This is a genomic window from Streptomyces sp. NPDC026522, from assembly GCF_055567555.1.
Window position 1 is genome coordinate 546,793 of record NZ_JBVHQF010000001.1, and the last position, 57,671, is coordinate 604,463.

Sequence of the window (57,671 nt, forward strand, 5' to 3'; positions counted from 1 at the left end):
GCTCGGCAGCGTCATCAGCACGAGCAACGGCAGCAGCACGGGGTGCAGGACGGTCAGCACGCCGGCCGCGGCGATCAGGGACACCGCCGCGTTCAGGGTGTTGGTGCAGTAGCGGATCATGCGCCGGGCGGAGTCCGCGCCGTACCGGGCCGCGTCCAGGAGCCGGTGGAACTCGTCGTCCTCGATCGCCGAGAGCTCCGTACGGTGCACCAGTGCCAGGTACTGCTCCGTGGCCACCCGCTGCACCTTCGGCTCCAGGGCGCCGGTGGCCGCCGTCGACGCCGAGCGCAGCAAGGACCCGGCGAACGCGGTGACGGCCACCGCCACGAGGGCGGGCACCGACTGGGTGAGGCGCTCGTCGGTGCTGCCGCCCGCGAGGACGTGACCGAGCACGCTGTTGACGGAGACCAGGCCGATCGCCTGGGCGATGCCGCGACCGGCCTCGGAGACCAGGACCACGCGCAGGGCGCGGGCGTCGGCCAGATGCGCGAGCCGCACGCCGGTCCCCACCAGGCGCGGCAGCTCCTTGGCCATCGTCCAGAGTCCGAGTTCGAGCCACGCCCCCTCGTGCTGGTCCCAGCCGATGTCGTAGGCGAGCTCGCCGCCGAACAGGAGCCGCTCGGACTCCGACACCCTCGCGGTGCCGGACCCGGCCGTCGAGTCCTCGTTCACGCCGCCCTCCCGGCAGCCGGTCGCGCCTGGCGGCCACAGGAGGAGCAGGCGTCAACACGGCGCCGGTCCGCCGGGCGCGGGCACGGGGCGGACTCGCGATGTTCGATTACGGAAGGGCCTTCGAGGCGGTTCGGCAGCGGGTTCACGGGATCCTCCGGATGGGCGCACTACTGGTACTGGTGCTCTAGGAACGGCTCCCGATCGGGCGAGTCACGGCCGAATCGGGGGCGGATGGTGAACGAACGTTCTGATCCGGCGTGTTGGGCTTGGCGTGCCTGCGCCGGTGGCGTTGAAACTCGCTCGAACAGGGTCCCGTCACCCCGGCGGGGGATTGCGGGCTTCGACGCGGCCGCCGGGAGCGGGCGCCTGCGGGCTCGTCTGCTTGCGCGGCGGCAGGGGAGGGCCCTCACGCGCTTGGCAGGCCGGGCGTCCGGTGTCGGGAGGACCAGCCCGGAGCCGGAGCACCGGGCTGCGCGGCGGCGGCGCCGACCGGGTGGTCTCGACGTCCGCCCGGATCCCGCTCTCGCGGTGGCCACCAGGCTGCTGCGGGTCTCCGTCGCGGACACCGCGGCCACGCCGTACTGCGAAGCGGCACGGCTGGCCGGTGTACGCCGGGTGCGGCTCGGGGTGCGGCACATCCTGCCCAACGCCGCCGGACGGCCGCGCAGGCGCTCACCCTCACCCAGGGGTGCTGGTCGGCTCGGCGGTGGTGCGGGAGAACGTCTTCGACTCCCCGGGCATCGGCCGGGAGCTGCAACTGGCCGTCGCGGCACGGGACGTACCGACTGGTTCAGGGCATCGCCTCCGTCCCGGTCGCGGTGATGCTCGTGGTGGTGCTGCTGGGCGGGCTCGTGCTGTTGCCCGTGTCGCTGGTGTTCGACGGGTTCGTCGAGGGCGCATCGGACGGCGTCCCGGACGGCCCGTCGACGGGTTGCTGCCGCTCCTGGTGGTCGCGGGCTTCGTTTCGCTGCTCGGTTTCACGGGGGCGATCGTGCTCGGGTCCACGGGACTCGGGCCGGGAGCGGCAGCAGCCGGGAGAACGGTGGCCTGACGACGCGGAGTTGCCGCGCCAGGGCGGCTTCATCGGCAACGGCGTCGGGATCCTGCCCGTCCGGTTGTGCCCGCGCCGCGGGCGGGGTGCGGCGGGAGCACGGGGGGTTCCCTTCGGTGTGCACGAAGGGGCATGGCGGCACGGGGGGTTGGGGGGTAAGCAGGAAGCGTCCCACCGCCATATCCGAGAGGCAGCCCATGCGCATCCCCGCCCGAGACAAGGCAGCAGGCGACGCCGCCAAGGACGGCTCCGGCCGGGTCCGGCAGGCGTCCCCGGAGGAGGAACGGGCCGTGGAAGCGCCCGCGCCGGGGTCCCCGGTGGCGCTCCAGCGGGCCGTCGGCAACGCGGCGGTGACGCGCATGCTCGCGTCCGGCCGGGATGCCGCGGCCGTGCAGCGGGCCACCGCGCACCAGGTGCTCCGCTCGGCCGGGCGGCCGCTCGACGGGCCCCTGCGGGAGGAGATGGAGAGCCGGCTCGGCGCCGATTTCTCCGACGTACGGGTGCACAGCGGGCCGACGGCCCAGCGGTCCGCCGCCGAGATCGGGGCGCGGGCCTACACCTCCGGCAGCGATGTCGTGATCGGGGCCGGGGGCGGGGACAAGCACACCCTGGCGCACGAGCTGACCCACGTCATCCAGCAGCGGCAGGGGCCCGTCACCGGGACGGACACGGGCGACGGGCTGCGGGTCAGTGACCCCGGCGACCGGTTCGAGCGGGCGGCCGAGGCCAATGCGAGGCGGGTGATGAGCGGCCCCGCCCCCGTCCAGCGGGACGCCTGCGAGACGCACGGCACAGACGCACACGCACACGCACACACGCACGGGTCGGGCACGTCGTCCGTCGTCCAGCGCAAGGGGTTCGATGAGCTCGGCCCCTCGCTGCCGGCCGACCCGGCGAGCGGCGGAGGGCTGCTGGGCCGGTTCAAGTCGATGACCCGCAAGCAGCCGGAGCCACAGGGCGACCTGGTGGCGCGGGTGCGCGCGGCCATCACGGCGTACGACAACGATCCCAACCGCGACCCCATGCACTGCCTGATGGCGCTGACGAACCTCCAGATGGTCTTCGCCCCGGAGCGGGACGACGCCCCCGAAGCCGTCAAGCCCTGGCTGGATGCCGCGCTCCGTTCGGTCAACGACGAACTGCAGCTGGTGAACGACCAGCTCACCCGCGACGACGCGTTGCCCGACGCGGCCCGGGGCCCGTTCACCGCGATGACCGAGAACGGCATGCTGTGGCAGCAGCAGCAGTGGGCCGACAGCGCGGCCGCGTTCCAGATGCACGGCGCCAGCTACTTCCGAGAGCTGTCGGAGCTCAACCGGGCCGGAATGGCCAAGGAGATCGCCGGAGGACAGGGCGAGCGGAACTGGGTCGGCGGCGTCAGGGACAAGCTGACGACCGCGCTCCAGCAGAGCGTGCTGTGCCACTACACGGGCTCGTCACGGGCCACGACGATGCTCGGCCAGGGGCAGATGAAGTCCAAGACCGAACTGCTCAAGGCGGATCCCGACGCGCCGAACACCTCGGAGGCGTACGACAAACACGTCCTGGCCAACGAGGGCTTCGTCTTCTTCTTCCTGGAAGTACCGGGCAGCCCGTTCCGGGAGACGAGGTTCACCGGCGACGCCGGCGACGAGCCGGCCCGGATCGAGATCCCCCTGACCCGCTCGCCCCTGATGAGCCAGGGCTGGCTGATGCTGAGCGACTTCGCACAGCGCGAGTACCCCACCGTGCGGGCGAAGCCCGGCGACCCGGCGCAGACGCAGAGCCGACTGGGCACCCGCCTGGACACCTTCTCGGACGAGTTCTCCCTGCCGGTACGGAACTTCGACGTCGGGGCGGGCAAGGCGGAACTCCCGGACACGGACAAGATGATGGAGGCGATGGGGGCCGAGCAGGACCCGGAGCGCCGGAGCCAGGTCATGTTCGCCATGACCCAGGCGCTGGCGGACCCGCACAGCACGATGACCTACGGGTCCGGTCAGCAGGAACAGGTCCGTCCCGAGCGGCTGCGGTCCAACACCCTGATGGGCCGGGACATCGTGCCGGGTCTGGCGGAGCGGGGGATCGTGGAGATCCAGCGCATCGAGGAGGTGAACCCCCAGCTCGCGGCCCGGCTCAAGGCGATGTCCGGGGACGAGCTGATGCGCTACCTGCTCAAGGACCTCCTGCGGCCGCAGGTGATGCTGCCGAACACGGTCGACCTCAGCAACGCCCGCGTGGTCACGGCGTCGGGCCAGCAGCTCGCGGTCCCCACGAGCTGACCGGTCGGGGGCGGGGGAGAGGGCCAAGATCAAGTCATCTTCGACCTTCTCCCGAGGACGGTCCGGACGGCGGCGAGCGTCGTCCGGACCGCGGCGTCACGGGATCGTACGGCGGGTAAGGGGGAGGACTCACCGATGGCCCGGGAAGCTGTTTTCGGACGGGGAAGCCAGGGCTCCCCTTTGCTCCGGGGAAAACCTGACAGACGATACCCGTACTGCTTGATTCACCTGAGGTCGCTCAGCACACCGCTCACGTTGAGGACCTCGTGGCATTCCTGCGCCTGACGGCCGGTGGCCGGGGTGCCCGGCTTCGCGCACGTCACCTGGACCGTCACCGTCTCGTTCTCGGTGATCCTGATGGGGGTGACCCAGTGATAGTCCTGGTTGCGGAACGTCTCCAGCGCGATCGTCGTGACCTTGCGTTCGCCGAAGTTGATGGTCACCACGCCTTCGTCGCCCTGGAAGTTGGCGACGACGATGTCCGTGATCCCGAACGTCTTGCCCGTGGGCACGGTGTAGGTGCCGGTCTTGGTCTCGCCGCCGCCGGTCTGCAGGTCGATGGTGGCCGAACTCTGCTGTCCGCCGCCCCCGCCGCTGCCGGTACCCGTACCCGTGCCGGTGCCCGTTCCGGTGCCCGTGCCGCCCGCTCCCGCCCCGGGCTGAGTGTTCTTGCCCCCGCCGCCCGGCTGCTTGGTGCCGCCCGCCGCGGGATTCTGCCCGTTCACGTCCGCCCCGGGCACCGGCCGCTTCTGGGCCACCTCGTCGGCGGCCTCCTTGGCGGTGCTGCGCACGGCCGGGCGTACCAGCATGAACCAGGCGAGCAGCAGCGCGAGCAGCGCCGCCAGGACCGCCAGCAGCCACTTCGGGAAGATCGGGATCTGGACGAACTCCACGTCCAGCGGGGCCCGGACGGCGTCCGGCTCCGGGCGCACCTCGTCGTCCTCGGCAGCTGCGGCTTCGGCGACGTCCACGGTGAAGGGCCAGGTCACCGGGGATCCGAACCACACCGGCCGGCCGGTGCGGACGCGCAGCCGCACCTGCGAGGACTCGCCCGGCTGCAGCTCCAGCCCGGTGGGGCGGAAGTCGAACTTCAGCTCCTCGCCGGGCTGCGCGGGGGTGAAGCCCACCTTCACCGGACTGTTGCCCTCGTTGCGCACGGCCAGCCGATAGCGCCCGCGCAGCCATCCGCGGCGGCGTCTGGGAGCGCTCTCTGCGCGCAGTTCCCGGAACTCCCCGATGTGCACGGTGGTCTCGGGGACCCGTACGGCTTCGGGGTGCTCGGTGGGCAGCAGGCGCACGGCGAGCGGCACGTCGCCCGCCCGCACCTGCGGCGAGCGCGGCGGCGCCAGACGGATCGTCACCGTCTCCGAGGTGCCGGGATAGAGGGAGACGCGGTCGGGCTCCACCGTGGTCCAGGCAGCGCAGTCGCCGACGACTTCCAGGCGGTACGCCTCGACGATGTCGCTGTCGTTGCGAACGGTCAGGCTGGTGGAGGCGGTGCCTCCCGGCATCACCGACACCGGCGGGATGTCGAGGCCGGGCGCGCCAGGGCTGGGAGAGGCTGCTGGGGATGTCACACGGCGACGCTACGGCGACGGCCCGGCCACCTCCACGGTCGCGAGGGCAACGCCCCGGGCAGCTCCGGTGCCCCTGCGGCCTCCACCCAACTCCCCTGTCAAGCACTTCGGTTGGTATCCGCCCATGGGAGCCGGCCCCGACGCATGCCCATTGACGCATCACAGAACAGGTACGACACATGACCTGCGTTGACCACAACGGACCCGTCCCCGCCTTCGGTGCCACCATGCCCCAGGCGCCGGGCGGGAACCCGCCCGGAACCCCTCCCGCCGGCCCCGGCCGGCGGGTCACCGTCGCCGTGTACGCGTCGGACCCGGTCCTGCACGTCGGGATAGTCCACCAGCTGCGCCAGCGGCCCGAGATCGAGCTCGTCGACGACGCCGGGGCGCACCGCGCCCAGGTGTCGCTCGTGGCCGTGGACAGCGTGGACGACGAGACGGCCGCGCTGCTGTACCGGCTGCGGCACAACGCCGAGACCCGTACCGGGCTCGTGGTCGGCACGTTCGAATCGGGGGACGCCCTACAGCGGGCCATCGAATGCGGGGTCACCGCGGTGCTGCGGCGCGCCGAGGCCGACCAGGACCGGCTGCTGCGGCTGGTCCTGGCGATAGCGAACGGCGAGGGCGTGCTGCCCGGTGACCTGCTCGCGAAGCTCCTCGACCACGTCGGCGTCCTGCAGCGGTCCTCGCTCGACCCGCGCGCGGTGTCCCTGTCCACCCTGACCGCACGCGAGGCGGACATGCTGCGCCTGGTGTCGGAGGGGCTGGACACCGCGGAGATCGCGCGCAAGACCTCGTACTCCGAACGGACCGTCAAGAACGTGCTGCACGAGATCATCACGCGGCTGCACCTGCGCAACCGTACGCACGCGGTCGGGTACGCCCTGCGCAACGGGCTGATCTGACCGTGAGGCGGCCAGGCCGCCCACCGGCTGCCCGAAAGCGCAGCCGGTGCTTCCCCCGGGTCCGGCCCCGCGGCCCTGCCGGTCGGCCGCTGCCGGTCGGCAGGGTGGCGGGGTCATACGTAGATGCTGTACCGGACTGTGAGGTGGACCGTGATGGGCACGGGTGACTCCGGCAGTCGGCGACACCGCTGGGGGAGGGCCGGCGCTCCGCTGCTGCTGCTGGTCCCCCTGCTCGCGGTGACGGCGGCGGCCGGCCCGGGCGGCGCGACGGCGCGGACCGTCGCGGCCGACGCCGGCGACAGCCGGGTCGTGTACGCCGGCACCCGCCACCGGAGCCTGGGCCGGGTGGCGGCGACCGGCGCGTCCAGCACCCCGCTGTTCGGGGAGGGCCCGGCCCACCAGGACGTCCAGCCCGCCGCGCTGGGCGACCAACTGGTCTTCGCGAGCCGCCGGGACGAGCCGGCCCCGCAGGTCTACCTGCGGTCCGCGGACGGCTCGGTACGCCGTCTGACCAGCGGCCTGGACGCGGCGAACCCGCGGCTGACCCCGGACGGCCGGGCGGTCGTCTTCGACGCGGCCCAGCCGGCCCGGCCCGGCGGCGGCACCCAGCGCGACCTGTGGCGGGTGCAGACCGACGGCACCGGGCTCACCCGGCTGACCGACACCCCCGCGAACGAGGAGCACCCGACGGTCTCGCCGGACGGCGCACGGCTGGCGTACTCCTCCGACGACGACCGGACCGCCGGACGGCAGGTGTACGTACGCCCCCTGCGGGGCGGCCCGGCCATCCGCGTCTCCGACCCGGGCAACGGCACGGCCACCGAGCCGGCGTGGAACCCGGTGGACGACGCGGTGAACCGGGACGTGATCGCGTACACCGCCACCGGGCCCAACGGGCCCCGCCTGTGGTGGACCGACGGGCGCGGCGGCGGGCCGCTGCTGTCGGGCGCGCAGGCGGGCTGGCGTACCCACGGGGCAGCCTGGCTGCCCGACGGGGACGGGCTGCTCTTCCTCAGCCCGGACCGGACCTGTACCTGCGAGGGCGACTGGGACCACGTGTTCCGGGTGCCCGCGCATTCGGACAAGACCCCCGACGTGGTGCTCAGCGAGGACCGCGAGGTCGGCTCGCCGACCTGGCTCGGTCCGCTGAACGGCGGCGGAACGGTGGTCGAGCGCACCTCGGCGGCCGGTCCGCACGTGGTGACCCTCCAAGACGCCCGGATGGACGGCTCCGACCCCCGCGACCTGGGCCTGACCATCCTCAAGGAGGACCCGGCCGCCGACACGAACACGGACCCGGCCAAGGACCCGCTGTTCCAGCCCGCCGCCGGGTTCGACCCGTGGACCGAGCGGCAGAACTACACGCCCGACGGCCGGCGGATCGTGCTGACCCGCTTCGAGGACACGCCCGACGGCCGCATCGAGCGGATCTGGACGGCCGACGCCGACGGCGCCAACGCGGCGCCCCTGCCGCTCGCGGGCCGCGGCCCCAAGGACTGGGACACCGACCCGACGTTCTCTCCCGACGGCAGGCTGCTGGCCTTCACCCGGACCTCGCCCGGCGGGGTCGGCGGGGGCTCGGGCCGGGGGCGCATCCTGATCGCGGACGCCGCGACCGGTGCGCTGCGCGGCGAAGTCCGCTCGCCCGAGGGCCAGGCATGGACCGGCGACGCCCAGCCCACCTGGTCCTCCGACGGCACGGTCCTGGCCTTCACCCGCAACCAGGTGATCAACGGCGGCGGCGGCAACAAGCACGTCTGGACGGTGCCGGTGGACCACCTCGACCGGCAGCGCGACCTGAGCGCGGCCTTCTGCCCCGGCGCCTGCGAGGTCATCGACGACAGCCCGGCGTTCTCCCCGGACGGCGTCACCATCGCCTTCAACCGCAAGAAGGGCGGCGGCCGCCTCGACGAAGGCGGAGGCATCCTGCTCGCCTCCGCTACGGGCGGCTCCTGCCGGGTCCTGCTGCCCGCCGCCGCCCGCGACGTACCGGGGGCCTGCGGCCGCGACCTGCCCGACCCCCCGGCCGGCGGCCCCTTCCAGCCCCGCGACGCCGCCTGGACGGCCGACGGCAAGAGCCTGGTGCTCAGCGCCCGCGGCGCCCGGGCCGCCAACAGCCCGGAGAAGCTGAAGCTGGTGGACGTGGCCTCCGGCGCGCACCGCCTGCTCGTCACCGGCCTGCCGGGCCGGCAGAAGGAACCCGGTGTGCAGCAGTCGGTTGACCTCGCCGTCCAGGCGCCCGCCCGGGCCGCGCCGCTCACCGTCGGCGACTCCGCCGCCGTCCGGGTCGACGTCGTCAACCACGGCCCGGCGGCCTCACCGGGCACCCGGCTGACCGTCGCGCCGCCGGCCGGCCTCACCGTGACCGGACTCACCGCGCCGGGCGCCACCTGCGACGCGGCGGCGCTGACCTGCGCCCTGGGCGTGGTGCCCCCCGGCGCCACCGTCCCGGTGACCGCCACCCTCACCGGGGTCACCCCCGGCGACCAGCCCGTGGACTGGTCCGTCACCGGTACGGTGCTCGACCCCCGCCCCACGGACAATGCCGACCGGACCGTGGTGCCGGTGCGCGCGGCGCCCGAACCCCCGACATCGCCGCCGCCCACCCCCACCCCGCCGACCCCCACCCCTACTCCGCAGCCGCCCACCCCGGCCCCGCCGACCACCACGCCCCCGCCGCCCGCGCCGCCGGCCGGGCCCGGGCTGAGCCTCACGGCGCAGCCGAACCCCGGCTACGTGGGGGGCCGCGTCGTGGTCACGTACACCGTCCGCAACGGCCGCAACGCCCTTGCCACCGGCCTGCGGCTGCGCATCGGCCTCCCCGAGGGCGTCCCCCACGGCGGGCCGCCGCCCGGCTGCGACCAGGCCTGGACCTGCGCGCTGCCGGACCTGGCCCCGGGCGCCCGGACCGTCCTCCAGGTCGTCCTCAGTCCCGACAAGGCGCTCACCGGCCTGCTGACCGGCGCCCTCACCACGACCGGCACCGACGCCGACCCCGGCGACAACAACGCCCGGCAGCAGCTGCGCATCCTCCAGCCGCGCATCGTCGCGGTGCCGCCGATCGGCAAGCCCGGCTTCGTCACCTCGGTGCGCGGCGAGGACTTCCCGCCCGGCGTGCCGGTGCGGTTCACGTGGCAGCCGGGCATCACGGCCGCGGCGGCGCCGACCCGGCCCGGGCCCGACGGCCGGTTCATCGGCCAGCTGCTGATCCTCGCCAAGGACCAGACCGGCCCCCGCACCATCACCGCGAGCGGCCCCGGCTTCTCCCCGGTGCAGACCGGCTTCCTGGTGGTCAGCGGCACGATCCAGCCGCCCAACGAGACGGTCCGCCGGTGATCCACGAGGTCGACGAGGGGCTCCGCCAACTGCTGGCGGAGTCCGGCCTGGAGGCGTCGGGCGTCGAGGTGGTGTTCGACGCGCCGACGCGGGACTGGGCGGCGCGCCGCAGCGCCCCCACGGTCTGCGTGTTCCTGTACGACGTACGCGAGGACCACACCCGGCGCGCCAGCGGCGGGGGCGAGGTGTACGACGCGGACGGGTTCCTCGCCGCGCGCCGCGCCCCGGCGCGCTGGTTCGAGTTGACGTACCTGGTCACCGCATGGGCGACCCGGCCGCAGGACGAACACCGGCTGCTCTCCCAGGTGCTGGCCTGCCTCGTGTCGACCGACTCGCTGCCCCCGCGCCTGCTCACCGGCTCGCTCGCCGAACTCGGCCTGATCGTGGGCATGGACGGCGGCGGCACCGGGCTCGACGCACCCGCCGCCTCCGACGTGTGGTCGGCGCTGGGCGGGGAACTGAAGCCGTCGTTGGGCCTGCGCGTACGGGCGCCGCTGGCCGGGGCGACCACGGCCGTCGCCCCGCCGGTGACCGAGGGGCTCGCCGTACGCTCCCAGCAGCGCACCGGCCGGGCCGGGCCGGCCGGGCCGGACGAGCGGGACACGCCCGAGGCCCTGCGCCGGCTGCGCTACGTGGAGGTGGCCGAGCCGGGCCGGGAGGGCTTCGGCGGCTCCCGGGAACGGGCGCAGGCTCCCGCGCGCCGCCGACGGGGGGAACGGCAGCCGTGACGCACACCGTCCGGGCTCCGGCCCACCCGGTCCCGTACCTGTGGACGCGGCTACGGCTCGTCGAGGAGCGGGTACGGCAGGCCGTCGCGCTGCGCCGCGCCGTCGATCCCGATCCGGACGACCCGTACCGGGGCCAGTACCTCACCCCCGAGGCGGCCGCCCGGATCCTGGACCCCCGGTACGAAGCCGCCCTGCCCCCGCTCGACCCGGAGGATCCGCCGCTCGGCTCCCCGCTCGACGTCCTGGCCAGGCGCTTCGCGCTGGCGCCGCTGGACGTGGACCTGCTCCTGATCGCCCTCGCGCCGGACCTGGACGCCCGCTTCGAGCGGCTCTACGGCTACCTCAACGACGACCTGACGCGCCGCCGGCCGACCGTCGGACTCGCCCTCGAACTGTGCGGCCGCACCGGGACGGCGACGGCGCGGTTCCGGCTCGCCCCGACCGCGCCGCTCGTCGCGGGCGGCCTGCTGGAGGTCACCGAGCCCGAACGGCCGCCCCTGTCACGGGTACTGGCCGTGCCCGACCGGGTCACCGCCCACCTGCTCGGCGACGCCTCGCCCGACCCCCGACTGGCCGATGTGCTCGGCGAACCCGCCGACGACCCGGCCGTCGACCCGGCCGAGCTGCACCGGGCCTCCGCCGCGGCCGGCAGCGGCACCGGCCACGTCCACCTGCGGACCCGCGGCGGCGACGCCGAAGGCCTGGCCGCCGCCGCGCTCCGCGCGCGCGGACTGCGCCCCCTGGGCCTGGCCGCGGCGGCGCTGGCGCACGACCCCCGCGCCGTGCCCGGCCTCGCCCGGGCCGTGGCCCGCGAGGCCCGGCTGCTGGGCGGCGGCGTGCTGCTCGGGCCGGTGGAGGAACTGCCCGACAAGCCCGACGAGCGGACCCGCGTCCTGCGCACCCTGTGCACGGTGCTGCGGGACGTCCCCCTGTTCACCTACGGCACCAGCGGCTGGGAACCCGCCTGGGCGGCCGACACCCCCGTCACACTGACGGTCGCCGCCCCCACCCCCGAACGGCAGGCCGCGCGCTGGCGGCACGCGCTGGAGCGGGCCGCCGCGGAACACGCCGACGGGGGCGCACCGGCCGCGGCCGGCGCCGACGCCGACGCGCTCGCCCGGTCCGTGTCCGCGCACCGCCTCGACGCCGGGCAACTGCGCCGCGCCGCCGGCGCCGCGGCGCGTACGGCCGCGCTCGACGGCCGCCCGGTCTCCGCCGCCGACCTGCGCACCGCCGTACGCGCCCAGAACGGCGCGGGCCTCGCCCGCCTCGCCCGCCGGGTGGAGCCCGCGGTGGGCTGGGACGACCTGGTGCTGCCCGCCCCCACCCACCGCCGGTTACGGGACCTCGCGGTGCGCGCCCGCCACCGCGACCAGGTGCTCGGCCAGTGGGGCATGCGGCCCGGCGGCGGTCGCGGACGCGGGGTGATCGCGCTGTTCGCGGGCTCCTCCGGTACCGGAAAGACCATGTCGGCCGAAGTCGTGGCGGCCGACCTGGGCATGGACCTGTACGTGGTGGACCTGTCGACGGTCGTGGACAAGTACGTCGGCGAGACCGAGAAGAACCTGGAGCGGATCTTCACCGAGGCGTCGGCCGTCAACGCGGTGCTGCTGTTCGACGAGGCCGACGCGATCTTCGGCAAGCGCTCCGAGGTGAAGGGCGCCCATGACAAGCACGCCAACATGGAGTCGGCCTACCTGCTCCAGCGGATGGAGTCCTTCGACGGCATCGCCATCTTGACCACCAACCTGCGGGCCAACCTCGACGAGGCGTTCACCCGGCGCCTGGACGTGGTCGCGGACTTCCCGGTGCCCGACGCCACGCAGCGTCTGGCCCTGTGGGAGCGCTGCCTGGGCAGCCGGGTGCCCAGGGCCGGCGACCTCGATCTCGCCTTCTGCGCGGACCGGTTCGAACTGGCCGGAGGCTCGATCCGGGCCTGCGCGGTGACCGCGGCCTACTTCGCGGCCGCGTCGGGGGAGCCGCTGACCATGGGGCAGGTGGTGACGGCCGTCGCCCAGGAGTACCGCAAGCTCGGCCGGCTGGTCCTGGCGGGCGAGTTCGGGCCGTACGTGGACCAGGTCGCGCACGTGTGAGCCGGGTGGCGCCGGACGGGACGGCCGCGCTGCCTGGACGGTCCGGCGGGGGCGACCGGGAGGGCAGCGCACCTGCCCCCGGCCAGGTCCGAACGCACCTCCCGTCCGTGATCGCCGCCGGAAAGGCTGTGGGTGGACCTGATGCACTGACCGTCATACGAAGGAGCGAGCAATGGCGACGTACCTCACCCCGGGCGTGTACGTGGAGGAGGTGCAGTCGGGTGCCCGCCCCATCGAAGGGGTCGGCACCGCCGTCGCCGCGTTCGTCGGGTTCGCCCAGAGCGGGCCCTTCCACGAGCCGACGCTGGTCACCAGCTGGGACCAGTACACCCAGCACTTCGGCGGCTTCACCGAGGGCGCCTACCTGCCGCACTCCGTGTACGGCTACTTCGCCAACGGCGGCGGCGCCGCGTACGTCGTCCGCATCGGCGGGTCCGGTGCGGAGGCCTCCGCACCGGCCGCCACCGGCGGACTCCCCCAGCCCCGCGCCGTGGAGCCGGTCGAGCTCGGCGGCTTCCTGGTCGCGGCCCGGCCGGGCGTCACCGGCGTGTCCGTGGAGATCGCCGACGCGGACGGCGAGAACCCGCCCGAGGACCGCTTCAAGGTCCTGGTCCGCCAGGGCGACCAGGTCGCCGAGACCTACGAGGCGTCCGCCCGCAAGAACGTCAAGGGCTACCTCGTCGCCGTGGCCCGCGCCTCGAAGCTGATCGAGGTCACCGAGCAGCGGGGCGCGGCCCAGACCCGGCCCGCCGGCCAGACCGTGGCCGTCCCGGACGCCGCGGCCGCGGCGCCCGCTCCGGCCGGCCAGGGCGGCGACGTGGCCCGGCTCGACCCGGCCGAGTACGTCGGCGACGCGGGGGCCCGTACCGGGTTCGCCGGCCTGGAGACCATCGACGAGATCACCATGGTCGCGGTGCCGGACCTGATGAGCGCCTACGAGCGCGGCGACATCGACTCCGAGGGCGTGCGCACCGTGCAGCTCGCGGTGATCTCGCACTGCGAGCAGATGGGCGACCGGGTGGCCGTCCTCGACAGCCCGCCCGGGCTCTCCGCGCAGCAGGTCCGCAGCTGGCGCAACGACGAGGCGGGCTACGACTCCCGCTACGCCGCCCTCTACTACCCGTGGATCCGGGTCTTCGACCCGGCCGCCGGGCGCAACGCGACCGTCCCGCCGAGCGGTCACATCGCCGGCGTATGGGCGCGCAGCGACGCCGAGCGCGGTGTCCACAAGGCCCCCGCCAACGAGGTGATCCGCGGTGCGGTGGACCTGGAACTGCGCCTGAGCAAGGGCGAGCAGGACCTGCTGAACCCGATCGGGGTGAACTGCGTACGGGCCTTCCCCGGCCGGGGCATCCGGATCTGGGGCGCCCGCACCCTGTCCTCCGACCCGGCCTGGCGCTACCTGAACGTGCGCCGCCTCTTCAACTACCTGGAGGAGTCGATCCTCCTGGGCACCCAGTGGGTGGTCTTCGAGCCCAACGACGACCGGCTCTGGTCGAGCATCCGGCGCAACGTGACCGCGTTCCTGACCGAGGAGTGGCGAAACGGCGCGCTGTTCGGGCGTACGGCGGCGGAGGCGTTCTACGTCAAGTGCGACCGGGACAACAACCCGCAGGAGTCGATCGACCTGGGCCGGGTGATCTGTGAGATCGGCGTGTCGCCCGTGAAGCCCGCCGAGTTCGTGGTGTTCCGGCTGGCCCAGTTCTCCGACAGCACCAGCCTCGTCGACGAGTGACCCGCGCGTTCATCACATTCGTTTCCAGCAAGGAGAGGTGACAGACAGTCATGGCAGAGGGCGATGCTCTTTCCACCCATATCTTCGGCGTACAGCTCGGTGGTTACCTGGTCGAATCGGTCCAGGAGATCAGCGGCATGACCGTCGAGGAGGAGGTGGTCGAGGTCCGTCAGGTCAGCAAGGACGGCAAACAGATCATCCGCAAGCAACCCGGCGCCCGCCAGGCCGGCGAGGTCACGATCACCCGGGGACTCGACAAGAGCAGCGAGTTCACCAAGTGGATCAAGGAGACCCTGAACAACGGGGCCGTCGACACCGCACGGCAGAACCTCACCATCGAGATCAAGGACTCCACGGGCGAGACCGTCCGCCGCATCCAGCTGATGAACGGGTGGGCCTCCAAGTGGGAGGGCCCCTCCCTCAAGGCCGGCGAGTCCGCCGCGGCCACCGAGTCCGTGACCATCGTGTTCGAGGAGATCGTCGTCGAATGAGGCGCCGTACGGTGACGGCGGGCAGCCTGGAGGAGATCCTCCAGGTGACGGCGCCCGCCACGACCCCGGAGCAGCCGGCGCCACCCCCGGCCGCCGCCGCTCCGCCGGCGGCGCGGCAGGACCACGGGCTGCGCACGGAGTTCGAGTTCGAGCTGCCGCGCGGGTACGTGGACGAGGCGGGCACCGTGCACCGGCACGGGTCGATGCGGCTGGCCACCGCCCGCGACGAGCTGCGCCCGCAGATCGACCTGCGGGTGAAGGAGAACCCGGCGTACCTGAGCGTGGTGCTGCTCAGCCAGGTGATCACCCGGCTCGGCACCATCACCGACGTGCACGCCGGGGTCGTGGAGCGGATGTACGCGACCGACGTGGCGTTCCTCCAGGACTTCTACCGGCGCGTCAACAGCGAGGGCCACACCCGAGCGGCGGTCACCTGTCCGCACTGCGAAGGCGGCTTCGAGGTCGACCTGTCCGGTGGGCGCCTGGGGGAATCGTGACGTACGCGCTCCCCCGGTTGAGGGAGGAGATCGCGTACATCGCCTACCACTTCCACTGGCAGCGCGACGAGATCCTCGATCTGACCCACGGTGAACGGCAGGAGTGGGTCACCGAGATCGCACGTATCAACACCCGGGTGAACGAAGGCGGTTGAGCAGATGGCATGGCGGGACAGGCTGCGCCGACGGGCCGCGACGGCCTCCGGCACGGCGTCGGCGACGGCTGCCGCCGGGCCGGCCGTCGGCGTGCCGGTTGCCGGGGTGCCCGGCGACTGGGACGGCGGTTGGCGCCGGACGGCACCGCCCGTGCTGACCGTGTCCCGCGCGCCGATGGGCGTCAGCGACGGGCTCGCCTTCCGGGCCGGCCTGGCCGCGTGGCGCGACCCGTCGTTCGACACCGGGCTCGCCCACGCCCTGCTGCCGACCGCCCCGGCCGGTCTCGTACGCGGCGTGGCCCGCCCCGCCACCGGCCACCCCACCCACACCGGCGGCGGCCCGCTGCTGCTGCGGGCGCTGCGCCGCCCGGACGAAGCGGAACCCGCGCCGGGGGCGCAGCCGCCGGTCGAGCCGGTACGGCGGTCCGGCGCGGCGGCGGTTGCCCGCGCCACCACGCGCGGCGGCAGGGCGGCGGCCACGGAGGCCCCCGCGTCGGGCTCGCCGAGCCGGGGCCGAGCCGTGCGGGGCTCCGCCGAACCGTCGCGCGGTGCGGCAGCGTCGGCGGGCGACTCCGGGCCGGGCTCCGCAGCGCCTGCTTCTGGCGGTGTCCGCTCGGGTGCGCCTGCGGGCGGCGCGCCGGGTCCGGTCGTCGGGCGGGCTTCGGCCCGTGGTGGCGCGGGGTCCGGGACGCCGGCACAGCGGGCCGTGCCGGGCTCCGCCGCCGACGGCTCGGGTGGGCCTGTCGGCGGCGCGCCGGGTGCGGGGACGCCCGCACAGCGGGCCCCGTTGGGGGCGCCGGGTGCGGGGCGGCCCGTGCTGGGCTCCGCCGCCGACGGCTCGGGTGGCCGTGCGGGCACCACGCCGGGTCCGGTCGTCGGGCGGGCCTCGGCCCGTGGTGGCGCGGGGGACGTTGCCGGGCCGGGCTCCGTAGCGCCTGCTTCTGGCGGTGTCCGCTCGGGTGGCGCTGCTGGCGGCGCGCCGGGTCCGGTCGTCGGGCGGGCTTCGGCCCGTGGTGGCGCGGGGTCCGGGGCGCCCACACAGCGGGCCGTGACGGGCTCCGCCGCGCCGTCGCGCGGTGCCGACGGCTCGGGTGGCCGCGGCGCCACGCCGGGCCCGATCGTCTCCGGGCCGGACCGTCCCGCGCCGGGTTCCGTACCGCCTGCCGCTGCCACCGGCACCCGTGGCGCCGCGCCGGGTCCGGTCGTCGGGCGGGCTTCGGCCCGTGGTGGCGCGGGGTCCGGGACGCCGGGTTCGCCGACGCCCGCACAGCGGGCCGTGCCGGGCTCCGCCGCGCCGTCGCGCGGCGCCGACCGTGCGGCCGTGTCCGCAGACGGCTCGGTGCCGGGTTCCGTTCCGTCTGCCTCCGGCGCTGACCGCCCGGATGCGCCTGCCGTCGGGCGGGCCTCCGGCCGTGGCGGCGCGGGGTCGGCGGGGGAGGCCGGTATCCGTGGCCTCACGCCCACGCACTCCGCAGCGGTGCTCGGCACGCCCCCGGCCGCCGTACAGCGGGCGGGCGACGGCACCGCCGCGTCCCCCGACGCGCCCGGCCGCACACCGCCGCCCGTACGGTTCCCGCTGGTCCGCCGCATCGCGGTGGTCCCCGGAGCTGCCGCCGAAGGCGCCCCGGCCCAGGGTGCCCCCGTCACCGGATCCCGGTCCGTCCCGGCCGACGCCGCTGTCCGCCCCCGCCGCACCGGCGGGGGGCCGCCCGGCCAGCGGGCCGCGGCGTCCGGGTCCGCCCCGGCCGCCGCCGGTGCCCGTTCCGGCCGTACGGGCGGAGCCCCATCGGGCCAGCCGGCCCCGGCGGCCATTTCGGGACCCACCCGGGCACCCGGCCGTACGGGCAGGGACACGTCTGTCCAGCGGGCCGCGTCGAGTACGCCGGGAACCACCCGAAGCCCCGGCCGTACCGGTGGGGTACCGTCCGCCCCGGGCACCGCCAGGGCCCGGGGCGGACGTCCGGGAGCCGGGGCCGACCCGGAGGTTCCCGTCGTGGTCCGGGCGCGCGCCGTCGGTCGGTTGCTGACCGTCGCCCGGGTGACCGCGACGCCGCGGCGGCGCGTGGCCGTCGTACGTCCCGCCGTCCCCCCGGTGGTCACGCCGCCCGTGCGGCGTGCGGGCAGCCGGGCACCGCTCGGCGCCCCCCTGGCCGAACTGCCGCCCACCGCAGTGCCTTCGGCCCCCGGGGCAGCCGCGGTCGGCTCCGCTCCCGCCCCGGCGATGCCCGTGCTCCAGCGCCAGGCCGAGCCCGACAACGGGCCGCGGCTCCACGCGGACCGGCCCGAGGCACCTCGCGGGCCCGGCGGCCCGGGCGGCGCCAAGCCGCGCGTGCGCAGCGGGCTGGGCGCGCCACTGCCCTCGCTGCCGCCGACCGCCTCGGTGCCCGCTGCTGCGCGGCCCCTCTCCCGTGCCGACGTACAGCGCGCGCTCGCACCTGACCACGCGTCGCTGCTGGGGGAGGGGAGCGGCGTACAGCGCCGTACGGCCGAACCCGCCACCGCGCCGGTCTCCCCGGCCGCGCCCCCGCTCGTCCAGCGGGCCACCACACCGCAGGCCACCGGCACCGGCAGCGACGCCGCGCCTACGGCCCCGCACCTCGCGGGCCACCCCGTCGCCCCCGCCGGCATCGAGCGGAGCGGAACTCCGCCCCACCGCCGCACCGTCCAACTGCTGGCGGCCCGGCCCCTGGCCCTCGGCAGCACCGGTGACATGGGCAGCGCGGCCGCCCCGGCGGCGCCCCGCCCGGTGGCAAGCCGTCCCGTCGTCGCGGCACGCTGGCCCGGTTCGCCCACCGCCCCGCCGGTCCAGCGGGCAGCGGCCGGCCGGCCGGGACCGACGTCCGCGACCCCTGCGCGTACTCCGCGCCCCGCCCCCGTCGTACGTCCGGTGCCCGGGGCCCGCCCGGCGCCCGCGCCGGCCGGGGCGCCCGCCACCCGGCTGCCCGTGACCGCCCCGCAGGCGCCGCCGCTCGTGGTCCAGCCCGCCCCGGCCGGGCCGTCGGCGCAGCCCGTCCCCGTGGTGCGGCCCGGGACGGCTCCCCCCGCCGCCCGGCCGGCGGACCCGCCGGCGGTGCAGCGCGAGCCGGCCCGCAGCCGGGGCAACGGCAAACCCGCACCGACCCCGGCAGCCGGGACCGCACCACAAAGCAGCAGCAGCAACAGCGGCGGCGACCTCGATCTGGACGATCTGGCCCGCCGACTGCTCGACCCGGTCGCCCGCCTGCTCCGTACCGAACTGCGGCGCGGCCGCGAACGCGCGGGCAGGCCCTTCGACGGCCGCCGCTGAGCACCTGACCAACGAGGAACGAGAAACGATGACGGACAACATCTTCGCGACCAGCGTGTTCTTCCGGCTGGCGATCGGCGGCAACGACCTCGGCGCCTTCCACACCTGCTCCGGCATGGGCGCCGAGGTCGAGATGGAGAGCTACGCCGAAGGCGGCAACAACGGCTTCACCCATCAGCTGCCCGGCCGCGTGACCTGGTCGAACATCACCCTCACCCGGCCCGTCACCGCGGACACGGCGAAGATCGGCCGCTGGCTGGACGAGACGCTGCGGCGGGTCGAGCCCAAGGACGGGGAGATCGTCGCCCTGCGCCCCGATCTGAGCCGGATCATCAGCTGGCAGGTGTTCGGGATCGTCCCGGTGCGCTGGCAGGGCCCGTCCTTCGACCCGGCCAACTCCGAGGCGGCGGTGGAGACCCTGGAGATCGCCCACGAGGGCCTGCTCCCCTCCTGACCGCCCCGCCCCGCCCCAGCCCCCCGCTTCGGAAGGAACCCCACGGCCATGGCCTCATCGGCACGCGCCAGCCGCGCCCGGGCCCAGCTCACCCTCAAAGAGCCCCCGGCCTCGGTCGGGGCCAGGCCCGGCGGGACGATCGCGAAGCTCGACCTGCAGTTCAACCCCTCCACCCTCCAGCTGGGCAAGACCACCGAGTGGCGGCGCACCCCTTCGCGGATGGCCGGCCAGTCGGCCCTGCCCGAGTTCGTGGGCAGCGGCCCGCGCACGCTGAGCCTGGAGGTGTTCCTGGACGCCACCGCCAAACACGACAACTCGGTGGAGCAGGCGGTGGAGAAGCTGATGAAGGCCTGCGTGCCGACCCCGGCCAGTCTCGGCCGCAAGAAGCCGGCGAGCCCCTGGGTGCGCTTCGAGTGGGGCAGCGCGCGCACGACGTCGTTCGACGGGGTGCTCTCGAACCTCTCGGTCTCGTACACGCTCTTCGACGTGGACGGCAAGCCGCTGCGGGCCACCTGCTCGCTGTCCATCGAGGAGGCGAGCGTCGATCCGCCCGGCCAGAACCCCACGTCGGGCGCGCGCACCGCCCGCAGTACGCACACCGTCGTGGCGGGGGACAGCCTGGCGATGCTGGCCTGGCGCGAGTACGGCGACGCGACGGCCTGGCGGGCCATCGCGGAGGCCAACCGCATCGACGACCCGATGGCGCTCGTCCCGGGCTCCGAACTCGTGGTGCCGGGCCTGCAGGACACGCACGGCGAGGAGGAGCAGCGGTGAGCGGAGCCGAATCCGGGGGCCGGTCGTTCGCGGCGGACCCGATCGTGGAAGCGCCCGGCGAACTGGCGCCGATCTGGGCGGCGCAGCTGGTGAGCTGCGTGGTGGACGAGAACGTGGGCCTGCCGGACACGGCGGTGCTCACCTACCGCGACCCCGATCACGAGTTCCTGCGCGCCACCGGCATCACCATCGGCAGCCCGCTGCGGGTGTCGGTGATGACCGTGAAGGGGCAGGCGCGGGAGCGGCTGTTCAACGGCGAGGTCACCGCCCTGGAGATCGACCGGGACCGGACCGGCTCGTTCACCGTCGTACGCGCCTACTCCAAGGCGCACCGCCTCCAGCGCGGCCGCAAGGTCGTGGCGTACCGGAACATGACGGCAGCCGCGATCGTCCGCAAGGTCGCCGCCGGTGCCGGGCTGGCCGTCGGGAAGGTGGAGGCGGCGCCGGTGACGTACCAGCAGCTGTCGCAGGCGAACGTCTCCGACTGGGACTTCCTGCAGTACCTCGCGGCCGAGAGCGGCGCGCTGGTGCGGGTCGACGACCAGGGCCTGCTCCAGTTCACCAAGCCCACGAAGGCCGCCGGGGCACCCGCCCCGTCGACGTCGGCCGCGCGCAACCCGATGGTCCTGGAGTACGGACGCAACCTCCTCGCCCTGCGCGCCGCCCTGTCGGCCGCCGACGGCGCCTCGAAGGTGCAGGTGCGCGGCTGGGACGTGACCACGAAGCGGCCGCTGATCGCCGAGCAGCCGTCCGTGGTCAGCGACACCGTGGCGCCGGGTCTCAGCCCCCAGCTCGGCGCCCGGTTCGGGAAGTCGGCGGTGGCCGTCACCGACACCCCGTACCGTACGCAGGCCGAGACGACGGCCGTCGCGAAGGCGGCGGCCGGCCAGGTCAGTGCCGGGTTCGGCGAGCTGGAGGCGGTGGCCGAGGGGAACCCCATGCTGCGGGCGGGCAAGGCGGTGGCGCTCGGCAACGTGGGGCAGGCGTTCTCCGGCCGCTACACGGCGACGGCCGTGCAGCACGTGCTGGAGCCGCACGGCGGCTACCGCACCACCGTGTGGGTCAGCGCCAGCCCGGACCGCTCCCTGGCCGGCCTGGTGACCGGCGCCAACGCACCCGGGCGCGGCCCGCGCATGCCCGGCCTGGCGATCGGCGTGGTGACGGACGTACGCGAACCGAACGGCTCCCAACGCGGCGCGGTCCGGCTGCAGTTCCCCTGGCTGGACGACACGTACGTCACCGACTGGGTGCGCACCGTCCAGTGGGGCGGCAAGGGCGGCGGCGGAGTGGTGAGTCCCGAGGTCAACGACGAGGTGCTGGTCGGCTTCGAACAGGGGCTGCTCGACAGTCCGTACGTCATCGGCGGCCTGTACAACGGCGTGGACCAGCCCTCGCCGCACGACGTGCCGCTCATCGACAAGACCAGCGGCAAGGTCAACCGCCGCTCGGTGGTGTCGCGTTCGGGCCACCGAGTGGAGCTGCTGGACGCGCGGGCGCCGGGTCCCTCCGGGCTGCGGCTGGTGACCGGGGACGAGCGGCTCGAAGTACGCATGGACGACCGCCGGGACCGGATCGAGCTCACCGTGTACGCGGGCCGCAACCGACCGCTGACCTCCGTCCTCCTGGACAAGAACGGCATCACGCTGGACGCCCGGCGGGGCACCGTGAAGGTGTCCGGCCGGCAGGTCGACATCGACGGCACCGCCGGGGTCAGCATCGGCGGCCGGTCGGTGCAGGTGAACGGAAAGTCGGACGTCACCATCAACGGAGGCTTGCTCGGCGTCCTCAAGGCCCGCCTCATCCGCATCAACTGACCTCCCCCGCCTGCCTCCCACGACCGCTTTCCCCTAGGAGCACCCGATGCCAGCCGCAGCGCGTACCGGCGACCCCACCAACCACGGTGGCCGGGTCGGCACGCCCCCGCCCGGCGCCGCCGCGACGGTGGCGACGGTGCTGATCGGCGGCCTGCCCGCGGCCGTCGTGGGCAGCCTGCACGTCTGCCCGGTCGTGCCGCACGCGGCCCTGGGGCCGGCCAACGTACTCGTACCGAACCCGGCCGCGGCCACCGCGGGCGTGGTGCTCATCGGCGGGCTGCCCGCCGCCCGGGCCCGCGACCAGACCGCCTGCGGCGCGATGGTCCTGACCGGCGCCCCCACCGTCCTGATCGGCGGTGTGTGATGAGCGAGCGGTTCATCGGACGCGGCTGGGCCTTCCCCCTGCGGGTCGGGCCGACCGGCGGGATCGCCATGGTCGAGCGGGAACGGGAGCTGGAGGAGGCCATCCGCCTCGTGCTCGGCACCGCGCCCGGCGAGCGGCCGATGCGGCCCGAGTTCGGCTGCGGCATCCACGAGTACGTCTTCGCCCCCGGCGACGGCGACACCGCCGGGCGGGTCGCCCAGCAGGTGCGCGAGGCGCTGGAGCGGTGGGAGCCCCGGATCGCGGTGGACGAGGTCGTCGTGGCCTTCGACGCCGTCGAGGCGGGCACCCTCTACATCGATGTGCACTACACGGTGCGCACCACCAATGACCGGCGCAACCTGGTCTTCCCCTTCTACACGATCCCCTCCGAGGAGGGGGCCGAGGAAATGGTCGCGGACTGATGGCCCTGCCCTCCCCCAACCTGGACGACCGCCGGTTCCAGCAACTCGTCGACGAGGCGAAGCGGTACGTGCAGCAGCGCGCCCCGGAGTGGACCGACCACAACGTCTCCGACCCGGGCGTCACCCTGATCGAGACGTTCGCGTACCTCGTGGACCAGCTGCTGTACCGGCTGAACCGGGTGCCGGAGAAGAACTACCTGGCGTTCCTGGACCTGTTGGGCATCCAGCTGTTCCCGCCGTCCGCCGCCGTCGCCGATGTCGACTTCTGGCTGTCGGCCCCGCAGCCCGAGACGGTGACGCTGCCGGCCGGCACCGAGGTGACGACCGCGGCCGGCGAGAGCGATCCGCAGGCCGACACCGAGGCGGTGGTCTTCGCCACCACCGACGACCTGCGGATCGTGCCGAGCGAGCTGACGCGCCTGGTCACCGCGCCCCGTACCGGTGACGTGACCGACCGGACGGGGGCGCTCGCCGAGGGCCTGGACATCCCGTGCTTCCAGGCGGCGCCCGAGCCCGGTGACGCGCTGCTGTTCGGCCTGCCGACGGCGGCACCGCGCTGCGTGGTCGCGGTCCGCCTCGACAGCCGCGTCGAGGGTGTCGGCGTCGACCCGCGCCAGCCCCCGCTGGTGTGGGAGGCGTGGGACGGCGGCCGGTGGCAGCGCTGCGAGACCGGTGACGACAGCACCGGCGGCCTGAACCGGCCGGGCGAGGTCATCGTGTACGTGCCGGCCGGCCACACCGCGTCGCTGATCAGCGGGACCCGCGCGGGCTGGCTGCGCTGCCGGGTCACCGAGGCCGAACCGGGCCAGCCGTTCTACTCGGAGTCCCCGACCGTGCGCGAGGCCGAAGTGTTCACCGTCGGCGGCACCATGGCCGTGGAGCACGCCGAACGGGTGGCCGACGTACCGCTCGGCGCGTCGGAGGGGGTGGCCGGGCAGACGTTCCGGCTCGGCCGGCCACCCGTACTGCTCGACGGGGAGCCCCCGGTGGTGGAGGTGTCCTCCCCGGAGGGATGGCAGCGCTGGGCAGTGGTGGAGCACTTCGGCCGCTCGGGCCCCGAGGACCGGCACGTCCGGGTGGACGCCACGACCGGCGAGTTCCTGTTCCCGCCGGTGCTGCGCGAGGCCGACGGCACGCTGCGCCCCTGCGGCGCCGTACCGCCGAAGGGCGCCCAGGTCCGGGTGGCCCGCTACCGCACCGGAGGGGGACCGGCGGGCAACGTCTCCCGCGGCGCGATCTCGGTGCTGCGCAGCTCCGTTCCGTACGTCGCCCGGGTCGTCAACCGGGAGGCGGCGCGCGGCGGCGTCGCCGGGGAGAGCATCGACAACGCCAAGCTGCGGGCACCGGAGACGCTGCGCATGCAGGAGCGCGCGGTGACCGCCGAGGACTACGAGATCATCGCCCGCCAGGCGGCGCCCTCGGTGCGCCGCGTCCGCTGCCTGCCCGACCGGGACGGCGGGGGAGGCCCGGGTGCGGTCCGGGTCCTCGTGGTGCCGGACGCGGTGGCCGACGAGGGCGACCGGCTGCGCTTCGAGCAGCTGATCCCGTCCGACCAGGTGCTCACCACGGTCACCACGAGCCTGGACGAACGGCGCCTGATCGGCACCCGGCTGATCGTGGAGCCGCCCGTCTACCAGGGCGTCACCGTGGTGGCCCGGCTGTCGGCGCCCGAGGCGGACGCGGACCGGGTGCGGGACGCGGCGCTCGCCGCGCTGTTCCGCCACCTCAACCCGCTGCGCGGCGGACCGGACGGCACCGGCTGGCCGTTCGGGCGGCCGGTGCAGTACGGCGAGGTGTTCGGCGTGCTGCAACGCGCCATCGGGGACGTGCTGGTGGAGGAGATCCGGCTGTTCGCCGCCGACCCGATCACCGGGCGGCGCGGCGCCCCGGTCGACCGGATCGACATCGGATCGGGCGCACTGGTCTTCTCCTACCAGCACCAGGTCGTCGTGACGGCTCGCGAGCCGGAGGTGCGCGGATGAGCCGGGCCGCTGTCCCGGGGCTGCCCAGCCGGTACCCGATCGGCGAGCAACTGCCCGCGCTGTACGCCGAGGACGACTTCGCGCAGCGGTTCACGGCGGGCCTGGACACCGTCCTGGCCCCGGTGTTCGCGACCCTCGACAACCTGCCCGCGTACTTCGACCCCCGGCTGGCCCCGGCCGACTTCCTGTCCTGGCTGGCCACGTGGGTCGGCGGCACGGACGACCCCCGGTGGCCGGTCGGGCTGCGCCGCGAGGCGGTGGCCCGGGCGGTGGAACTGCACCGGTGGCGCGGTACCCGGCGCGGTCTGGTGGAGGCGCTGCGGCTGGTCCTGGGCGTCGGGGCCGAGGTCAGCGGGGACGGCGGGGCCGCGTGGTCCCGTACGGCGGGTGCGGAGCTGCCGCCCGCGCCGGCCGGGGAGGTCCTGGTACGGGTGTGGTCGCCCGCCGGGGGAGGCGCACACGAGGTGGACGCGGACCGGGTGCGCGCGCTGGTCCGCTCCCTCTGCCCGGTGCACACGGTCTGCCGGGTCGAGGTCCTGCCGGGCCCGCCCGCGGGTGAAGGAAGGTGACGGCGATGCGCGCGTGCCCCGTGTGCGGTGCTTCGAACGAACCGACGGACGACTTCTGCGGCAACTGCGGTTCCTACCTCGGCTGGTCGGAGCCCACGGCCCCGCGGGAGACGCCGTCCCCGGAACCGGGCCGGGCCACCCCGGCCACCCCGGCCACCCCGGCCACCCCGGACCCCCCGGCGCCCGACTCCGCGCCAGCCGGCTCCCCGTCGGCCGATTCCGCGCCTCCCGCGGCGCCGGCCGATGGCGCGCCGAACGCCTCCGCGCCGCCCAACAGCCCCGCGCCGCCGAGGCGCACCACCCCGCCGGCCGACCCGTCGCCCCCCGCCGACCCCGTGCCCCCCGCCGGCCCCGGGCCTGCCGGCGGCCCCGGGCCTGCCTCCGGTCCCGTGCCCCCCGCCGGTCCCGGGCCTGCCGTCGCGCCGCCCGCGGGGCGGGCGGCCGCCGATCCGGTGCCCGTGCGCCCGGCGCGGGCCGTCGCTCCGCGGCCGGTCGTCAACACGCCCCCGGTGGGCGACGACGTGTCCGGGGTGCCGTGTCCCTCCTGCGGTACGCCCAACCCGCCCGACCGGCGTTTCTGCCGCCGCTGTGCGACGCCGCTGACGCCCAGCACCGTCGCGCCGGCCCTCCCCTGGTGGCGGACGATCTGGCCGCTCCGCCGCCGCACCCGCGCGAGCTCCGGCCGACTGGTGCGGTTCCTCGTGATCCTGGCCGTCGTACTCGCGCTGTGCGCCGGCGGCTTCCTGCTGATGCCGGCCGGCCGCCGGCTGATCGAGGACACCCGGGACAAGCTCGGCAAGAGCAAGGCGGTGACCCCGACCCGTGTCGAGGCGACCGCCGAACTGCCCGGACACCCGCCGGACAGCACCACCGACGGGCTCAGCAACCGCTACTGGGGCGCGCCCGGCCCCGGCGCCTCGGTGACGTACACCTTCGCCAAGCCCTTCCGGCTGGTCGGCGTGATCGTCACCAACGGCGCCTCGCCCTCCCCGGAGGAGTACGCGCGCCAGGGCCGGGCGCTCCAGATCGAGATGGAGGTGACGGTGCGCGACGGCGGGAAGCTCCACAAGAGCCTCGCCCTCAGCGACAAACCGGGCCCGCAGACCTTTCCCACCGGCATCAGCGACGCCACGTCGATCCGGCTGACCCTCGACGCACCCGCCGGACTGGACCAGGGCCGCCATCTCGCCCTGGCGGAAGTGGAGTTCTTCCAACGTTCCTGACGCCGACCGGGGTTCGCCCGCTCCTACCGGTCGGTGTGCAGCGCGGTGCGCAGGGTGGCCGCGGCCATGGCGACGGCGGCGCCGGCGGCGGGCGTCGCGCGCAGTGCGTTGAGCATGACGAAGTCGTGGATGACGCCCTGGAAGCGGACGGCGGTGACGGGGACTGCGGCGGCGCGGAGTTTGTTGGCGTAGGCCTCGCCCTCGTCGCGCAGGACGTCGGCTTCGGCGGTGATGACCAGGGCCGGGGGCAGGCCGGTGAGCTGGTCGGTGGTGGCGCGCAGCGGGGAGGCGGTGATCCGGGCGCGGTCGGTGTCGTCGGTGGTGTACTGGTCCCAGAACCACTGCATTCCGTCGCGGCGCAGGTAGTAGCCTTCGGCGAACTGGTGGTAGGAGGCGGTGTCGAAGGCGGCGTCGGTGACGGGGTAGAAGAGGACTTGCTGGCGCAGGTCCAGGCCGCCGCGTTCCTTGGCCATGAGGGTGAGGGCGATGCTCATGTTGCCGCCGACGGAGTCGCCGGCCACGGCGATGCGGGTGGCGTCGAGGTGGTGGGCGGCGCCGTCGGTGACGACCCAGCGGGCGACGGTCCAGTTCTGTTCGATGGCGACGGGGTAGTGGTGTTCGGGCGCGAGGTCGTACTCGGGGAAGACCACGGCCGCCCCGGCGCCGGCAGCGAGTTCGCGTACGAGCCGGTCGTGGGTGCGGGCGTTGCCGAACACCCAGCCCGCGCCGTGGAGGTAGACGATGACCGGCAGCGGGCCTTCGGCGCCCGCGGGCCGGACGATGCGGGTCCGTACCTCGCCGGTGGGGCCGCCGGGGACGCTCACCCATTCCTCGTCGACGGCGGGCGCCTCGACCTCGCCCGCCTGGACCTCGTCCAGGGCCTTGCGGCCCTCGGCCGGCGGGAGCTGGAACAGGAACGGCGGCTTGGCGGTGGCCTCCGCGAAAGCGGCAGCGGCCGGCTCCAGGACCGGACGGGGACTCTGCTCAGTCATATGGCTCTCCAGGGCGTAGATCGCCGAGGACGGGCAGCCCTCAGCCGTGGGCCGTGCCCGCTGTCGGGCAGGCACCCTCGTAAAGTACGGTCACGGCGCGCTGCCCACCCTGCTGGACGCGCCCGGACTGACCTACCCGCAGTACCTGGTGCTGGCCGCCCTCCGGGAGCGGGAGGCCGCCACCGAGCAGCTGCTCCGCCTGATCACGGCGGACGTCATCCGGAGCCGCGGCTACGCTGAGGGACTGCTGGGAGGTGCCCGGCGGCGCAGGCCGGGGCGGCGGGCCCGCCCCCGAGGTGATGCGCCGTGCGGCCCTCGCCGAGGTCACCACCGACCGGCTCGCGGAACACGCGATCGCCCGGAGCCGGTCGGCGGCCGGCGGCGCCTCCTTCTTCTCGGAGAACCGGCTGCTCGACTACCACGGGCTCGCGATGGCCTCCCTGTCCGCCGGCGGCGACAACCGGCTGGTCCTGCTCGACGCGGCCCGCTCCATGGCCGCCGGCGTCGGCCACAACGCTTCGCCTCGGCGCACCTGGCCCGGGTGGGCGCCGAGGCGGCGTATTCCGTCGGTCCGCCCGGGGCCGCGGGTGCCGAAGACGTACGCCGCGCGCTGTACAGCTCGACTGCGTGGAGGAAGCCGCCGCGCACACCGGCTGGTTCCACGAGGCGGGGCTGCTCACCGTCGACGAGCCCCGGCCCCTGCCGGACCGGCTGATCGAGGTCTGCCGCGGTCTGGCCGCACGGTAGACGCGGTTGCGGGAGACACTCGGTGTACCCGTTGCGCTGACGCGGGGCCCGCTCGCCGGTGCCGACTACATCGGCGACCTCTCCGGCCCGGGGACGCGGGCGCCTTCTTGGCGGTCGACTCCGGAAGTCCTTCGGGGCTTGACCAAGTCTCAGGCGGAGGCGGCTTGGAGAAGGGTTTCGGCTGCGGCGGTGCGGGCGTAGAGGACGGAGCGGCCGGCGCGATGTGCGCTGACCAGGCCCGCGTTGCGTAGCGCGGTCAGACATTGGGATACCGCGGCGGGCGAGAGCCCAGTGCGGTGGGCCAGCTGTGTGGTGGAGGCCGGGGTTTCCAAGTCGGTCAGCAGCAGGGCTCGGGAGCGGCCGAGTACGGTGGAGAGGGCCCCGGCCCGGGTGACGGGCCGCGCAGTCCACAGGGAGCCGATGCCGCGGGCCGGATAGACGAGTTGTGGTGGGTCCGGCAGCGTCGTTCGGGTGCGCAGTCCCGGTCCGGTGAAGGCCGAGGGGATCAGCAGCAGTCCCGAGCCTGCTGTCGTGCGGGGCAGCGGCTGCTTCCGGCGGGGCAGCCGGAGCGCGTTGTCGTCCCAGCTCACCGACGGGTGCAGGTCGTTGAGGAGGCGGCCCGCGCCGTGCTCGGCGACCATGCGGGCCCGGTAGGAGACGTCTGCGTCCAGTACGGCTCGGATCCGTGCCCAGTAGGGGGCGAGTACCAGCTCCCAGTACGCCTCGATCTCTTCCGCCACCTTGGCCAGGCGGGTCTGCGGGTCGGCGTGCAGGCTCCTCAGCCGGGGGCCCAGCTCTCCCTGGTGGCGGCCCAGGTGGTCGAGGTCCTGGCGTACCCGGTCGGCGGGCGAGGCCCGGATCGCGTCCCGCTCCGCCGCCGGTGCGGGGGCCGGTCCGGCGGGGGCGGGGTTGAGGAAGTCGGGGACGTAGCCGGTGGGCGGGATCAGCTCGCGGAGCCAGCCTCGGTCCAGCCCGGCGGCCACCAGGCGTGGCCGTACTTGGTCGACCCAGGGCCGGTGGACGGGATGCGCGGTGGTTGACGTCAGCAGACGGAAGCTGGGCGCGACCTCCCACATCGGTGAGACGGCGAACCGCACCCGCGCCAGATCGCTCGCCGAGAACGCCAGCTCTGCCAGGACGGCCACCCCTCAATGGATCCAGGCATATGTGAATCAATGGCGGCCCAGCCTACCGTCGCAGATCATCCCGACATGACCTCACAGACGATCACCGCGGCGGCATCGGGCACCTTCGAGCTCGGCGACCTGACGGTCAACCGGGTCGGGTTCGGCGCTATGCGCCTGCCGCAGTACGGCGAGGCGTTCGCGGCCGATGCCGTCCCACGCGACCGTGACCAGGCGATCGGTGTGCTGCGCCGCGCGGTCGAGCTCGGTGTGAACCACATCGACACCGCCGCGTTCTACTTTTCGCCACTGCGCTCCGCCAACGAGCTGATCAACCGGGCACTGGCCCCCTACCCGGCCGACCTCGTCATCACCACCAAGGTCGGACCGGGCCGCGATCCCGCAGGTCGCTGGCTGCCGCACGCGACCCCGGAGCAGCTGCGCGGCCAGGTCGAGGACAACCTGCGCCAGCTCGGCCGCGACCACCTCGACGTGGTGAACCTGCGCATCGTCGGCACCGATTCCATCGCCGAACGCTTCGGGGCACTTGCCGACCTGCGCCGGGCCGGGCTCATCCGTCACCTGGGCCTGTCCAACGTCCGCCCCCACCACCTCGCCGAGGCCCGGGCGATCGCACCGGTGGTCTGCGTCCAGAACATGTACGGCATCGGCGCATCGCCCGAGCAGCGGGAGTTCCTGGACCTCTGCGGTGAACAGCGCATCGCGTTCGTGCCGTTCTACTCGATCGCCGGCACCGGACGCGAAGGCGGCGCGACCACTGACGACAGCAGCGAAGTGCACGCCATCGCACGCGCCCACGGGGTGAGCACAGCCCAGATCCGGCTCGCGTGGACGCTGCACCAGGGCTCGCACGTCCTGGCCATCCCCGGCACCGGCGACCCCGACCACCTCGCCCAGAACGTGGCCGCCGGCAGCCTGCGCCTTTCCGGAGGCGAGCTCACCGCCCTGGACTCCCACCACGGCACCGGCTGAAGAAGGCGGCCCACGGCCACGAGACTCCGTACCAGGCCAGGGCCCGGTCACAGACCGTGCTCCCGGCGACTCGGGGCAGGCCCCATGCACCCCCATGCAGGTCGTCACCCACCGGTTGCCCGCCGGACGCACCTGAGAGGGCCCGTGACCTGGAACGACCATGGTCGCTACGACCATGGACGGACCGACCGTGGTCGTGCTAGCTTGCGGTCATGAGCGCGACGGACCCCACCTCGAAATCCCGCAGTCGCCGGGAGCGCCCGGCCAAGCCGGCCCTCACCCGGCAGGGCATCACCGACGCCGCCCTGGAGATCCTGAAGGAGGAGGGTCTGGAGAAGGTGACGATGCGGCGGGTCGCCTCCGCCCTCGACTCCGGGCACGCGTCGCTGTACGTCTACGTCCGCGACACCGAAGACCTGCACGCCCAGATCCTCGACGCCCTCCTGGGCGAGCTGCACCCGGCCGCGGGCGCCGACGGCCCCTGGCGCGATCGTCTGAAGCAGCTGCTCACCGGTTACCGGGACCTGCTGGGGCGCTACCCGGGCATCGCCCGGATGGCGCTGTCCACGCAGCCCAGCGGCCCGAACTACCTCGCCCTGGTCGAAGAGGTCCTCGCGCTGCTCCACGAGGGCGGTGTTCCGGACGGCACCGCGGCCTGGGGCGTCGACCTGCTCCTGCTCTTCCCGACCGCGATCGCCGCGGAGCGCAGCAACCCCAGGGCCGCCGCGCGGAAGGACCAGGCGCTCTCCGACCTGGGCGTGCAGCTGGTGAACACCAGCGCGGAGCAGTTCCCGCACATCGCCCGGCTCGGCGCCGTACTCGTATCGGGCAGCGGCCCGGCGCGCTCCGACTGGGCCTTCGACGTTCTGCTCGACGGCATCCTCGCCGCCGGCCCTCCGTCCATCGAAACGCAGGGAGAATCCTGATGTCCCGACCGACCATCGCGATCGTGGGCGCCGGCCTGTCCGGTCTCGCACTGGCCCGCATCCTGCAGAACCACGGCATCGCGTCCACCGTCTACGAGTCCGACACCACGCGCGACGCCCGGCGCCAGGGCGGCTCGCTCGACATCCACGAGGACTCCGGCCAGATCGCCCTGCACGCCGCCGGCCTCTACGAGGAGTTCCGCCGCCACACCCACCCCCAGGGCGAGCACATACGGATCCTGGACAAGACCGGGCGCGTCCACATCGACGGCGGACCCGAGGGCGGCGAAGGCGGCCGCCCCGAGATCGACCGCCACCGGCTGCGCGACCTGCTCATCGACTCCCTCGAACCGGGCCGCATCGCCTGGGGCCGCAAGGCCACCACCGTACGCGGCCTCGCCGACGGCCGGCACGAGGTGACCTTCGCCGACGGCAGCAGCACCACGGCCGACCTCCTCGTCGGCGCGGACGGCACCTGGTCCAAGGTCCGGCCCCTGCTCTCGCCCGCCACTCCGGCCTACTCCGGCATCACGCACCTCGAAATCCACCTGCACGACGCCGCGATCCGCCACCCCCGCCTGGCCGCCCTGGTCGGCACCGGCATGATCTTCGCGCTCGCCGACAACAAGGGCATGCTCGGCCACGGCGGGCGGCACATCGAACTCGGGGTCTCCCTGCGCGTGCCGCAGGACTGGCTGGCGGCCACCAGCGGCATCGACTGGTCCGACCCGGACGCGGCCCGTGCCGGACTCCTCGCGCACTTCGCGGACTGGGCACCCGAGTTGACCGACCTCATCCGGCACTGCGACGACACCATCACCCCGCGGCAGATCTTCGCCCTGCCCGTCGGCCACCGCTGGCAGCACGTCCCCGGCGTGACGCTCCTGGGCGACGCCGCCCACGTCATGCCCCCGTACGCGGGCGAAGGTGCCAACCTCGCCCTCCTCGACGCCGCCGAACTCGCCCGCGCCCTGGTCGAACACGGCGAGGACACCGAGGGGGCGCTCATCCGGTACGAGAACGCGATGTTCCCCCGCGCCCAGGCGTCGGCCGAGATGTCCGCCGAAGGGCTCGACGCCTGTTTCAACACCGAAGCGCCCCGTCAGATCGCCGCCATGTTCGCGCACCGCGGCTTCGCCGCCCCGGCCACCGAAGAAGCCGCGGTCGTTCGGTAGGGCTCCGGGCAGGCCGTCGGCGGCGTCCCACGGGAAGTGGACGCCGAGCCAGATCCGGCTGTCGGCCTCCTCTCTGGCAGCGGCGCTGAAGTTGGTGAAGTGGCGGGTCTTGACCAGGGCCTGCGGTTCGCCGGGGGTGAGGTCGAAGGAGATGCTGTCGCTGCCGAAGTACCGCTTCATGACGCCGGCCCAGGCGGCCCCGAAGGAGGCGTGGCCGGAGACGTACACGGGGCAGCACGGGCTGACGTTGACCCCCGCCGGGTTCTCGAACAGCGGCTTCCACTGGGGATCCGGGCCGCACTCGCGGAGGGCGGAGACGGGCCGCCACAGGTCGATCCGGGGGGGCGAACTCCGCGTCGCGGACCGCGATGCCGGTGTCGGCGAGGGCGAGGGAGACGGGGGCGGAGAGCCGGGCATTGGGGTAGACGCCGAGGCCGCGGGCCTTGGACACCTCGCGGGTGGTCTGGAGCACCTGCCCCGGGGGCTTGCAGGTGCCGTTGTTGTTGGCCCAGAACCAGGCGGCGGCCGGCTGGTCCGGGGTCCGGTCGAGCACGGGGATGGCGGCCGTCGGCCTGGCGCTTGTACTCGTCGCTCGCCAGGAGGTTCTCGTACGTGCCGTACTGCGGTCAGGGTGGTCGGGCGGAACTGCGCGCCCGGGGTGAGGGCGAACGGTTTGACCTGGCCCAGGACGGGTTGATCGCGTCGCTGTCCTCGTCGCAGGAGGGGTCGGCCATGTCGGGGTAGCTGGTCGCCCGCCAAGCGACGGGCTTGTGGTCGCCGGTGTAGACCTACGGGTTGGCGGAGCCGTCGCCGTTACGGGCATCGGTCATCTGCTTGACCATCGTGCCGACGACGGAGACGTCGACGATGTCGCCGGCGGTGGGCTCCGTCCCGAACCGCTCCCGGAACCGGTCGTCCAGGTAGGAGGTCTGGTCGGGTCACGGACGTGTTGGTCACCCCGATGGGTGGCGGCGCGATCATGGCCCGCGCCGCAGGTTCCGTTCTTGTGAAAAGCGGCAGCCGGCGCGTAACGGCCGGTCCCGCCCACCACGACGGCGAGAAGCGGACCCTGCGCGCGCTGGGGGCCGTCCGGGGGAATCCGCGGTGCGGAACGCACCGCCGGGACGGTGCGCGGCGAACCATGGGGCATGACCGCTCACGAACACCTGGCCTGGAGCAGCGGCTTCTACGCGCGGGCACTGCGGACCCCGCGGCACGCGCTGTCGTTGTGCGACGGGGAGGGCTGGTGCCTGGCTCTGGAGCCGGAGCGGTGGTACGCCCGGGCGGACGAGGCCGACCGGACGGTGCTCGGCCGGTGCACCGGCCGGGTGCTGGACATCGGGTGCGGCGCCGGCCGGCTGGTCGAGGCGTTGACGGGGCGGGGCAGCCACGTCCTCGGCATCGACGTCTGTCCCTTCGCCGTGATCACGACGGTGTGCCGGGGCGGCTCCGCGATGAGCCGGTCCGTGTTCGAGCCGCTCCCTGACGAGGGCCGGTGGGGGACGGCGCTGCTGATCGACGGGAACATCGGCATCGGCGGCGACCCCCGGCGGCTGCTCCGCCGGGTCCGGGACCTCGTGCGCCAGGAGGGCCTGCTCCTGGTGGAGACCGCCGCCGCCGATGTGGACGAACGCCGGCGCGTCCGCATCCATGCGGGGCACCAGCCCGTGAGCGGCGTCTTCCCGTGGGCGGTGGTCGGCGCCGCCGCGCTGCGCCGGCACGCCACCTCGTCGGGCTGGACGGAGGTCGAACGGTGGACCACGGCCCGGGGCCGTCACTTCGCCGCTCTGCGTGCCCGTCGCTGAGCCCGGCTCCCGTGCCGGGTCCGTACGATCAAGGCGATCGCCGAGGCGGCGAACAGCCCGGCGGTGATCAGCAGCCACCGGGCCAGGAAGCCGTCGGCGGGGAGGGCGGTCGCGGCGGTGTAGTGCCCCACCTGTTGGAGGATCAGCGGCCACCAGACGAGCAGCAGGACACCGGAGACGAACGCCGGTACCCGGACGTAGTTCACGCTCGCCCGCGGCCCGGTCCGCCCGTCATCGGGCCACCGGCTGAACAGGGCCTGCATCGCGCGGTCGGTCACCGAGTACAGGGGGAGCAGCACCAGGTCGTGCAGGAGGGCCGCGCCGACGAACCACACGGCCACGCCGACGGTGTCCCCCTCGAACAGGCGCAGGCCGGCGTAGACCGCGAGGGCGAACGAGGCCAGGACGAGGACCAGGTGCAGCGGGGAGGCGCCGTAGCGGCGGCGGAAGGCGGCCGGGGCCCTCATGCCGGCTCGCCGAAGGCCGGTTCCCCGAAGGTCAGCCGGGTGACCCACTTGGTGTTGTGTACCCCGGGTGCCCCCGGGACGATGATCCGCGCCGGATGGCCGTGGTCGGCGGAGAGGGGCGCCCCGTTGACCCGGACGGCCAGCAGCGAGCGGCTGTCGCGGACCTGGTTGTCGCGCAGCACGGCCGAACTGAACGAGCCGCCGCGCTGCACCGATTCCACCAGCACCCGAGGGGTGCGCACGCCGAGCCCGACCAGGGCGGCCAGCTCGGTGAGCCGGACCCCGCTCCACCGCTGGTCGGGCGTCGACCAGCCTTCCACGCAGGCGATCGGCAGGGCCGACTCGTGCTGCGGCATGGCCAGCAGCTGCTGGTACGTCAGGTCCACCTGCCGTCCGGCGCCCCGTACGGTCAGCCGCCAGGCAGGACCGATGTCGCTGGGCCGGATGCCGACCGAGGCGGCGGTCTTGTTGATCTGGAAGCCGTTCGGGCCCTGGCCCGGGTCCCGGCCGTGCGGTGCCAGCAGCGCGGTCCGGCGCCACCACCCGCCGATGCTCTGCCCCGCCGTGACCGCCAGCAGGGCCACCGACCCGAGACCGACCACGGCCACGGCGCCCCGGCGCGAGATGGTCGGTGCCGCCGGCCGCGGCGACACCAGCCCGGCGGCCTCCTCGGAACCCGCCGCGGGCTCGCCCTGGCGGCGCCTGACGGCGCGCAGCGCCCGGGACAGCCGGAACGACACGTGGACCACGAAGGCGCCGATGAACACCCACGCCCCGTAGAAGTGCAGCGTGTAGAACGACCCGGGGAAGATGTAGTGCAGCTGTACGTTGAGGATTCCGGTGACGAACTCGAAGCCGGCGCCGCCGACCAGCAGGAGCAGCGACACCCGGTCCAGGGCGTGGCCCGCCGAGCGGATGGGCGGCCATTCGAACAGCTTCGGAATGACCGACCACAGTTTCGCCAGCAGTACCGGAACCAGCACGATGCCCAGCGTCACGTGGACGCCCTGGGTCAGCCGGTAGAGCCAGTACGGGGAGGTCGGCCAGGAGAACAGGTAGAAGCCGAGCCACCCCTTGTCGGGAGTCTCGTCGTTGACCGCCGCCAGATCCGGGTTGTACGCCGCGTACGACAGCAGGCCGGTCACGAACAGCACGGTGATCCCGCACAGCAGGACCAGCCCGAACACCGCGGTGAGCCACGGACCCCGCAGGGGGCTGCGCCAGAACCCCGGACGCGCCGGCCCCGGGGGAGGCCCCGCGGCCCCGGCGGATCTCACGAGCGCGCGTACCCGCGCCACCGGCCCCGGCCGCGCCTTCTCGGCGGCGGCCGCCTTGTCGGGTGTACCTCTCACCGAGCACCTCCGGATCACTGGTCCGCCCGCACCCGTCAGTACGGCCGGGCCTGCTTCGCGAAGGCCGGTGACAGTTCGTTGCGCGAGGCACTCGGGAAGGCGACGGTGTTCGGGTCGCCGTCAGAGACGTAACGGTTCTTCCCGGCGGCGAGCTTGTCCAGCCAGCGCGACGAACCGAACTCGGCGTCCTCGTCCTTGGGCCCCGCCGAGCGGATCCGGGGGATCGCGCCGGGGGTGAACGCCTTGGCGAACGGCGACACCGAGGGGTTGGCCCCGACGAGGTACACCCCGTCGTAGCGGTAGCCCGTTCCCCGCACCGCGATCGACTCAGGCTGCGGCATGGCGCCGAAGGGCAGGGCGAGCGAGGTGACCTTCGTCCCGGGCGCGGCCTTCTCGATCGCCTGCTGGCCGGCGTAGATCGCCCGCGTGGCCCCGGCCCGGTCCAGGGAGCGCAGGTTCTCGTGCCGGTCGGTGTGGTTGGCGACCTCGTGCCCGTGCGCCTTCAACCAGGTCAGGGCCTTGGCGGAGCCCGTGGCCGAGAAGGCGTCCGCGTTGACGAAGAAGGTCGCCACCGGCTTGAACGCGGGGTGTTTCTTGGCCGTCTCCGCCAGGATGGCGACGGCGGTGTCCGGGGCCGGGGTGCCGTCCGGGCCGAGGCGCACCTGGCTGTTGGTCGAGTCGTCGAAGGTGAGGACCACCGGGTGGGTGCCGGCCGGGATGTCGATGCGGCCCGTCTGGAAGTCCCGGGCGGTCACCGGTACGTAGTCCTCCCGGGCGAGCCGTTCCAGCTCGGCCCGGAAATCGGCCGGGGTGCGGTCGTAGACACTGGCCGGCCTCTCGGTGAGCTGGTGGTACATCAGCACCGGCACCTGGCCGAGTTCATTGGCGCCGACTTCCGCCGGGGCCTTCGCGGCGACGGCCGCCGCCCGGGGGGCGGCGGCACGGCGTTCCCCGGCGGCCGGTGACGGCCCGGTGGAACAGCCGGAGACGAGCAGGGCGGCGCCGGCCAGGGCGCCGAGCGGGATGAGCGGGTGGCGCATGGGAAGCCCCTCCAAGGCGGACGTGTCGCGCCATACCTACCTGCGAGAGGAGTCCGCATACCGCACTGTCCCCTGGGTGGCGTAGCCGCCACGCCGGGACCGGACGCCGCCGTTCGTATGAAATACGGGCAGAAAGGGACGACCGGCACACCGTGCGGCAATGAATGGAGGCAGCATCCGGCCCACGGCACGAAGGACGTCATGATGTCGCCCATACGCATATCGAACCCGCTCCCCTCCCTGCGCCGCCCGGCCCGTAAGGGCGCCCTCATAGCGACGACCGGGGCGCTCGCGCTGGCCGGAGCGGGAGTCGGAGCCTGGACGTTCCTCGCCCCGGGTCCGGCCATCCAGGGCCTGGGCGACGGCGCCGTCCTCGACGGGCGCAAGGCCGCGCAGGTCAGCGCCTACCTCGCCGCCGACGAGGCCGGCGGCAGGGAGAACCTGCACGCCACCCTGGACGGCAGGGCGGTCCCCGTCACCGCCGAGGGCGCCCGCCTGAAACTGGCCCTCACGCACCTCAAGGAGGGCCGGCACACGCTGGTGGTGGAGGGCGACAGCAGTCTCCCCTTCGCCTCGTACCGCAAGACCGTCGGCTTCAGTGTGGACGCCACCGCCCCCGAGCTGAAGGTGGCCGACCCCCAGATCAAGAACCCCGCCGCCCCCGTGACCATCACCGGCAACGCCTCCACGGACGCCGAGGTGACCGTCAACGGCAAGAAGATCCCCGTCGACAAGGCCGGCGCCTTCACGATCACGGTGCCGAAGGGCACCCCCCTCGTCACGGTCACCGCGGTGGACCGCGCCGGGAACACCACCACCAAGAACGTGTCCGCCCGGGGACGCCGCCCCTTGATCCGGGCCGCGCACATCACCGCCATCGGCTGGGGCGACGACACGCTGCGCGGCGGCATCCTGGCCCTGGTCCGCAGCGGCAAGCTCAACGCGGTCGAGCTGGACGTCAAGGACGAGGACGGCGAGGTCGGGTACGCGTCCCAGGTGCCGCTGGCCCGCCGGATCGGCGCGGCCAAGGGCTACTACGACGCCCGCAAGGCGATCAACGAGATCCACGCCGCGGGCGCCCAGGTCATCGGCCGCATCGTGGCCTTCCGCGATCCCAAGCTCGCCGCGGCCTCCTGGAAGTCCGGCCAGCGCGACCAGCTCGTGCTGACCCCGGGCGGACAGCCCTACGACGGCGGCCACTACGGCGCCCTGTCCTTCACCAACTTCGCCAATCCGGCGGTCCGCAAGTACAACCAGGACCTCGCCGTCGAAGCGGCCCGGCTCGGCTTCGACGACATCCTCTACGACTACGTGCGCCGCCCGGACGGGCCGCTGACCCACATGCGCTTCCCCGGCATCGGCAGCGCCACGCCCGAGCAGGCCATCACCTCGTTCGTCGCCGACACCCGGACCGCGCTGCGTCCGCACGCCAAGTACCTCGGCGTCTCGGTCTTCGGGATCGCCGCCACCCGGCCCACCGAGATCGCCCAGGACATCGGGGCCCTGGTCAAGGTCACCGACTACATCGCACCGATGGTGTACCCGTCCCACTGGGGGCCCGGGGAGTACGGCGTCGCGCAGCCCGACACCTCCCCGTACGCGATCGTGCAGCGCTCGCTCGCCGACTTCGCCCGCCAGGCGAAGGGCACGCAGACCGAGATCGTCCCCTGGCTCCAGGACTTCTCGATGGGCAGCACCTACGGGCCGGCCGAGGTGGCCGAGCAGATCAAGGCCGCGGCGGACAACAAGATGAACTCCTTCATCCTGTGGAACGCCGGTGCCCGCTACCAGGGCGCCGCGCTCCAGCAGATCGCCGCACACTGACGGGGCCGGCCGCCCGGACCCGGGCGGCCCTCGGCCGAGTGGGGAGGCGGGGCTCCGGCCCCGCCTCCCCACCGCCGTTCCCGGGACCGGCCTCCCCCCTGGAAGGGGGCCTGTCCCGGGAAACCGGGACCGGCGAAACGGGACTTATCGCGGCGGCGGGCCGTCCATACGGTGGAGGTGCAAGCAAGCGGAGTCAGCGCCGCGCGTCCGCAGCGGCGTGCGGCCGAGGGAGTTGTCTTGGCCACTCAGGATCCGACCGGCCGGCCCACCGAGCCGTCGGTCAGCGTGTTCCGTGCATCGCGCGCCCAGCAGCGGATGTATTTCCTCCACGAGATGGAGGAGGGCAGGCCGACCTACCACATGCCGGTGTTCTACGCCCTCGACGGCGAGGTGGACGCCGATCTCCTGCGCCGATGCGCCCAGCGGCTGCTGGACCGGCACGAAGCCCTGCGCACCCGCTTCGAGCTGCGCGACGGGCAGTTGCTCCAGTGCGTCGACGCCACCGCGCGCCTCGACTGGTCGACGGGCACGGCCCGCACGCCCGAGGAGATCGCGCGGTGGCTCTCCGCCGAGCACCACCGGCCCTTCGACCTGCGCACCGGCCCGCTCTTCCGGGCCGCGGTGCTGCACACCCGGGAGGCCGCCGGGCAGGACGGCACCGGCGCCGTACTCGCCCTGGGCATGCACCACATCGTCGGCGACGGCTGGTCGTCCGCCATCCTGATCCGCGAACTCCTCACCGACTACGCCGCCCTCACCGAGTCCCCCGGCGCGGACCCGCTGCCGGAGCCCGGCTTCCAGTACGCCGACTTCTCCGAGTGGCAGGAGGAGTGGCTGCACACCGGGGCCGCACGGCAGCAGCTCGCCCACTGGGCCCGGCAGCTGGACGGCGAACTCCCCGTCGCACCGCTGCCCCGCGACCGGCGGCCCGCGGCGGCCGGCGACCCGCAGCGCGGGGCCGCCGCCACGTACGAGTTCGAGGTCCCCGCCCCCGTCCAGGCCCGGATGCAGACGCTCTGCCGCGCCACCGGCAGTACCCCGTACACGGCCATGCTCGCCGCCTTCCAGGTGGCCTTGAGCCGCTACACCGGCACCGAGGACGTACTGGTCGCAACCCCCGTGGCCAACCGGAACCGCGCGGAGTTCCAGGACACCGTCGGACTGTTCGTCAACACCCTCGTCCTGCGCGCGGACCTCAGCGACGACCCCGCCTTCCGCCAGCACCTGGAGCGGGTACGGGACACGGTCCTGGACGCGCAGGACCACCAGGACCTCCCCTTCGAGCGGATCGTCGAGCAGGTGGGCCCCGAGCGCACCGGCCACGGCCCGCCCCTGTTCGACGTCATGTTCGGCTTCCACGACGAAGGCGGGATGACCGAGGGGCTGCCCGGACCGCGCGCCCGGCTGCTCGAAGGGCCGCCCGGCACCGCCAAGTTCGACCTCACCTTCGACGTCGTGCGCACGGGTACCGCACTGCGCTGCCGGCTGGAGTACCGAGCCGACCTGTTCGAGGCCGCCACCATCGAGCAGTTCGCCCGCCACTACACCCGGCTCCTGGACGCGGCCACGCAACGCCCCGGTGAGCGCGTCAGCCGGCTCCCCATGCTCTCCGCCCGCGAACAAGCCGGCCTCACCTCCCCGCTGCCGGGCCGCCCCGGCGACGTCAGCGTCCGGTGCGCGCACGAACGCTTCGCCGAGCACGCCGCCCGCACCCCGGACGCCGTGGCCCTCGTCCACGGCTCCACCCGGCTCACCTACGGCGAACTGGACCGGCGGGCCAACCAGGTCGCGCACCGGCTGATCAGGCAAGGCGTCGGCCCCGACACCCTGGTCGGGCTCTGCGTCCGCCGCTCCGCCGACCTCGTCACCGGCCTGCTCGGCATCCTCAAGGCGGGCGGCGCCTACCTGCCGCTCGACCCCGACAACCCGTCCGAGCGGTTGCGCTACATCATCGGCGACGCCCGGCTCGGCCACGTCGTCGGCACCACCGACACCCGGCCGCTGTGGGAGTCGCCCTCGCTGCACACCGTCGACCTCGCCGCCGACGCCGCCGAACTCGCCACCGAACCGGAGACCGCCCCGGCCGTCACGGTCACCCCCGACCAGCTCGCGTACGCCATCTACACCTCGGGCTCGACCGGCCGGCCCAAGGGCACCCTCGTACCCCACCGCAACATCACCCGGCTGTTCTCCGCGACCGACCACTGGTTCGGCTTCGGCCCCGACGACGTGTGGACGCTGTTCCACTCCATCGCCTTCGACTTCTCCGTCTGGGAGCTGTGGGGCGCCCTCCTGTACGGCGGCCGGCTCGTCGTGGTGCCGTACGCCACCAGCCGCTCGCCCGAGGAGTTCCACCGGCTGCTGCGCGACGAGCGGGTCACGGTCCTCAACCAGACCCCCTCGGCCTTCTACCAGCTGGCCCGCGCCGACGAGGAGTACGAGGAGCGGCGGACCGCCGGCGATGCGGGACTCGCGCTGCGCCACGTCGTGTTCGGGGGCGAAGCGCTGGACGTCAGCGCGCTCGCCGGCTGGTTCCGGCGCCACGGCGACAGCCGCCCGCGCCTGGTCAACATGTACGGGATCACCGAGACGACCGTGCACGTCACCTACCGGCCGCTCACCGCCCGCGACGCGGCCGAGGGCCGGGGCAGCGTCATCGGCGTGCCCATCCCCGACCTGCGCCTGCACCTCCTGGACCGGCGCGGCCGCGCCGTGCCGCGCGGCGCCGTCGGCGAGCTGTTCGTCGCGGGCGCCGGTCTGGCCCGCGGCTACCTGCACCGCCCGGCGCTCACCGCGGAGCGCTTCCCCGCCGACGGCACGGCGACCGGTACGGACACCGCGGAGGCCGACGGCGCCACCGGCTCCGCCGCCGCCGGCGCGGGGCAGCGGCTGTACCGCACCGGCGACCTCGCCAGGGTGTTGCCCGACGGCGACCTCGAATACCTCGGCCGGATCGACGGCCAGGTCAAACTGCGCGGGTTCCGCATCGAACTCGGCGAGGTCGAGGCGGCCCTCACCGGCCACCCGCTCATCGAAGCCGCGGTCGCACTCGTCACCCGGGACGCGGCCGGCACCGACACCCTGGTCGGCTACCTGGCCGTACCGGGTACGCAGGGGAGCCCCACCGGCCCCACCGTGGAGGCCCTGCGCGCCCACCTCGCCGAACGCCTGCCCGCCTATATGATCCCCGGCGCCTTCGTCACGCTGCCCGCCTTCCCGCTCACCGCCAACGGAAAGGTCGACCGGCGCAAGCTCCCCGCACCCGGCACCGCCGGCCTGGCACCGGCCCGGCCGTACGAGCCGCCGCGCGGCCCCGTCGAGACGGCGCTCGCCGAGATCCTCGGGCAGGTGCTGGGCCACGAGCGGGTCGGCGCCGAGGACAACTACTTCTCCCTGGGCGGGGACTCCATCCGTTCCCTCCAGGTGCTGGCCCGCGCCCGGGAACGCGGCATGCGCTTCGCGGTCGTCGACCTGATGCGCCACCAGACGGTCCGCGCCCTCGCGCCCACCGTGGTCGTGGCGGACGACGCGGCCGCGGCCGGCCCGGCGCACCCGCGGGCCCCGTACGAGCCGTTCTCGCTGGTCGCCGACCGCGACCGGGCCGCGCTCCCGGACGGGCTGGAGGACGCCTACCCCATGACCCGGCTCCAGGCCGGCATGCTGTTCCACAGCGACCTGCCCGCCGCCGGCGGCCGGATGTACCACAACGTCGCGTCCTACCACGTCAAGGCCCCCTACTCGGAGACCGCCTGGCGACGCGCCGTGGCCACCGTCGCCGCCCGGCACGAGATGCTCCGTACCTCCTTCGACCTCAACGGCTTCGGCGAGCCCCTGCAACTCGTCCACCGCGGGGCCCGGCCCGAGATCACCTTCGAGGACCTCGGCGGGCTGGACCCGCAGGCCCGGGAGACGGCGATCGCGGCCCGCTACGCGGCGGAACGCGACCGCCCCTTCGCCTGGGACAGCGCCCCGCTGATGCGCTTCCACGTCCAGCGGCGCTCGGACGAGGACTTCCAGCTCCTCATCGCCGAGCACCACGCCGTCATGGACGGCTGGAGCGAGCGGTCGCTGTTCACCGAACTCAGCACCTGCTACGTGGAGCTCTGCGCGGCAGAACACACCGACGGGACCGGCGGCCCCGGCGACTTCGGCATCGCCGAACGCCCGGCGCCGGCCGCCGGCGGCCCCCGGTCGCGCTTCGCCTCGTTCGTCGCGCTGGAGCGGGCGGCCCTGGCCGACCCGGCCCAGCGGGCCTTCTGGACCGCGCAGACGGCCGGCGCCACCGTCGCCCGGCTGCCCCGGCCCGAGGCCCGCGGTGGCCCGGCCCGGATGGACTGGTGCCTGCGGCCGCTGCCGGCCGGACTCCAGGAGCGGCTGGCCGCCGTCGCGGCCGAACTGGGCGTACCGCTGCGCACCCTCCTGCTCGCCGCCCACGTGCGCGTCATGGCCCTGCTCGGCGGCAGCGCCGACGTGACCACCGGGGTCGTGCACAACGGCCGCCCCGAGGAGGCCGACGCGGACAAGGTGATCGGGGCCTTCCTGAACACCCTGCCGCTGCGGGTCGACCTGGACGCGGCCGGGCAGACCTGGCGCGGACTCGTCCGGCACATCGCGGAGCTGGAGGTGGCCGTGCACGAGCACCGCCGGTTCCCGCTCGCGGAGATCCTGCGCACGACCGGCGGCACCCCGCTCTTCGAGACCTTCTTCAACTTCACGCACTTCCACATCGAGCGCGACGGGCCCGGCGCCGCCGCGTTCGCCGTCCTGGAAGAGACCGGTGAGGCCAGTACGGACTTCGCCTTCGGGGCCGAGTTCTCCCGCACCCCCGGCGGCGAGCTCCTGGAACTGGGCCTGCGCTTCGACGCGGCGCAGTTCTCCGCCGCACAGGTCGCCGCCGTCCACGGCTACTACACCGCCGCCCTCCAGGACCTGGCGGACACCCCGGACGGCGACGCCCGCGGCCGCGGACTGCTGTCCGCGGCCGAACGGGACCGCTACGCGCGGTGGAACGACACCGGCCGGAGCTACGACCGGCCGCACGTCCTGACCCGGCTGATCGAGGAGCAGACCCGCGCGACCCCCGACGCGCCGGCCGTCCGCTTCGAGGGCGACCAGCTGAGCTACCGGGCCCTGGACGAGGCCGCCGAGCGGCTCGCCGGCCGGCTGCGGGCGGCCGGGGCCGGGCCGGGCTCCTTCGTCGGACTGCTGCTGGACCGGTCCCTGGACCTGCCGGTCGCCCTGCTGGCGGTACTGAAGTCCGGTGCGGCGTACGTGCCGCTGGACCCGGAACACCCGCGGGCGCGGGTCCTGGCGCTGGTCGCCGAGGCGGGGATCGGCGCGGTGGTGGCCGACGGCCGCTGGGAGGCGCCGCTGCGCACGGCCGGAGCCACCGTCGTCCGCCCGGACGGCAGCGACGGCAGCGGCGGCAGCGACGGCGACTGCCTCCCCGCCGGGCCCGTACGGCACGCCGCGCCCGAGGATCCGGCGTACATGATCTTCACCTCGGGCTCGACCGGCAAGCCCAAGGGCGTCGTGGTCTCGCACCGGGCGATCGCCAACCGGCTGCTGTGGATGCAGGAGGAGTACGCCCTGCGGCCGGGGGAACGGGTGGTGCACAAGACCCCGCACACCTTCGACGTCTCGGTGTGGGAGCTGTTCTGGCCGCTGCTGACCGGCGCCACCATCGTCGTCGCCCGCCCGGGGGGCCACCGCGAACCGGCCTACCTGGCCGAGCTGCTGCGCGCCGAGTCCGTCACCACGGCCCACTTCGTGCCCTCGATGCTGAGCGTGTTCCTCGACGACCCGGAGGCCGTCGCGGGAGCCGCCGGGCTCACCCGGGTGGTGTGCAGCGGGGAGGCCCTGCCGGTCGACGTGCAGAACCGGTTCCTGCGCCTGCTTCCCGGCGTGGAGCTGCACAACCTGTACGGACCGACGGAGGCCGCCGTCGACGTCACCTCCTGGCACTGCCGTCCCGACGGCGGGGACACGGTCCCCATCGGCCGGCCGATCGCGAACATGCGCACGCACATCCTGGACTCCCGGCTCGCCGAAGTCCCGCTGGGAGTGACGGGCGAACTCTTCCTGGAGGGGGTCGGCTTGGCCGAGGGCTACCACGGCCGCCCCGACCTCACCGCGGAACGCTTCATCGGGCACACCGCACCCGACGGGACCGTCCGCCGCCTCTACCGCACCGGTGACCTGGCCCGGTACCGGGCGGACGGCGCCATCGAGTACGCGGGCCGCACCGACCACCAGGTGAAGATCCGCGGACTGCGGGTGGAGCCGGGCGAGATCGAAGCCGTCCTGGCCGAACACCCGGCGGTGCGCGGCTGCGCCGTACTGGCGCGCGGTGACCGGCTCGTGGCCTACGTGGTCTCCCCGGACGGCGCCGCGGACCCGGCGCACCTGGCCCGGCACGCCGCCGACCGGCTGCCGCAGTACATGGTCCCCGGCGCCTGGGTCCGGCTCGACTCGCTGCCGCTGACCGCCAACGGCAAGCTCGACCGGGCCGCACTGCCCGATCCGGACCCGGCCGGAGCCCGCGGCGGGAGACCGCCGGCGCCGCCCCGCGACGAGATCGAGTCACGCCTCGTCGGCATCTGGGAACCGCTCCTCGACGCCGGCCCGGTCGGTATCCACGACGACTTCTTCGCCGCCGGCGGGCACTCCATCGTCGCCCTGCGGCTCATCGGGCGGATCAACCGGGAGTTCGGCGAACGCCTCGGGGTGCAGGCCGTCATGGAGCACCCGACGGTGGCCCGGCAGGCCGCACTGCTGCGGGACCGGCACCGGGGCGCTACGACGGACCCGGTGGTCCGCATCCAGCCCGACGGGGAGCGCGACCCGCTCTTCCTCGTGCACCCGATCGGCGGCCACGTCTTCTGCTACCGCGCGCTCGCCGGCGCCCTGGGCCGGGAACGGCCCGTCTACGGACTGACGGCGCCGGGGCTCGCCCCCACCGCCCCCACCGCCGCCGACGCCGAGGCGGCCCCGGCCACGGCGGACGGCGCCGGGACGGCCTCGGTGGAGGAACTCGCCGCCGCCCAGGTGGCCTCCCTGCGCCGGATCCGCCCCACCGGGCCCTACCACCTGGCCGGCTGGTCCTTCGGCGGACTGCTCGCCTACGAGATGGCCGCCCAACTGCGGGCGGCGGGAGCCGAGGTGGCCACCCTCACCCTCCTGGACACCGCCTACCCCGAGCCGGACCGGGTGCCCGACGACGAGTGCGCCCTCCTGGAGTGGTTCCACGAGGACCTGGCCCGCTCCGCCGGCACCGACCCGGGGGAGGAAGCGCGGGCGGCCCTGCGCACCGCACTGTCGGCGCAGCCGACCGCCGCCGGCCGGATCGGGGCGCTCGCCGGGCAGGTGGCGCGCAGCGGCATCGCGCCCGGCGTGGAAACGGCCGAACTGGCCCGCTACTACGCGGTCTTCCGGACCGGCCTGCTGGCCGCCGCCCGGTACGAGCCTCCGGTGGGCCGGGGCCCCGTCCACTTCCACCAGAGCGCCACCGGCGCCGCCGACCGCGCCGCCGAGCGGTGGGCCGCCCGGGTTCCGGACGGCTTCACGGCGTACGAGGCCCCGACCGACCACTACGGGATGATGCGCCTCCCGCACGCCGCCGTCATCGCGGAGGCCCTCCGCGCCGCGCTCGACGCGGCCGACACCCGTTAGACCGCGCGTCCCACCCCCCCCTTCCGACCGCCGCCCGCGGTGCACCCGCGGGCGGCCCTCCCGCCGTGCCCCGACCGCACCGCACCGCACCAGACCAGAACGGAACACCACGTGACGAGCGAAGTCCCGGGACCCACCGCCGCGCTCAGCGGCCGCATCCGCAGCGGCCCGAGCGAACTGCTGCACGACGAGGTGCTCGACCCGCAGTTCAGGTTCGAATCCCGCCACCTGCTGCACCACTACGTCGCCATCGAGAAGACCCTCACCGCCGAGTACGCCCGGATGGACCTGGTCACCACCGACGAGGCCCGGGACATCGCGGCCCGGCTGGACGGGGTGGGAGCCGGCACCCTCACCGCCGAACCCGGCGCCAACATGTCGGACATCGCCTTCGCCCTCGAACGCCACGTGGAGGCCGGACTGCCCCGCCCGGTCGTCCGCTGGCACGTGGACCGCAGCCGCAACGACCTCCAGTCCTGCGCCCAGGTGATGTACGGACGCGACCAGCTCAGCCGGTTCGCCGAGGCCCTGCTGGAACTCAGCGCGGTGACCGCACAGCTGGCGGAAGCCACCTGTGAACTGCCGATGCCCGGCTACACGCACTTCCAGGCCGCGCAGGTCATCACCCCCGGCTTCTACCTGGCCGCGGTCGCCGAACACCTCCTGCACACCCAGCGCCGACTGGTGCAGACGTACGACGGCATCGACGCCTGCCCACTGGGCGCCGGCGCCATGGCCGGGCAGGAACTGCCCTGGGACCGCGACCGGATGGCCCGGCTGCTCGGCTTCTCCCGGCCGCAGCCGCACGCCCTGACCGCGGTCGCCTCGCGCCGCTGGAGCGCCGAACTCACCGCGGAACTCAGCCTCCTCGGCACCGCGCTCAGCCGCTTCACCACCGACCTGCTCACCTGGGGCAGCAGCGAATACGGCTTCATCGAGCTGCCCGACGAACTGTCCGGCATCTCCTCCGCCATGCCGCAGAAGAAGAACTACCCGGTGCTGGAACGCATCCGGGGGCGCACCGCGCACCTGGCCGCCTTCCACCTCGACGTGCTGCTCGGCCAGCGCAACACCCCCTTCTGCAATCTGGTCGAGGTCTCCAAGGAGGCCGGCACCCATCTGCTGAACGCCTTCGACTCGGCGCACGGCACCGTCCGCCTGCTCACCGAGGTGCTGCGCCGGCTGTCCTTCCGCCCCGACGCGATGCGCGCCGGGTGCGAGCGCGAGTTCCTCGGCGGTTTCAGCCTGGCCAACTCCCTCACCCTGACCGAGCAGGTGCCCTGGCGCACCGCGCAGGTGATCGCCGGCAAGTACATCGTGCTCGCCGCGGCGGCCGGCGCCGCCCCCGCACCGGGGGAACCCGGCCTGCTGGCCGAGGCCGCCGCCGCCCACGGCGTCGTCCTCGCCACCCCGAAGGCCCTGCTCGCCGCCGCCTTCGACGTGGACCTCGGGCTGGAACGCATGGTCTCGGCCGGCTCCGCCCGCCCCGCCTCCGTACGCGAACTGCTGGAGGCCCAGCAGGACGAGCTGGAGCTGCTGCGCGCCGACTGGGCGCGGCGGGCCCGCGCCGTGCGCGCCGGAGCCGAGGAGCGGGACCGGGCGCTGTACGGAGCGGCCCCGGCGCAGGACCGCACGACCGGAACGGAGGAGGGCAGCGATGCTGTCGGCAACGACGTACAGTCCGGGCACTGAACCCGGCCCGCCCGCACCCGCCGTCGGCCACGCCTTCGGCACGTTCGGCGAACTGCTCCAAGGCGCGCTGCCCGAGCCCGACGGGGACTTCCTGGTCACCTTCCCACTGGCCCGCTGGGCCACCGCCACCTTCCACCACCGGCCCGGACAGCGCGGCGTGCGCGTCCACCCCGCCCACAAGGGCAAGTCCCGGCGCGTCGCCGAGGTGGTCCTCGCCTCGCTCGGCGTCGAGGGCGGCGGTCTGCTGGAGATCGGCGGCGGACTGCCCGAGGGCAAGGGGCTGGCCAGTTCCTCCGCCGACCTGGTGGCCACCGTGCGGGCCGTCGGGGCCGCCTTCGGGCGCTCCTTCGGCCCGGACCGCACCGAGGCGTTCCTGCGCGGCATCGAACCGGCCGACGGGGTGATGTACGACGAGATCGTCGCCTTCCACCACCGTGAGGTGCGGCTGCGCCGCCGGCTCGGAGTCCTGCCGCCGCTCGCCGTCGTCGCCCATGACGAGGGCGGACAGGTCGACACGGTCGCCCACAACCTCCGGGCCCGGACGATCGGCCCGGACGAACGGCAGGAGTACGCCCGGCTGCTGGACCGGCTCGCCGCCGCGATCGCCGCCGCGGACCTGCCCGAGGTCGGCGCCGTCGCCACCCGCAGCGCCGAGATGAACGCCGCCCGGCGGCCCCGCTCCGGCTTCCGCGACCTGCGTGCCGTGTGCCGCGAGGTCGACGGCCTCGGGCTGGTGCTCGCCCACAGCGGCACCATGCTCGGCGTCCTCCTGGACGCGGCCGACCCGGAGCTGTCCGCGAAGACCGACCGGATCCGGACCGCCTGCGCCCCGCTCGGCGGGGAGGTGTCCGTACACCGCTCGCTCGGCGCCGGCGACCGCTGGACCCCGGCCCCCGGCGAGCCCGCGGCGGAACCGCCCGCCACGCCCGCGGCGGGCACCACCGCTCCCGACCGACTTCCCGAGCTGGAGACCTGACCATGCTGTACGACACCATCACCGACGCGATAGGCCGGACCCCGCTGGTCCGGCTCCGCCTGGGCGAGGCACGCGGGGTGCAGGTCTACGCCAAGCTGGAACTGCAGAACCTGTTCGCCATGAAGGACCGCGTCGCCCGCAACATCCTCTTCGAGGCCCGCCGGCTCGGCGTCCTCGCCCCCGGAGCCCCCGTCATCGAGAGCTCCTCCGGCACCATGGCCCTCGGCGTGGCACTGGTCGGCCGGGCGCTCGGCCACGAGGTGCACATCGTCACCGACCCCCGCATCGACCCCGTCACCCTCGCCAAACTGCGCGCCCTGGGCTGCCGGGTGCACGTCGTCGAGGCGATGACCAGCCACGGCTGGCAGAGCGCCCGCCTGGAACGGCTCGCCGAGCTGATGCGCGAACTGCCGGGCGCCTTCTGGCCCCAGCAGTACACCAACCCCGACAACCCCGGCGCCTACCGCGGGCTGGCCGCCGAACTCATCGAGGACCTGGGCGAGTTCCACGTCCTGGCCGGGGCGGTCGGCAGCGGCGGTTCGCTGTGCGGTACGGCCCGCGCGGTCAAGGAGACCCTGCCCGGACTGCGGGTGGTCGGCGTCGACTGCGTCGGCAGCGCCCTCTTCGGCCAGCCCGACGTACCCCAGCGGCTGCAGAGCGGACTGGGCAACAGCCTGCTGCCGGCCAACCTCGACCGCCCGCTCGTGGACGAGGTGCACTGGCTCAACGACCACGAGGCCTTCGCGGCCGCCTGGGACCTGGCCCGCGAGCAGCAGATCTTCGGCGGCAACACCTCCGGGTCCGTCTACCGGGTGCTGGGCGACCTCGCGGAGCGGGCCGAGCCGGGCACCCGTATCGTTGGCATCCTGCCCGACCGCGGCGACCGCTACGCCGACACCGTGTACGACGAAGCGCACTGGGCCGCCCACGCCCTGCGGGAGGTGCCGCGCGCCACCCGGCCGGCCGCCGTCCCCGCCGGGGCGACCGCGCACACCTGGTCGCGCCGGGAGTACGAGGCGCCCGCCGGGATCCGGCGCCACCTGCTGTTCGTGGAGTCCAACACCACCGGCACCGGCATGCTGGCCCTGGACCTGGCCCGGGAGACCGGCTGCGTACCGGTCCTGCTGACCGGGGACCCCGACCGCTACCGGGGGCTCGACGCCACCGGCGCCGAGGTGGTGCGCTGCGACACCAACTCGGCGGTCGCGCTGCGCACGGCGGTCCAGGAGCGCTTCCGCCGCGAGGAGATCGCCGGCGTCACCACCACCAGCGACTTCTACGTACCGGCCGTGGCGGCCCTGGCCCGCTGGCTCGGCCTGCCCGGCAACCCGGAGCGGGCGATGGCCGTCTGCCGCGACAAGTCCGCCCTGCGCGCCGCGCTGGACACCGCCGGTGTGCGCCAGCCGAGGTACGCGATCGTCCGGGACCCGGCGCAGACCGCCGACGCCGTGGCCCGCACCGGACTGCCCTGCGTGGTCAAGCCCGCCGACGACTCCGGCTCCACCGGCGTCCTGCTCTGCGCCGACGAAGCCGCCGCCGCCGCCCAGGCCGCCCGGCTCCTCGCCGTCACCACCAACGTCCGCGGCATGCCGACCGCGGGCACCGTCCTGGTCGAGGAGTACCTCGACGGGCCGGAGTACAGCGTGGAGATGTTCACCTGGGACGGGCGCACCGAGTGCGTCGGCATCACGGCCAAGTCCGTCACGGGCGGCCCGCACTTCGTGGAGCACCGCCACCTGTTCCCCGCGCCGCTCCCGGCCGGGGTGGCGCAGCAGATCACCGAGACCGTGACCGCGGCACTCGAAGCGGCCGGCGTCCGCCTCGGCGCCACCCACACCGAGGTCAAACTGACCCCCGAAGGGCCGGCGGTCATCGAGATCAACCCCCGGCTGGCCGGCGGCATGATCCCCGAACTGGTCCGGCTCGCCACCGGAGTACGGCTGCTGGAACAGCAGCTGCGGGTGGCCGTCGGACTGCCGCCCGAGCTGAAACCCGCGTACGAGGGCCACGCGGGCATCCAGTTCCTGCTCGCCGACGCCGACGGGGTCCTGGAGGCCGTCGAAGGCACCGCGGCGGCGGCCCGGACCGAGGGCGTCGAGGCCGTCACGGTCACCGCCGCCCCCGGCACCCCCGTACGGCGCGCGCAGCACGCCGGCGACCGGCTCGGGTACCTCATCGCCCGGGACGCCGAGCCGCACCGGGTCACCGAGGCCCTGGACGCGGCCCGGAGCCTGGTGCGCCTGTCCGTGGGCCCCGCGCCCCGTCCGTAGAAGGCGGCCGGCCCGCCCCCGCAGTTCCCCCTCCCTTCCGAAACCCGCACACCTTGAGGTGACTTCCCATGAGCAACCCCTTCGAGAACGACCAGGCGTCCTACACCGTCCTGCGCAACGAGCAGCTCCAGCACTCCCTGTGGCCCGCCGCGCAGCCCGTCCCCGCGGGCTGGACCCTGGTGCACGGCCCCGACGGGCGCCAGAGCTGCCTGGACTACGTCGAGCAGAACTGGACCGACATGCGGCCGGCCTCGCTGGTCGCCGCCCTCTCCGGGAACGCCCCCCGGTGACCGCCCGCGAAACCACCCTCCGCACGCTGTTCGCGGAAGTCCTGGGCCTGCCAGCGGTCGACCCCGGGCAGAGCTTCACCGGCCTCGGCGGCGACAGCATCCAGGCCATCCAGGTCGTCAGCCGGGCCCGCCTGGCCGGCCTGGTCGTCACCACCCGCGAGGTGCTGCGCAGCGAGAGCGTCCGCGCCCTCGCCGCCGCGGCCCGCACGGACGACCGGGCCCGCCGGCAGCGCGGGCCGGTGGCGCCGCCGCGCCGCTTCGGCCCGCTCGCCCCCACCCCGATCATGGAGTGGCTCGGCGAGCTGGACGGACCCGTCGACAGCTACCACCAGTCGCTCGTGGTCCGGACGCCGGCGGGCTTCGACGCCCCGGCGGCGGAACGTGTCGTACAGGCCCTGCTCGACACCCACGACGTCCTGCGGCTGCGGCTGCCCGAAGGCCTCGCGACGCCGGTGCCGGCGGCCGAGATCCCCGAACCCGGGACGGTGGCCGCCGCCGGGCTGGTCGATCGGGTGGACGCCCGCACCGTCGCGGACGGGGACCTGCCCGCCCTGATGCGCCGGCACATGCGGACCGCGCGCGGACTGCTCTCGCCCCGGGACGGGGCCGTGCTGCGGGCCGTACTGCTCGACCGCGGCCCCGAACGGCAGGGACGCCTCGCCCTGGTCGTCCACCACCTGGCCGTCGACGGGGTGTCCTGGCGCATCCTCCAGGACGACCTGCGCGGCTGCTGGGCCGCCCTGGCCGCGGGCGCCGCCCCGGCACCCGACGCGGTGCACACCCCGTTCGCCCACTGGGCGGACCTGCTGCGCGCCGAAGCCACCTCGGGCCGCCGGATGGCCGAAGCCGCCCGCTGGGACGACGTGCTGAGCCCGGCCCCCGCCCCGCTGGCCGGGGTGCGCGAAGCCGGTGGCCTCGATGCCGAGACCCCGCAGCACACCCATGTGCTCACCCTGCCGCCGGAGTTCACCGGCCCCCTGCTGACGGCCGCCCCCGGCCTGGTCAACGGCACCGTCAACGACGTCCTGCTGACCGCGCTGGCCCTGGCGGTGCTGAGCTGGCGCCGCGCACTGCCCGGCGGCACCGGGGCGGACGCCGCCCACGACCCCGCCGGCGGCCGGGTCCTCGTCGACGTGGAGGGGCACGGCCGGGAGGACGTGGTCGACGGGCTCGACCTGTCCCGCACCGTCGGCTGGTTCACCACCGTCTACCCGGTCCGCCTCGACCTGGGACGGACCGACCCCGCCGACGCCCGCGCCGCCGGCCCCGCCCTGGGCGCCGCCCTGCGGCTGGTCAAGGAGGAGCTGCGGGCCGTCCCCGACAAGGGCATCGGCTTCGGGCTGCTGCGCCACCTCAACTCGCACACCGGCCCGGGACTCGCCCGGCGCGGCATCCCCGAGATCGGCTTCAACTACCTCGGCCGGTTCCCGATGGGCGACGCCGGGGACTGGTCCGCCGCCCCCGGGCACGCCTTCGCCCTGGACGACGCGGACGAGGGCTTCCCCATGGCCCATGCCGTCGAGGTCAACGCGGCCGCCCACGAGGGACCCGACGGACTGACCCTCAGCGCCACCTGGACCTGGGCCGGCAACGCCTACCCCGGGGCCCGGGTCCGCGCCCTCGCCGAGGAGTGGTTCGCCATGCTGCGGGCCCTCGCCCGCTACACCGCCCGGCCCGGCGCGGCCGGACTGACCCCGTCCGACGTGTCGCTGGCCGACATCAGCCAAGCGGACCTCGACACCTTCGAATCCCAGCTCGGAGAACTGCTGTGATCCCTCTGTCCCACGCCCAGCAGCGGCTGTGGTTCCTCGGCCGCGACGGCGCGGACGGCGCGCAATACAGCATCCCCGTAGGGCTGCGGCTGCGCGGCACGCTCGACCGTGCGGCGCTCGGCGGCGCCCTGGCGGACGTCACGGACCGGCACGAAGCGCTCCGTACGCTCTTCCCGGACGAGGAGGGCCGCCCCCGGCAGGAGGTCCTCGCCGCCGGAACCGCCGCGCCCGGCCTGCCCGTGGTCCCCTGCACCACGGGGGAGCGCGAGCGGCTCGTCGCCGCGGCCCTGCGCCGGCCGTTCGACCTCACGGCCCACATCCCGCTGCGCGCCCACCTGTTCGCCCACGGGGACGAGGACCACTACCTGCTGCTCGTCCTGCACCACATCGCCGGGGACGGCCGGTCCGTGGACATCCTGATCCGGGACCTCGCCGCCGCCTACACCGCCCGGGTCCGCCACCAGGAACCGGAGTGGCCCGAACTGACGCTCCAGTACCCGGACTTCGCGATCTGGCAGCGGGAACTGCTCGGGGACGCGGCCGATCCGCGGTCGCTGCACGCCCGGCAGCTCGCCCACTGGACCCGCACCCTGGAAGGACTGCCCGAGGAGCTGGAGCTGCCGACCGACCGGCCGCGGCCGCCCGTCGCCTCCCACCGCGGGGCGCTGGTGACCGCGTACCTCGACCCCGCCCTGCACACCGCGCTCGCGGACCTCGCCCAGGCCCGGCGGGCCACCCCGTTCATGGCCGTCCAGGCCGCCTTCGCCGCCCTGCTCACCCGGCTCGGCGCGGGCACCGACCTGCCGCTGGGCTGCCCCGTCGACGGGCGGGAGGACGAGGCGCTGGACGATGTCATCGGCCTCTTCGTGCACACCCTCGTGGTCCGCGCCGACACGTCCGGCGACCCGGCGTTCGAAGAACTGCTCGACCGGGTGCGCGACGCGGTCCTGGACGCCCGGGCCCATCCGGACGTCCCCTTCGAGGCCCTGGTCGAACGGCTGAACCCGGCCCGCTCCGCGTCCCGGCACCCGCTCTTCCAGGTCGCCGTCGCCGGACAGCGCGGCTCGGGCCCCGCCCCCGAACTGCCCGGCCTCGGCGTCGAGGTGGAGGCGGTCCGCACCCCGACCGCCAAGTTCGACCTGACCCTGGAGGTCGACGAGCGGCGCGACCCCGCCACCGGGGCCCCCGCCGGGATCAGCCTGGCCCTGGAGTACGCGGGCGACCTCTTCGACGCCGCCACCGCGCAGGCGCTCCTCGACCGGCTGGTACGGCTGACCGCCGCCGCCGTGCGCGAACCCGCCGCGCCGCTCGCCGCCCTGGAGGTCCTGGCCCCCGAAGAGCGCGCGGAACTGCTGGAGGGCCGCCTCGGCGGCCCCGCGCAGCCGCTGGACCCCCACTGCACCGTGCACGCGCTGTTCGCGCGGCGGGCCGCGGAGCACCCCGAGCGCACCGCCGTGGTCTGCGCCGACCGCGAGGCCACCTACGGGGAGCTCGACCTGCTCTCCGAGGCGATCGCCGACCGCCTGGAGGAACTGGGCGTGCGCCCCGGCGACGCCGTCGCCGTGCTGATGGAGCGCTCCGTCGAGCTGATCGCCGCCTGCCTGGGCGTACTGAAGGCCGGCGCCGCCTACCTGCCGCTGGACGCCCGGGCTCCGCGCGCCCGTTCCGCGGCGGTCGTGGCCGGAGCCGGTGCGGCCGTGCTGGTCACCGACTCCGCGCAGCCCGACGGCGGGCTCACCGATGCCCTGGGCGTGCGCCGGGTGCTGCGGCCCGGACCGGGTACGGAAGCCGTCCGCTCCGCGCGCGCCGCCGTCCGCGGCCCCGGCCACGCCGACGCCCTCGCCTACGTGATGTACACCTCCGGTTCCACCGGCACCCCCAAGGGCGTCGCCGTCCCGCACCGCGAGGTCGTCGCCCTCGCCCGGGACGGCCGCTGGCGCGGCGGCGCCCACGAGCGGGTGCTGTTCCGCTCCCCGCACGCCTTCGACGCCTCCACCTACGAACTGTGGGTGCCGCTGCTGAACGGCGGAGTCGTCGTGGTGGCCCCGCCCGGGGACCTGGACGTCGCGGAACTCGCCCGGCTGATCGCCGACCGGAAGGTCACCGGCACCTTCCTCACCGCCACCCTGTTCAACGTGCTGGCCGACGCGCACCTGCCCGAACTCGGTTCCCTGCGCGAGGTGATGACCGGCGGCGAGGCCGCCTCACCGCCCATGGTCCGCCGGGTCCGCGAGGCCTGCCCCGACACCACCGTCACCAACGCGTACGGGCCGACGGAGACCACCACCTTCTCGGCCACCTTCCCCCTCGCGCCCGGCCGGCCGGTCCCCGACGGCCGCGTCCCCATCGGCCGGCCCCTGGACGGCACCGCGCTGTACGTCCTCGACGACCGGCTCCAGCCCGTCCCGCCGGGGGTTCCCGGCGAGCTCTACATCGCCGGCAGCGGCCTGGCGCAGGGCTACCTGGGCCGCCCCGCGCTGACCGCGGAACGCTTCGTGGCCTGCCCCTACGGCCCTGCGGGGCGGCGGATGTACCGCACGGGCGACCGCGCCCGCTGGAACGCGGCCGGGCAGGTGGAGTACCTCGGCCGGGCCGACCGGCAGGTCAAGATCCGCGGCCTGCGCATCGAACCGGGCGAGATCGAGAACGTCCTCGCGGCGCACCCCGCGGTGGGACAGGCCGCCGTCACCGTGGTGGCCGGCCCCACGGGACCCGCGCTGGCCGGGTACGCCGTACCGGCCGTCGGCGCCGAGGCCCCGAGCGCGGCCATACTGCGCGAACACCTCGCCGCGGCCCTGCCGGACTACATGGTGCCGGGCACGGTCACACTGCTGGACCGCTTCCCGGTGACCCCCAACGGCAAGATCGACACGGGCGCCCTGCCCGCTCCCGGCCCGGCCGCCGCCGCCGACCGGGCGTACGTGGCCCCGCGGACCGGCACCGAGCGCTCGCTGTGCGCCGTGTGGGAGTCCGTCCTCGGTTACGAGCGCATCGGGGTCCGCGACAACTTCTTCGACCTCGGCGGCCATTCGCTGCTCGCCACCCGGCTGCTCGCCGAGGTCCGCTCCGCGCTGGGCAGCACGGTGAGCATCCGTACGTTCTTCGCCGCGCCGACGGTGGCGGAGCTGGCGGCGTCCCTGGCGGCAGCCGCCCCGGCCCCGGCCGACGACCCACCGGTACTCCGTCGCCCCCGCCGCCCGCAGACCGCCTGACCTGCCCCGCCCGGCTCATCCGGCCCCGGCTGACCGGTCGCCCGTCCGGGCCGGACCCCGGCTGAACCGTCCGCCCGGTCCCGGCCGCACTTCCACTCATCCCGTCCCACCCGTTCCGTCCCCGGGCTATCCGAACCGTCCCTGATGGACCGTCCGACCATCCCCGGCGGGACCGTCCCGGCCGGACGTCAGTCCGGTCCCGGCGGGGCTGTCCCGGCCGGACGTCCACTCATTCCGTCCCCCGGTTATCCGTCCCGTTAGGACCCGTCCCTGACGATCCGTCCGACCATCTCGTTCCGGCCGGCGCCGCCCCGGCCCTTGCACCCCGCACCACACCGCCCATCCGGCCGTTCCGCCCGGCGGAGCCCGGCCGAACGGTTCTTGACGAACCGTCCGATTGATCCGGCCCCGGTGGAACTCTCCGGTTGGACCGTCCGGCCCGTCCTGGCCCACTCATCCGGTCCAGGCGGGGCCGCCCAGGCCGGCGCGCCCCGGCCCTTGCGCGCCGCACCGCACCGCCCGCCCGCAGACCGTCTGCCCCATCCGGCCGTTCCGCCCGGCGGAGCCCGGCCGAACGGTTCTTGACGAACCGTCCGACTCATCCGGCCCCGGCGGAACCGTCCGGCTGGACCGTCCGGCCCGTCCCGTCCCACTCATCCGGTCCAGGCGGGGCCGCCCAGGCCGGCGCGCTCCCGCCCTTGCACCCCGCACCGCCCGCCCGCCCGCGGGGCGCGCCCCGGCCGACGACCGGCCGCGGCGCGCGCCCCGCGGACCGCCTGACCCACTCGGCCCGGCCCGCTCCGCCCGGCGGAACCCGGCTCCGGCCACTGACCCCGCACCCACCCGCACCACGGAGGAACCCCATGAACCGCCCCCCGACCGAGCCGTCCGCCGACTCCGTCCGGTCCCGCGTCGAGGACGTGCTGCCGCTGTCCCCGCTCCAGGACGGCATCC

At 74.7% G+C, this 57,671-nt stretch carries 38 protein-coding genes and 2 pseudogenes (2 of these 40 only partly in view); 32 read left to right on the plus strand and 8 right to left on the minus strand.

What is annotated here, in order from left to right; genetic code table 11:
- Positions 1 to 672, minus strand: partial view of an ATP-binding cassette domain-containing protein gene (locus tag ACZ4M3_RS02495; protein ID WP_467729421.1) — the 5' portion only. It extends 1,338 nt beyond the left edge of the window; only the first 672 of its 2,010 coding nucleotides appear in the window; it begins with the start codon at positions 670 to 672; its stop codon lies off the left edge, out of view.
- 522 nt (positions 673 to 1,194) lie between these two features.
- On the opposite strand from ACZ4M3_RS02495, the pseudogene ACZ4M3_RS02500 reads away from it, so the two are divergent.
- Positions 1,195 to 1,517, plus strand: a pseudogene (locus ACZ4M3_RS02500) (ABC transporter permease subunit); the annotation flags it as partial.
- 403 nt (positions 1,518 to 1,920) lie between these two features.
- On the plus strand, positions 1,921 to 3,984 hold the full coding sequence (locus ACZ4M3_RS02505) for an eCIS core domain-containing protein (protein ID WP_467729422.1): 2,064 nt from the start codon (positions 1,921 to 1,923) through the stop codon (positions 3,982 to 3,984).
- 224 nt (positions 3,985 to 4,208) lie between these two features.
- Here ACZ4M3_RS02505 and ACZ4M3_RS02510 read toward each other — a convergent pair whose 3' ends face one another.
- Positions 4,209 to 5,561, minus strand: a complete 1,353-nt coding sequence (locus ACZ4M3_RS02510) for a COG1470 family protein (protein ID WP_467729424.1) — start codon at positions 5,559 to 5,561, stop codon at positions 4,209 to 4,211.
- A gap of 227 nt (positions 5,562 to 5,788) precedes the next feature.
- Here ACZ4M3_RS02510 and ACZ4M3_RS02515 point away from each other — a divergent pair, with 227 nt between their 5' ends.
- The 17 genes from ACZ4M3_RS02515 to ACZ4M3_RS02595 all read left to right on the plus strand — a co-directional run bounded on the left by ACZ4M3_RS02515 (position 5,789) and on the right by ACZ4M3_RS02595 (position 26,389).
- Positions 5,789 to 6,466 (plus strand): helix-turn-helix transcriptional regulator, encoded by a 678-nt coding sequence (locus ACZ4M3_RS02515; protein WP_467730112.1) that lies wholly within the window; start codon positions 5,789 to 5,791, stop codon positions 6,464 to 6,466.
- A 153-nt stretch (positions 6,467 to 6,619) separates the two neighbouring features.
- Positions 6,620 to 9,802 carry a hypothetical protein gene (locus ACZ4M3_RS02520; protein WP_467729426.1) on the plus strand — a complete coding sequence of 1,061 codons (3,183 nt, stop codon included), beginning with the start codon at positions 6,620 to 6,622 and terminating at the stop codon, positions 9,800 to 9,802.
- A complete protein-coding gene (locus ACZ4M3_RS02525) occupies positions 9,799 to 10,530 on the plus strand; it encodes a Pvc16 family protein (protein ID WP_467729428.1) in 732 nt (243 codons plus the stop codon). Before ACZ4M3_RS02520 ends, ACZ4M3_RS02525 begins: the two co-directional genes overlap by 4 nt.
- Positions 10,527 to 12,623 carry an ATP-binding protein gene (locus tag ACZ4M3_RS02530; protein ID WP_467729430.1) on the plus strand — a complete coding sequence of 699 codons (2,097 nt, stop codon included), beginning with the start codon at positions 10,527 to 10,529 and terminating at the stop codon, positions 12,621 to 12,623. The genes ACZ4M3_RS02525 and ACZ4M3_RS02530 overlap by 4 nt, the downstream gene beginning before the upstream one ends.
- Before the next feature lie 172 nt (positions 12,624 to 12,795).
- Positions 12,796 to 14,358 carry a phage tail sheath family protein gene (locus ACZ4M3_RS02535; protein WP_467729432.1) on the plus strand — a complete coding sequence of 521 codons (1,563 nt, stop codon included), beginning with the start codon at positions 12,796 to 12,798 and terminating at the stop codon, positions 14,356 to 14,358.
- Positions 14,359 to 14,408: 50 nt separating this feature from the next.
- A complete protein-coding gene (locus ACZ4M3_RS02540; protein ID WP_190184833.1) occupies positions 14,409 to 14,849 on the plus strand; it encodes a phage tail protein in 441 nt (146 codons plus the stop codon).
- The gene (locus ACZ4M3_RS02545) at positions 14,846 to 15,346 is read left to right on the plus strand and encodes a hypothetical protein (RefSeq protein ID WP_467729434.1); all 501 of its coding nucleotides are present in this window, start codon (positions 14,846 to 14,848) and stop codon (positions 15,344 to 15,346) included. The genes ACZ4M3_RS02540 and ACZ4M3_RS02545 overlap by 4 nt, the downstream gene beginning before the upstream one ends.
- The gene (locus tag ACZ4M3_RS02550; RefSeq protein ID WP_167739575.1) at positions 15,343 to 15,501 is read left to right on the plus strand and encodes a DUF6760 family protein; all 159 of its coding nucleotides are present in this window, start codon (positions 15,343 to 15,345) and stop codon (positions 15,499 to 15,501) included. Before ACZ4M3_RS02545 ends, ACZ4M3_RS02550 begins: the two co-directional genes overlap by 4 nt.
- 2,038 nt (positions 15,502 to 17,539) lie before the next feature.
- Positions 17,540 to 18,787, plus strand: coding sequence for a hypothetical protein (locus tag ACZ4M3_RS02555; RefSeq protein WP_467729436.1), 1,248 nt, complete (start codon positions 17,540 to 17,542; stop codon positions 18,785 to 18,787).
- Between the two features lie 28 nt (positions 18,788 to 18,815).
- On the plus strand, positions 18,816 to 19,241 hold the full coding sequence (locus ACZ4M3_RS02560; RefSeq protein ID WP_266575334.1) for a phage tail protein: 426 nt from the start codon (positions 18,816 to 18,818) through the stop codon (positions 19,239 to 19,241).
- 48 nt (positions 19,242 to 19,289) lie between these two features.
- Positions 19,290 to 20,015: a CIS tube protein gene (locus ACZ4M3_RS02565; RefSeq protein ID WP_393613011.1), complete on the plus strand. Its 726-nt coding sequence runs from the start codon at positions 19,290 to 19,292 to the stop codon at positions 20,013 to 20,015.
- Positions 20,012 to 21,829: a VgrG-related protein gene (locus tag ACZ4M3_RS02570; RefSeq protein ID WP_467729439.1), complete on the plus strand. Its 1,818-nt coding sequence runs from the start codon at positions 20,012 to 20,014 to the stop codon at positions 21,827 to 21,829. The genes ACZ4M3_RS02565 and ACZ4M3_RS02570 overlap by 4 nt, the downstream gene beginning before the upstream one ends.
- 46 nt (positions 21,830 to 21,875) lie before the next feature.
- Positions 21,876 to 22,193 carry a PAAR domain-containing protein gene (locus ACZ4M3_RS02575; protein WP_467729441.1) on the plus strand — a complete coding sequence of 106 codons (318 nt, stop codon included), beginning with the start codon at positions 21,876 to 21,878 and terminating at the stop codon, positions 22,191 to 22,193.
- Positions 22,193 to 22,615, plus strand: coding sequence for a GPW/gp25 family protein (locus ACZ4M3_RS02580; protein WP_190184825.1), 423 nt, complete (start codon positions 22,193 to 22,195; stop codon positions 22,613 to 22,615). Before ACZ4M3_RS02575 ends, ACZ4M3_RS02580 begins: the two co-directional genes overlap by 1 nt.
- The gene (locus ACZ4M3_RS02585) at positions 22,615 to 24,597 is read left to right on the plus strand and encodes a putative baseplate assembly protein (protein ID WP_467729443.1); all 1,983 of its coding nucleotides are present in this window, start codon (positions 22,615 to 22,617) and stop codon (positions 24,595 to 24,597) included. Before ACZ4M3_RS02580 ends, ACZ4M3_RS02585 begins: the two co-directional genes overlap by 1 nt.
- Complete coding sequence (locus tag ACZ4M3_RS02590; RefSeq protein ID WP_467729445.1) at positions 24,594 to 25,166, plus strand: phage tail protein; 573 nt, start codon at positions 24,594 to 24,596, stop codon at positions 25,164 to 25,166. The genes ACZ4M3_RS02585 and ACZ4M3_RS02590 overlap by 4 nt, the downstream gene beginning before the upstream one ends.
- A gap of 509 nt (positions 25,167 to 25,675) precedes the next feature.
- On the plus strand, positions 25,676 to 26,389 hold the full coding sequence (locus ACZ4M3_RS02595) for a zinc ribbon domain-containing protein (RefSeq protein WP_467729447.1): 714 nt from the start codon (positions 25,676 to 25,678) through the stop codon (positions 26,387 to 26,389).
- A 23-nt stretch (positions 26,390 to 26,412) separates the two neighbouring features.
- On the opposite strand, the gene ACZ4M3_RS02600 is transcribed toward ACZ4M3_RS02595, so the two are convergent.
- Together ACZ4M3_RS02600 and ACZ4M3_RS02605 are read right to left on the minus strand one after the other, a co-directional pair.
- Positions 26,413 to 27,381, minus strand: a complete 969-nt coding sequence (locus ACZ4M3_RS02600) for an alpha/beta hydrolase (RefSeq protein ID WP_467729449.1) — start codon at positions 27,379 to 27,381, stop codon at positions 26,413 to 26,415.
- A gap of 896 nt (positions 27,382 to 28,277) precedes the next feature.
- The gene (locus ACZ4M3_RS02605; protein ID WP_467729451.1) at positions 28,278 to 29,273 is read right to left on the minus strand and encodes an ArsR/SmtB family transcription factor; all 996 of its coding nucleotides are present in this window, start codon (positions 29,271 to 29,273) and stop codon (positions 28,278 to 28,280) included.
- Between the two features lie 66 nt (positions 29,274 to 29,339).
- Between ACZ4M3_RS02605 and ACZ4M3_RS02610 the strand changes: the two genes are divergently transcribed.
- From ACZ4M3_RS02610 to ACZ4M3_RS02620, 3 genes are all read left to right on the plus strand, one after another.
- Positions 29,340 to 30,245, plus strand: coding sequence for an aldo/keto reductase (locus tag ACZ4M3_RS02610; RefSeq protein WP_467729453.1), 906 nt, complete (start codon positions 29,340 to 29,342; stop codon positions 30,243 to 30,245).
- A gap of 212 nt (positions 30,246 to 30,457) precedes the next feature.
- On the plus strand, positions 30,458 to 31,171 hold the full coding sequence (locus ACZ4M3_RS02615; RefSeq protein ID WP_467729455.1) for a TetR/AcrR family transcriptional regulator: 714 nt from the start codon (positions 30,458 to 30,460) through the stop codon (positions 31,169 to 31,171).
- Positions 31,171 to 32,346 (plus strand): FAD-dependent oxidoreductase, encoded by a 1,176-nt coding sequence (locus ACZ4M3_RS02620; RefSeq protein WP_467729457.1) that lies wholly within the window; start codon positions 31,171 to 31,173, stop codon positions 32,344 to 32,346. The genes ACZ4M3_RS02615 and ACZ4M3_RS02620 overlap by 1 nt, the downstream gene beginning before the upstream one ends.
- Before the next feature lie 81 nt (positions 32,347 to 32,427).
- Here the strand turns inward: ACZ4M3_RS02620 and ACZ4M3_RS02625 are convergent.
- Positions 32,428 to 32,763: pseudogene (locus ACZ4M3_RS02625) on the minus strand (hypothetical protein); the annotation flags it as partial.
- Between the two features lie 731 nt (positions 32,764 to 33,494).
- On the opposite strand from ACZ4M3_RS02625, the gene ACZ4M3_RS02630 reads away from it, so the two are divergent.
- Positions 33,495 to 34,151: a class I SAM-dependent methyltransferase gene (locus ACZ4M3_RS02630; RefSeq protein WP_467729459.1), complete on the plus strand. Its 657-nt coding sequence runs from the start codon at positions 33,495 to 33,497 to the stop codon at positions 34,149 to 34,151.
- Here ACZ4M3_RS02630 and ACZ4M3_RS02635 read toward each other — a convergent pair.
- From ACZ4M3_RS02635 to ACZ4M3_RS02645, 3 genes are all read right to left on the minus strand, one after another.
- Complete coding sequence (locus ACZ4M3_RS02635) at positions 34,121 to 34,618, minus strand: hypothetical protein (RefSeq protein ID WP_467729461.1); 498 nt, start codon at positions 34,616 to 34,618, stop codon at positions 34,121 to 34,123. The genes ACZ4M3_RS02630 and ACZ4M3_RS02635 overlap by 31 nt on opposite strands.
- Positions 34,615 to 35,895 carry a molybdopterin-dependent oxidoreductase gene (locus ACZ4M3_RS02640; protein WP_467730114.1) on the minus strand — a complete coding sequence of 427 codons (1,281 nt, stop codon included), beginning with the start codon at positions 35,893 to 35,895 and terminating at the stop codon, positions 34,615 to 34,617. Before ACZ4M3_RS02640 ends, ACZ4M3_RS02635 begins: the two co-directional genes overlap by 4 nt.
- A 110-nt stretch (positions 35,896 to 36,005) precedes the next feature.
- Positions 36,006 to 37,010 carry a polysaccharide deacetylase family protein gene (locus tag ACZ4M3_RS02645; protein ID WP_467729463.1) on the minus strand — a complete coding sequence of 335 codons (1,005 nt, stop codon included), beginning with the start codon at positions 37,008 to 37,010 and terminating at the stop codon, positions 36,006 to 36,008.
- A 201-nt stretch (positions 37,011 to 37,211) separates the two neighbouring features.
- Between ACZ4M3_RS02645 and ACZ4M3_RS02650 the strand changes: the two genes are divergently transcribed.
- The 9 genes from ACZ4M3_RS02650 to ACZ4M3_RS02690 all read left to right on the plus strand — a co-directional run.
- On the plus strand, positions 37,212 to 38,834 hold the full coding sequence (locus ACZ4M3_RS02650) for a putative glycoside hydrolase (RefSeq protein WP_467729465.1): 1,623 nt from the start codon (positions 37,212 to 37,214) through the stop codon (positions 38,832 to 38,834).
- Positions 38,835 to 39,071: 237 nt separating this feature from the next.
- Positions 39,072 to 46,505, plus strand: coding sequence for an amino acid adenylation domain-containing protein (locus tag ACZ4M3_RS02655; protein ID WP_467729467.1), 7,434 nt, complete (start codon positions 39,072 to 39,074; stop codon positions 46,503 to 46,505).
- A gap of 111 nt (positions 46,506 to 46,616) precedes the next feature.
- Positions 46,617 to 48,197: a lyase family protein gene (locus ACZ4M3_RS02660; protein WP_467729469.1), complete on the plus strand. Its 1,581-nt coding sequence runs from the start codon at positions 46,617 to 46,619 to the stop codon at positions 48,195 to 48,197.
- Positions 48,163 to 49,173: a GHMP family kinase ATP-binding protein gene (locus tag ACZ4M3_RS02665; RefSeq protein ID WP_467729471.1), complete on the plus strand. Its 1,011-nt coding sequence runs from the start codon at positions 48,163 to 48,165 to the stop codon at positions 49,171 to 49,173. Before ACZ4M3_RS02660 ends, ACZ4M3_RS02665 begins: the two co-directional genes overlap by 35 nt.
- Positions 49,174 to 49,175: 2 nt before the next feature.
- The gene (locus ACZ4M3_RS02670) at positions 49,176 to 51,443 is read left to right on the plus strand and encodes a pyridoxal-phosphate dependent enzyme (protein ID WP_467729473.1); all 2,268 of its coding nucleotides are present in this window, start codon (positions 49,176 to 49,178) and stop codon (positions 51,441 to 51,443) included.
- Positions 51,444 to 51,511: 68 nt separating this feature from the next.
- Positions 51,512 to 51,733, plus strand: coding sequence for an MbtH family protein (locus ACZ4M3_RS02675; protein WP_453355410.1), 222 nt, complete (start codon positions 51,512 to 51,514; stop codon positions 51,731 to 51,733).
- The gene (locus ACZ4M3_RS02680; protein ID WP_467729475.1) at positions 51,730 to 53,505 is read left to right on the plus strand and encodes a condensation domain-containing protein; all 1,776 of its coding nucleotides are present in this window, start codon (positions 51,730 to 51,732) and stop codon (positions 53,503 to 53,505) included. The genes ACZ4M3_RS02675 and ACZ4M3_RS02680 overlap by 4 nt, the downstream gene beginning before the upstream one ends.
- Entirely contained in the window at positions 53,502 to 56,717 is a 3,216-nt protein-coding gene (locus tag ACZ4M3_RS02685) for a non-ribosomal peptide synthetase (protein ID WP_467729477.1), read from the plus strand. Before ACZ4M3_RS02680 ends, ACZ4M3_RS02685 begins: the two co-directional genes overlap by 4 nt.
- Before the next feature lie 863 nt (positions 56,718 to 57,580).
- Positions 57,581 to 57,671 carry the beginning of a non-ribosomal peptide synthetase gene (locus ACZ4M3_RS02690; RefSeq protein ID WP_467729479.1) on the plus strand. Its footprint extends 3,164 nt past the window's final position, so the window shows 91 of its 3,255 coding nt (coding positions 1-91); it begins with the start codon at positions 57,581 to 57,583; the stop codon falls past the right edge of the window.

What these genes read in the sequence shown, in the direction of transcription:
- ACZ4M3_RS02505 (WP_467729422.1), top strand. Translation starts at nt 1,921, where the DNA reads ATGCGCATCCCCGCCCGAGACAAGGCAGCAGGCGACGCCGCCAAGGAC.
- ACZ4M3_RS02515 (WP_467730112.1), top strand. Translation starts at nt 5,789, where the DNA reads ATGCCCCAGGCGCCGGGCGGGAACCCGCCCGGAACCCCTCCCGCCGGC.
- ACZ4M3_RS02520 (WP_467729426.1), top strand. Translation starts at nt 6,620, where the DNA reads ATGGGCACGGGTGACTCCGGCAGTCGGCGACACCGCTGGGGGAGGGCC.
- ACZ4M3_RS02535 (WP_467729432.1), top strand. Translation starts at nt 12,796, where the DNA reads ATGGCGACGTACCTCACCCCGGGCGTGTACGTGGAGGAGGTGCAGTCG.
- ACZ4M3_RS02540 (WP_190184833.1), top strand. Translation starts at nt 14,409, where the DNA reads ATGGCAGAGGGCGATGCTCTTTCCACCCATATCTTCGGCGTACAGCTC.
- ACZ4M3_RS02545 (WP_467729434.1), top strand. Translation starts at nt 14,846, where the DNA reads ATGAGGCGCCGTACGGTGACGGCGGGCAGCCTGGAGGAGATCCTCCAG.
- ACZ4M3_RS02560 (WP_266575334.1), top strand. Translation starts at nt 18,816, where the DNA reads ATGACGGACAACATCTTCGCGACCAGCGTGTTCTTCCGGCTGGCGATC.
- ACZ4M3_RS02565 (WP_393613011.1), top strand. Translation starts at nt 19,290, where the DNA reads ATGGCCTCATCGGCACGCGCCAGCCGCGCCCGGGCCCAGCTCACCCTC.
- ACZ4M3_RS02575 (WP_467729441.1), top strand. Translation starts at nt 21,876, where the DNA reads ATGCCAGCCGCAGCGCGTACCGGCGACCCCACCAACCACGGTGGCCGG.
- ACZ4M3_RS02580 (WP_190184825.1), top strand. Translation starts at nt 22,193, where the DNA reads ATGAGCGAGCGGTTCATCGGACGCGGCTGGGCCTTCCCCCTGCGGGTC.
- ACZ4M3_RS02585 (WP_467729443.1), top strand. Translation starts at nt 22,615, where the DNA reads ATGGCCCTGCCCTCCCCCAACCTGGACGACCGCCGGTTCCAGCAACTC.
- ACZ4M3_RS02590 (WP_467729445.1), top strand. Translation starts at nt 24,594, where the DNA reads ATGAGCCGGGCCGCTGTCCCGGGGCTGCCCAGCCGGTACCCGATCGGC.
- ACZ4M3_RS02600 (WP_467729449.1), bottom strand. Translation starts at nt 27,381, where the DNA reads ATGACTGAGCAGAGTCCCCGTCCGGTCCTGGAGCCGGCCGCTGCCGCT.
- ACZ4M3_RS02610 (WP_467729453.1), top strand. Translation starts at nt 29,340, where the DNA reads ATGACCTCACAGACGATCACCGCGGCGGCATCGGGCACCTTCGAGCTC.
- ACZ4M3_RS02615 (WP_467729455.1), top strand. Translation starts at nt 30,458, where the DNA reads ATGAGCGCGACGGACCCCACCTCGAAATCCCGCAGTCGCCGGGAGCGC.
- ACZ4M3_RS02620 (WP_467729457.1), top strand. Translation starts at nt 31,171, where the DNA reads ATGTCCCGACCGACCATCGCGATCGTGGGCGCCGGCCTGTCCGGTCTC.
- ACZ4M3_RS02630 (WP_467729459.1), top strand. Translation starts at nt 33,495, where the DNA reads ATGACCGCTCACGAACACCTGGCCTGGAGCAGCGGCTTCTACGCGCGG.
- ACZ4M3_RS02635 (WP_467729461.1), bottom strand. Translation starts at nt 34,618, where the DNA reads ATGAGGGCCCCGGCCGCCTTCCGCCGCCGCTACGGCGCCTCCCCGCTG.
- ACZ4M3_RS02645 (WP_467729463.1), bottom strand. Translation starts at nt 37,010, where the DNA reads ATGCGCCACCCGCTCATCCCGCTCGGCGCCCTGGCCGGCGCCGCCCTG.
- ACZ4M3_RS02650 (WP_467729465.1), top strand. Translation starts at nt 37,212, where the DNA reads ATGATGTCGCCCATACGCATATCGAACCCGCTCCCCTCCCTGCGCCGC.
- ACZ4M3_RS02665 (WP_467729471.1), top strand. Translation starts at nt 48,163, where the DNA reads ATGCTGTCGGCAACGACGTACAGTCCGGGCACTGAACCCGGCCCGCCC.
- ACZ4M3_RS02670 (WP_467729473.1), top strand. Translation starts at nt 49,176, where the DNA reads ATGCTGTACGACACCATCACCGACGCGATAGGCCGGACCCCGCTGGTC.
- ACZ4M3_RS02675 (WP_453355410.1), top strand. Translation starts at nt 51,512, where the DNA reads ATGAGCAACCCCTTCGAGAACGACCAGGCGTCCTACACCGTCCTGCGC.